Below are 48,623 nucleotides of genomic sequence, written 5' to 3'. Positions count from 1 at the left end.
CCGCCGGCCGCTGCGCCGGCTGCTGCGACCGCTGCGCCGGGCGGTCCGGTCCTGGCTGCAGCCCGCCGCCGAGCGCATCCGCCGCGCCGCCGACCGGGCCGTGCCGGGGCGCGCCACGCGGGCCGCCGACCCGGCGCTGGCCGGCTACTTCGGCATCGCCGGGCTGCGCCGCATCGCGCGGGCGCGGCGTGCGTTGCGCCGATCGCGGGTTCGCTTGCAGATCGCCCTCGCACCGGTCGAGCGCGCCGCGCGGGCCGCCGGCACCCGGTTCGCCGCCCTCCACCGGCGCAACATGGCGGCCGTCGAGGCCGTCGGCCGGCCGGCCGCGCGGGTGCTGCGGCTCGACAGTCTCGGCCGGGCCATGCAGCCGGCCTGGAAGCTGTTCACGGCCCTGACCTTCTCGAGCCTCACCCGGCGCATCGTCTTCCTCAACGTCGCCGGCCTGCTCGCCCTCGTGGTCGGCATCCTCTATCTCACCCAGTTCCGCGCCGGCCTGATCGACGCGCGGGTGCACAGCCTGCTGGTGCAGGGCGAGATCATCTCGGGCGCCATCGCCGCCTCGGCGACGGTCGACACCGACACCATCACGATCGATCCGCAGCGCCTGCTCGAGCTGCAGGCGGGCGAGAGCTACGGCCCGTCCGACGACGTGCTGTTCGGCTACGAGTTCCCGCTCAATCCCGAGCAGGTGGCGCCGCTCTTGCGCCGCCTCGTCACCCCGACCAACACGCGCGCCCGCATCTACGACCGCGAGGGCACGCTGTTCATGGACAGCCGCACGTTCCTCGGCCGCGGCGACGTGCTGCGCTACGACCTGCCGCCGCCGACCGCCGAGAAGCCGGGCGCGGTCGAGCGCACCTTCGGGGCGGCGCGGCGCTGGCTCGGCCGCGGCGATCTCCCGCGCTACCGCGAGCTCGGCCCGGAGGAGAACGGCAAGGCCTATCCGGAGATCGCCCAGGCGCTCGCCGGCCAGAAGGCGAGCGTGGTGCGCATCGACGACCGCGGCAACGTCATCGTCTCGGTGGCGATCCCGATCCAGCGCTCCCGCGTGGTGCGGGCCGCGCTCCTCTTGTCCACGCAAGGCGGCGACATCGACCAGATCGTCGAGGCCGAGCGGCTGGCGATCCTGAAGGTGTCGCTGATCGCCGCCGGCATCATGTTCATCCTGTCGCTGCTGCTCGCCGGCACCATCGCGGGGCCGGTGCGCCGGCTCGCCGACGGCGCCGAGCGGGTGCGCCGGCGCATCAAGACGCGCGTCGAGATCCCCGACTTCACCGGCCGTCGCGACGAGATCGGCCATCTCTCCGGCGCGCTGCGCGACATGACCAACGCGCTCTACAGCCGCATCGAGGCGATCGAGAGCTTCGCGGCCGACGTGGCGCACGAGCTGAAGAACCCGCTGACCTCGCTGCGCTCCGCCGTGGAGACCCTGCCGCGGGCGAAATCGCCGGAGAGCCAGGCGCGGCTCCTCGCCGTCATCGAGCACGACGTGAAGCGGCTCGATCGGCTGATCTCCGACATCTCCGACGCCAGCCGGCTCGACGCCGAGCTGCAGCGCAACGACTCCGCGACCGTCGATCTCCGCCGCCTGCTCACCACCGTGGTGGCGGTGGCCAACGAGGTGAAGCGCGGCAAGGGCGTCAACGGGGTGGGCGTGTCGCTCGCCTTCGAGGGCGGCGGGCCGCGCAGCTTCCAGATCTCCGGCCACGACTCGCGCCTCGGCCAGGTGGTGCACAACCTGATCGACAACGCCCGCTCCTTCTCGCCGGAGGGCGGCACCGTGCGGGTCACCTGCCGGCGCCGCGACAAGGAGCTCGAGATCACGGTCGAGGACGACGGACCCGGCATCCGGCCCGATGCGCTCGACAAGATTTTCCAGCGCTTCTACACGGACCGCCCCGACGACCAGGGCTTCGGCCAGAACTCCGGCCTCGGCCTGTCGATCTCCAAGCAGATCGTCGAGGCGCATGCCGGCCGCATCTGGGCCGAGAACCGCCTCGGCCCGGCCCCCGCCCCGGACGCCGACGAGGACGACGACGGCCCGGCCGTCCTCGGCGCCCGCTTCGTCGTCCGCCTGCCGGCGATGTGAGGCTGGCGATCATGCCGGCGAGACGAGGAAGCGAAGCGGGCGGCCACGCTGTCGCCCGTGCATGTTCAGTCGCTTCGATGAGCCGGTTGGCCGCGGCAGGCCGCAGCCTGCTCTCTCCCCCCTTGTGGGGGAGAGGTGGAGAGGGGGGTGAGCCACGAATTCGGAGACCGTGGCTCACCCCCCTCCCTCCCCCTCAAGGGGGGAGGGAACGCAGGAGCCCCGAGGCTTTCTGCAACAATGTCCGCCCGCCCGCCACGCCATTATGACCCCCACCCTCCACGCCACCGCCGTGCTGGTCGGGCGCTGCGCCGTGCTGATCCGCGGGCCGTCGGGATCGGGAAAGTCGCGGCTGGCGCTGCGGCTGATCGAGGCGGCCGGAACGGTCGGCGGCTTCGCCCGGCTGGTGGCGGACGATCGCACCATCGTGACGGCGGCCGGCGGGCGCCTCCTGGCGCGTCCGCCCGAAAACCTCGCCGGGATGATCGAGGTGCGCGGCCTCGGCATCGGACGCCGCCCGCACGAGCCGGTAGCGGTGGTCGGGCTGGTCGTCGATCTCGCCGACCCCCGGGCCGAGCGGCTGCCTGACGCGACCGACACGGTCGTCTGCATCGAGGGTATCGAAATGCCGCTATTGCGGCTGCCGCCGGGTGTCGACCCGCTGCCCGCCGTGCTGGCCGCCCTGGCCGGCCTCGATTCCGACGGGCCGACATCGGCGTGACGGAAACACCACGGCGAGGCGTGGCGTCGCAGGTTCTTCACCGAACGGTCACGACTGCATATTAACGAATGACAACTTGAATTTAGCCGTCAGTCTGAAAGGATCCGGCGGTCGTCGTCCGGGCGCGGGGCGGTGTGCTGATGTGCTCCGGCGAGGCTTGCCGGGCCCCCGGCCTTGCGGTATCGGCGACGCCCGGCCCGCGGCTGTCCGCGCCGCGCCGGCCGTCGGGGGACACGCCGCGGACGCAGAGGCCGAAGACCCGGGCACTTGCGCTCGGGCTCCGGGATGTCATGATCCAGTCGCTTTGTCGTGCGGCGCGGTTCGCGCGCCGCGGGGTGTTCCGATGATCGGTCTCGTCCTCGTGACCCACGGTCGGCTCGCCGTCGAGTTCCGGGCCGCCCTGGAGCACGTCGTCGGGCCGCAGACCCAGATCGAGACCGTCACGATCGATCCGAACGACAATGTCGAGCTCCGCCGCAAGGAGATCATCGACGCGGTCGGCCGGGTCGACACCGGCGACGGGGTCGCCATCCTGACCGACATGTTCGGCGGCACCCCGTCGAACCTCGCCATCTCGGTGATGAGCCTGCCGAACGTCGAGGTGCTGGCCGGCATCAACCTACCCATGCTGGTGAAGCTCGCCAAGATCCGCATCGAATGCCCGCTGGCCGAATCGGTCGCGGCCGCGCAAGAATCGGGGCGCAAATACATCACCATCGCCAGCCGCGTTCTGGCCGGGAAATGAGCAGGCGATGAGCGACGAGATCGACGCGATCGACGGGACCTGCGGGCCGGAGTTTCCGCCGCCCCGCGAGGGCGCCGTCGTCCGTCACATCCCGATCATCAACCAGAAGGGCCTGCACGCCCGCGCCTCGGCCAAGTTCGTCCAGACGGTCGAGCGCTTCCAGGCCCGGGTGTTCGTCACCCGCTGCGGCCAGACGGTCGGCGGCGACTCGATCATGGGCCTGATGATGCTGGCCGCCGCTCCCGGCACCACCATCATGGTCGAGGCCCTCGGGTCCGACGCCGAGGCCGTGGTCGCCGCCCTGGTCGAGCTGATCGGTAACCGCTTCGGCGAGGACGACTGAGCGAGCGGCCGTTCGTCCCCTCCCCACCGTCTCGAGAGCCGCGTGTCCCGGGCGCGTCGCAGACGCGGACCGGGACCCAGAGCGACAGTGCGAGGCACTGGCCGGGCGCTTTTCCCTTCGTTCATGCTCGTGGCCCTGGGCCCCGGCTCTGCGGCGCATCGGGCCGTCGGCCCGACGCGCCTTGTCCGGGGCGCGGCGCCCGGGCCCGGGGCAGCTCCCGGCGCGGGCGCCACGATCCCTAACCGCGGCTTAACGACATAAAGAAGTCTTTATGTGTTTCTTGCGGGGTCGACCCGGCCCTGCTATAGGGCTCGCGACGCCGCCCGTGGTCACGAGGGCCGGGGCGCGCCCGTTTCCATCGCTCCACAGCCCAGGGATCTCCATGACCGCTTCCGCGAAGCCCGCGTCCGCCGCCGCCCCCGATTATGCCGTGAAGGACATCGGCCTCGCCGACTGGGGCCGCAAGGAGATCGCCATCGCCGAGACCGAGATGCCCGGCCTGATGGCGACCCGCGACGAGTACGGCCCCGAGCAGCCGCTGCGCGGCGCCCGCATCGCCGGCTCGCTGCACATGACCATCCAGACCGCGGTGCTGATCGAGACCCTCAAGGCGCTCGGCGCCGACGTGCGCTGGGCCTCGTGCAACATCTACTCGACCCAGGACCACGCCGCCGCGGCGATCGCCGCGACCGGCACGCCGGTGTTCGCCGTCAAGGGCGAGAGCCTGGTCGACTACTGGGAGTACACCCACAAGATCTTCGAGTGGGCCGACGGCGGCACCCCGAACATGATCCTCGACGACGGCGGCGACGCCACGCTGCTGATCCATCTCGGCGCCCGCGTCGAGGCCGGCGAGACGGCGCTGATCGCCAAGCCGACCAACGAGGAGGAGGAGGTCCTCTTCGCCGCGATCAAGAAGCGCATCAAGGAGCAGCCCGGCTGGTACAAGAAGAACGCCGAGGCGATCCGCGGCGTCACCGAGGAGACGACCACGGGCGTGCATCGCCTCTACGAGATGCAGAAGAAGGGCCAGCTCCTGTGGCCCGCCATCAACGTCAACGACTCGGTCACCAAGTCGAAGTTCGACAACCTCTACGGCTGCCGCGAGTCGCTGGTCGACGGCATCCGCCGCGGCACCGACGTGATGATGGCCGGCAAGATCGCCATGGTGGCGGGCTTCGGCGACGTCGGCAAGGGCTCGGCCGCCTCGCTGCGCAACGCCGGCTGCCGCGTGATGATCTCCGAGATCGACCCGATCTGCGCCCTGCAGGCCGCGATGGAAGGCTACGAGGTCGTCACCATGGACGACGCGGCGCCGCGCGCCGACATCTTCGTCACCGCGACCGGCAATCTCGACGTGATCACGGTCGATCACATGCGCAAGATGAAGGACCGCGCCATCGTCTGCAACATCGGCCACTTCGACAGTGAGATCCAGGTCGCGGGCCTGAAGAACTTCAAGTGGCACAACGTGAAGCCGCAGGTCGACGAGGTCGAGTTCCCGGACGGCCACCGCGTCATCCTGCTGTCCGAGGGGCGGCTCGTGAATCTCGGCAACGCCACCGGCCATCCGAGCTTCGTGATGTCGGCCTCGTTCACCAACCAGACGCTGGCCCAGATCGAGATCTTCGCCAACCCGGGCAAGTACGAGAAGAAGGTCTACGTGCTGCCGAAGGCGCTCGACGAGAAGGTCGCCCGCCTGCACCTCGCCAAGGTCGGCGCCAAGCTGACCCGCCTCTCCGACAAGCAGGCCACCTATATCGGCGTGCCGGTCGAGGGCCCGTTCAAGCCCGAGCTGTACCGCTACTGAGGGACGCGGCCGCCACGCGGCGGCACGACGACGACACGATCAGGACGGCCGGGCTCGCCCGGCCGTCTTGCTGCCGGACAGGCCGGCGGGCGACCGTCCGTCGATGGTCCCGCGCCAAAAGGTGGTCCGGGGTCGGGGTGTGCCCGCAACACCACGGATTTGACCTTCCCCCTGCCGCACTGCGATTATAAGAGTGAATCGGCCGGTCGGGCCGACATGCCGCGGCCGGGAAGGAGCATGTCCCCATGTGCCGCTGGATCGCCTATCGGGGCGAGACGATCGCGCTCGAACACTACGTCACGGCGCCCGCCCGCTCGCTCGTCGCGCAGAGCATCCACGCCCTGGAATCCACCGCCGCCACCCATGGCGACGGCTTCGGGCTCGGCTGGTACGCCGAGCACCCGGAGCCCGGCCTCTACCGCGAGGTGCGGCCGGCCTGGTCGGACGAGAACCTGCGCTATCTCTGCCGCCACATCCACTCGCACCTGTTCTTCGCCCATGTGCGCTCGGCGACCGGCACGCCGATCACCCGGCCGAACTGCCACCCGTTCGCCTGCGGCAACTGGCTGTTCATGCACAACGGCTTCATCGGCGACTGGAACCGCATCCGCCGCCGCGTCGAGGGGCTGATCCCGGACGAGCTCTATGGCTCGCGCGCCGGCACCACCGACTCCGAGGCCGTGTTCCTGGCCATGCTGGGCGCCGGGCTGGACCGCGATCCGATCGGCGCCACGGCCCGCACCATGGCGGCCATCACCGAGATGACCCGCGAGGGCGGCCGCGCCGACCCGCTGCGCTTCACCGCGGCGATCGCCAACGGGCGCGACCTCTACGCCTTCCGCTACGCCGTCAACGACGAGGCCAACACGCTCTACTACCGGTCCTCCGGCCAGGACGTGGTGTGCGTCTCCGAGCCGCTCGACGAGGACCGCACCGGCTGGCACGCGGTGGCGCCCGACCACGTCGTCGTCGCCCGCGCCGGCCGCCGGGTCGAGGTGCAGCCCTTCGCGGTCGCCAACGCGCTGGCGGCCGAATAGGGGGCGGGCCTCCTCCCGGCCGTGCCGGGGAGCCGCGCCGCTTCGACCTCTCCCCGCGTGCGGGGAGAGGTCGGGTTTCGCGCCGCGGGCGGGAAATCCGGGTGAGGGGGCGTCTCCCAGGCGCCGAGACTCGCGGAAACGCCCCCTCACCCGTCTCGCCGCTTCGCGGCGAGCCACCCTCTCCCCGCAAGCGGGGCGAGGGAAGCCGCGCCCGCTGCGCGCCCTCCTTGCCCCCAAGCTCTCCGCGCGCCCCTGCGCCCCCGCCTCGCCTTGCCGCCGCGGGGGGCGAATGATATCCCCCGGCGCATGACCACCCAGACCATCGACCGCATCCGCAACTTCTCGATCGTGGCCCATATCGACCACGGGAAGTCGACGCTCGCCGACCGGCTGATCCAGCTCACCGGGGCGCTCTCCGAGCGCGAGATGCAGGGGCGCGAGCAGGTGCTCGACTCGATGGACATCGAGCGCGAGCGCGGCATCACCATCAAGGCCCAGACGGTGCGGCTCGCCTACAAGGCGAAGGACGGCAAGGACTACGTCCTCAACCTCATCGACACCCCCGGGCATGTCGACTTCGCCTACGAGGTCAACCGGTCGCTGGCCGCCTGCGAGGGCTCGCTGCTGGTGGTCGACGCGAGCCAAGGCGTCGAGGCGCAGACGCTGGCCAATGTCTACCAGGCGCTCGACAACAATCACGAGGTCGTCCCGGTCCTCAACAAGGTCGATCTCCCGGCCGCCGAGCCCGACAAGGTGAAGCAGCAGATCGAGGACGTGATCGGGCTCGATGCGTCGGACGCGCTGCAGATCTCGGCCAAGACCGGCATCGGCATCCCGGACGTGCTGGAGGCGATCGTCACCCGCCTGCCGGCCCCCAAGGGCGACCCCGACGCGCCGCTCAAGGCCCTGCTGGTCGATAGCTGGTACGACGCCTATCTCGGCGTCGTCGTGCTGCTGCGCGTCGTCGACGGCGCGATCAAGAAGGGCCAGAAGGTGCTCATGATGGGCACCGACGCGACCTACGAGGTCGACCGCGTCGGCGTGTTCACGCCGAAGATGCAGGAGAAGGAGTCTCTAGGCCCCGGCGAGATCGGCTTCATCACGGCGTCGATCAAGGAGGTGGCCGACACCCGCGTCGGCGACACCATCACGGACGACCGCAAGCCGACCGCCAAGGCGCTGCCGGGCTTCCGTCCCGCCATCCCGGTGGTGTTCTGCGGGCTGTTCCCCGTGGATGCGGCGCAGTTCGAGGATCTGCGCGCCGCGATGGGCAAGCTGCGGCTCAACGACGCGAGCTTCACGTTCGAGATGGAGACGAGCGCCGCGCTCGGCTTCGGCTTCCGCTGCGGCTTCCTCGGGCTCCTGCATCTCGAGATCATCCAGGAGCGGCTCGAGCGCGAGTTCAATCTCGACCTGATCGCCACCGCGCCGAGCGTGATCTACAAGATCTACATGACCGACGGGTCCGAGATCGAGATCCACAATCCGGTCGACATGCCGGACGTGGTGAAGATCAAGGAGATCCACGAGCCGTGGATCCAGGCCACCATCATGACGCCGGACGAGTATCTCGGCAGCGTGCTGAAGCTGTGCCAGGACCGCCGCGGCGTGCAGACCGAGCTCACCTATGTGGGCAACCGTGCCATGGTGAAGTACGAGCTGCCGCTCAACGAGGTGGTGTTCGATTTCTACGATCGCCTGAAGTCGGTGTCGAAGGGCTACGCCTCGTTCGATTATCACCTCACCGACTACCGCGAGGCCGACCTCGTGAAGATGTCGATCCTGGTCAACGCCGAGCCGGTCGACGCGCTCTCGATGCTGGTCCACCGCACCCGCGCCGAGGGGCGCGGTCGCGCCATGTGCGAGAAGCTGAAAGAACTGATCCCGCCGCACATGTTCCAGGTGCCGATCCAGGCGGCGATCGGGGCGAAGATCATCGCCCGCGAGACGGTGCGGGCCTTCCGCAAGGACGTGACGGCCAAGTGCTACGGCGGCGACATCACGCGCAAGCGAAAGCTCCTCGACAAGCAGAAGGAGGGCAAGAAGCGCATGCGTCAGTTCGGCAAGGTCGACATCCCGCAGGAGGCGTTCATCGCCGCGCTGAAGGTGGATGTGTGAGGCGGACGCTGCCGTAGCCCGGATGGAGCGAAGCGCAATCCAGCTCTCGTCGACGACTGCTCCCGCATTCCGCTGCCGCTTCATGCGGGCTACGATGTGTTGAAGGTTGATGTGTGAGGTAATTGCCCGCGTCAGCCGCCGCCTTCTTCAGTGTCCTCGGCCTCGGGTTCGGGCGGCACGACGACTTCGGTCGTGCCTTCCGCCCACTTGAACGTCGTTTTGTTCCGCTGATCGTAGGCGTCGACGATCGCTTCGATCGCGTTTTTGAAAGACATCAATGATGCAGGTCGACCAGTTCGCGGCGGTGCGTCCATGACATCGAAGAACGCAACACGTCCGAAGTCATCGGGGTTCACCTCATAGAGGCCGACGAGAATTCGCTCGAACAAAGTCGGATCGTCGACCGGCTTCTCACGACCCGCCCGATAGCGGAAAATCTGGACGGCCTGCCCAAAGCTCGACGGAGCGGAGCTTCCGTCGTCGCAGGCATCCAAAGGCAAGAAGACGATGGCGCAGAGCACGGCATAGGGTTGTCGTTCGTGATAATCGGCGGCCTCGGCTCTCAGCTCGTTGTCGACCCGCGTGTAGTTCTTCGTGTATCGCTTCGTTTTCGCGTCACGAAAGTTGATGGTCTTGATCGATACGCCGAGACCGAGGCCGAGCTCGATGGTGGAGTAGTTCACGTCGAGCTTCTTCAGTCCCTTCCCGGTTCGCGCCTTGGATTCCTGTCCTGCGCCGGAGGCGTCCGGCAGAATCCCGGAGAAAGAGCTGCGAAGCGCATCTGCAAATCGCTGAGCGAGTGCTCGAGACAAGGACTCGGCATAGTTCTTCTTGTCGGTGCTACTGCCGTCTGCGACCGCATCCCTCGGTCCGGCCCATGAAAGTTCTCGCCCGATACTGTTCTCGGTGAGGGATCGGTTTTCGGTCGAAAAACGTTTCGTCGTGGAGTTCTTCGACTTCGCCATGACGTCACCGCGAGTTCAGCGATAGGAGTTGTCGTTCGAGCCCGAGCGCATCGATCGTCTCGCACTCCCATACGACCACGACACGAAAGCCCAGCTTTCGGAGCGCCTCGGCCTTGATGGCATCCCTTCGGACGTTGCTGTCGAACTTGGCGACCCAAAAGTCCCGATTGCGTGACGGTGTCGTGGTTCGGGCACAACCCTCGTGTCTGTGCCAGAAACACCCATTCACGAATACGGCCCACTTCCTCCGCTTGTTGGCGAAGTCGGGAGATCCCGGGAGCGATCTCACGTTACGCCGGTAGCCCAATTTCAGCTTGCGGAGCACGGCTGCAACGTCGTCTTCGGGTTTGGTGCGGCGTTGTCTCACGCGACGCATCAATACGGATCGCTTAGGGTCGATCGGGCGTTCGCAAACCGGTGGCTTCATTCCGCAGCGTCGAGGCGGGAAAGTCGACCATCGACGAACCGGTCGATGGCACGAACATGGTCGAGATGGGAACGAACACGTTCCTTGAACCCGGGCACGAAACGCAGCGAACTCTTCTCGATCCGAGATAGGAAGCCGGCCGTTGCGCGTTCCGACAACAAGGTCGGTTGGTATTTCAGGAATTCCTGAAGAGGCGGTCTGGTCTTCCAAGTCGGAAAGGCGGAGATGTGAACTTCGCGCCGGGTCTCTCCGTCGAAACGGGCGGCTCGTGGCCAGCGGACGCCCGTGAACGCGGCCGAGTCCCGCGAAGGATCGAAGCGAGAGGGCTTCCTCAAACGCATTCCAATCCATGCCGCCACTGGTCGGGTCACCGCGTTACCGACCAACGACCATCGGAACGAAGCGCGCCCAACCGCGGCGGCCGGTTTCGTCCAGTCTGCCCGAAACCCCTGGAGCCGCTCCGCATCGCGTATATCGGGTGTGACGATCTCGCCGTTCGACAGGAGGATTGCGGGTGGCGACGGAATCCCGACCGTCGAGCCATTCTTCAACGTCGGAACACAGTCGGGTCCCCAGCCCAGGCCGCGCGTGCCTTCCGTCCAGTAGAAGCCGTGCGCATGGGTGCGGAGATCGGTCGCTTGAACGCGAGGCTGCACCTCGTCCACGAGCAGGACGTCCGATGGATCGCCTTCGGTACTCGCGAGGAAGAAGACACGTTCTCGTCGCTGCGGCAGGAACGCGAGCGAATTAACGACCCGGTACGCCCATCGATAGCCGCGCTCCTCGAAGGCGGACACCAGCCTGTCCATGGCGCTGCCGCGGTCGAGTTGCAGCATGAACGACACGTTTTCCAGCAAGACCCAGCGAGGTCTGCTTTGGTCGATCAACCTAAAAACATGGCCGACCAAGCCCGACTTGCGGCCGTTGATCCCGGCGGTCTTGCCGGCTTGACTCAGGTCCTGGCAGGGAAAGCCGGCGGTGAGGAGATCGACATCGGCGGGCAATGATCTCAATCGTTCGACATCACCGATGTTCGGAACGTCGCCAAACCGCTCGGCTAAGACCGCGCGGGCGGGCTCCCAGACTTCGGACAGTACGACGCTCTCGTGGCCGCCTTGACGCAACCCGAGCTCCAGCCCGCCGACGCCAGCAAACAATCCAGCAATCTTCATCGTCACCCCGTCGCCTTCGATCCCAATGTTCATCAAACGTTCCGTCAAAGCAAGGGGAGCCCCGAAAACTTGCTCGGAAAATCGAGCGTGTAGCCGACTGGCGACAGCAGAGTGCGAAGCGACATCCGGGCTCTCGGCCACGGTCGTCCCGGAACGGGGCGGTGGGTCGCGGTTTGTCCCTCGAACGAGGGACCGCGCGATGGCCATTCCGCTTCCGAACCAGCCCTATCCGGCGGCGCCCGCCGAGCCGGAACCGACGCCGGCCGATCCGAATCCGGCGCCGGCGCGGCCGCCGCAGCCGGGCGAGGGCTCGCCGTCCGAGCCGATCGGCATTCCGCCCGCACGGCCGACCGAGACCCCGACGCCGGGCGAGCCGCTCGGCGTGCCGCCGTCCGGGCCCACCGAAATCCCGAGCAGCCCGACGACGCCGACCCCGCAGGCTTGAGCACGCGGGCCTAACCGGACCCGCGCATCGGGTTCGAACGGCCGTTCCGCGACGTCGCCTCGACGCACAGCCTCGTCATGGCCGCGCTCGTCGCGGCCATCCACGCCTGTATACTCGCGCCGCGGAAAGGCGTGGATGGCCGGGACGGAGCCCGGCCATGACGGGGCAGGGAGCTTGGCCTGGTGGACGTGACGGCACACGACGACCCCCTCTACAAGAAAATCGCGCTCCGGCTGATCCCGTTCATGATGGTGCTCTATCTGGTCGCGTTTCTCGACCGGGTGAACGTGTCGTTTGCGGCGCTGACCATGAATGCCGAACTCGGGCTGTCGGCCGCCGTCTACGGCTGGGGCGCCGGCATCTTCTTCCTCGGCTACTTTCTGTTCGAGGTGCCCAGCAACCTGATTCTCGAGCGGGTCGGCGCGCGGCGCTGGATCGCCCGCATCATGATCACGTGGGGGCTCGTCTCCGCCGGCATGGCCTTCGTGCAGGGGCCGACGAGCTTTTATGTGCTGCGCTTCCTGCTCGGCGTCGCCGAGGCGGGTTTCTTGCCCGGCATGATCCTCTATCTGACGTACTGGTTTCCGCAGGAGCGGCTCGCGCGCTTCGTCGGCCTGTTCATGATGGCGGTGCCGCTGGCGAGCGCGATCGGCGCGCCGCTGTCGAGCCTGCTCCTCCAGACCCACGGCTTTCTCGGCCTGTCCGGCTGGCAGTGGCTGTTCATCCTGGAGGGCCTGCCGGCCTGCGGGCTCGGCCTCGCGGTGCTGGCCTATCTGCCGGACGGGCCGGCGACGGCGCACTGGCTCTCCGACGACGACCGCGCCACCGTGGCGGCGCGGTTCGAAGCCGACCGGGCGGGGGCGAAAACCCGGCTGCACGCGGCGCTCGGCCCGGCGCTCGCAGACAGCCGCGTCTGGCTCCTGGGGCTGACCTACTTCGGCATCGTGGTCGGGCTCTACGGCGTCGGCATGTGGCTGCCGCAGCTCGTCAAGGCGCTCGGCTACGGGATCGAGCAGGTCGGCCTCATGGTCGCGATCCCCTATGCGGTCAGCGCCCTCGCGATGCTGTTTTGGGGCCGGCGCAGTGACCGCAAGGCCGAGCGCGTCATGCATGTCGCGCTGCCGACGATGCTGAGCGCCGCCGGCCTGCTCGCCGCCGTCCTGCTGCCGCCTAACATCTGGTCCATCGCGGCGCTCGGGGTCGCGACGGTCGGCATCTACGCGACGCTCGGGCCGTTCTGGGGCGTGCCGCCGCTGTTCCTCGAGCGCACCGCGGCGGCCGGCGGCATCGCGCTGATCAATTCGGTCGGCAATCTCGGCGGGTTTCTCGGGCCGATCGTCGTCGGCTTCAGCCTGCAGCACACCGGCAGCGCCCATGTGGGGCTCGTCGCCGTCACGGCCTGCCTCGCCGCCTCGGTCGCCGCCGTGCTGATCACCGGACGCCGGCTGGCCGCGGCGGCGCGCCCCGCCGCGGCCGGCGCGCCGTCTTGACGATGCGAAAAGCCCGGCGCCTCACTGCAGCCGCGGCGCGAGGTGCCCGAGCTTGTCGGGGTTGCGCACGAAGTAGATCGCCGCGATGGTGCCGTCGACGATCTCGAACGCCATGGTCTGCGGCAGGCCGTCGGTGTCCGTGATGATCAGGCCCGGCAGGCCGTTGAGCGTGGCGCCGCGGCTCGTGCCGATCACGCCCGGGAACTTCGTCGCGATGCCGGCGAAGAAGCGGGCGATGCGGTCGGCCCCGACGATCGGATTGAGCGCGGCGGTGCGGCGGCCGCCGCCGTCGCTGTGCAGCACGGCGTCGGCGGCGAGCAGCCGGGCGAGACCCTCCGGGTCGCCGCGCCGGGCCGCCTCGGCGAAGGCGGCGACGACGCGCGAGCCGTGCTCGGGCGGCACCGGGAAGCGCGGCCGGGCGGTGCGCACATGGGCGCGGGCGCGCGCCGCGAGCTGCCGGCAGGCCTCCTCGCTGCGCCCGAGCAACCCCGCCACCTCGGCGAAGTCGACGTCGAACACGTCGTGCAGCAGGAAGGCGGCGCGCTCCAGCGGCGACAGCCGTTCCAGCGCCAGCATCAGGCCGACCGAAAGGTCGGCCGCGTACTCGCTCGCCGTGCCGGCCGAGAAGTCCTCGGCGCCGAGCAGCGGCTCCGGCAGCCACGGGCCCACATAGGTCTCGCGCCGCGCCCGGGTGGCGCGCAGCCGGTCGAGGCACAGCCGTGCCACCGTGCGCGACAGGAACGCCTTCGCGTTCTCCACACCGGCCCGGTCGGCGCCGTGCCAGCGCAAGTATGCGTCCTGCACGGCGTCCTCCGCCTCGGCCACCGAGCCGAGCATGCGATAGGCGAGGCCGACGAGGTGCCGGCGATGCGCCTCGAAGGTTTCGGCGGGATCGTCCGCCGTCCGGGGGCTGGTCGGCCCATTCGGGGCGTGCGGCCCCTCCGGGGCGTTCGCCGGCTCGTCCATGCGGGGGCTCCGGGTCAGGCGGCCGCGGCGGTCGCCTTGTCGGCAGGATGCTGCACCCGGAAGCCGATCGCCAGCCGGTTCCAGGTGTTGATCATGCCGATCGCGATCGACAGCGCGATCGCCTCGTCCTCGGAGAAGTGCGCCCGCACCGCCTCCCAGGCCGCGTCCGGGGCGTGCGTGTCGGCGACCCGGGTGAGCGCCTCGGCCCAGGCGAGCGCCGCCCGCTCGCGCGGCGTGTAGAGGGCGGACTCCTCCCAGGCGTCGAGCAGCACCAGCCGGGCGACGCTCTCGCCGGCCTTCAGGGCGTCGGCCGAATGCATGTGCAGGCAGAAGGCGCAGCCGTTGATCTGCGACACCCGCATCTTGATCAGCTCGAGGATCGTGTGGTCGACGGCCTTGCCGACCCACGTCTCGACCCCGATCAGTGCCGTGACGCCCTCGTGCTTGCGGCCGAGCCAGTTCTTCACCCGCTCCTGCATGTCGGTCTCCTGTGTGTCGTCGCCCGCGATCCCTCGCGGTTCCGAACCCAAGACGGAGCGGCCCGAGGGGCCGTGACATGCCGGACAGAAAATTTCTGCCGCCGTTGGCGCCGGGAGCTCCCTCGCGCTGCCACTTGCAGGCTCAAAATCCGCCGCTATATCCCCTTCGTTTCGATCACCATCCCGAGTGGCCGCCAGGACGCACGCCATGACTTCCGACGCCGTGAACCCCGACGCCGTGACCGCCGATTCCGACGCCCCGACCGCCGACACCCCGACCACCGCCGCGCCCCCGCCGGGCGAGGTCCACGCCTTCCAGGCCGAGGTGGCCGAGCTCCTGCACCTCATGGTGCACTCGGTCTACTCGGAGACCGACGTCTTCCTGCGCGAGCTGATCTCCAACGCCTCCGACGCCTGCGACCGGCTGCGCTACGAGGCGATCGCGAACCCTGCGCTGCTCGCCGACGATCCCGAGCTGAAGATCAGCATCCGGGCCGACAAGTCGGACTCGATGCTGACGATCTCGGACAACGGCGTCGGCATGGACCGGCAGGAGCTGATCGACAATCTCGGCACCATCGCGCGCTCCGGCACCCGCGCCTTCGTCCAGAAGCTCGCGCAGGCCAAGGACGGCTCCGGCCTGATCGGCCAGTTCGGCGTCGGCTTCTACGCCGCCTTCATGGTGGCCGACCGCATCGCGGTGACGAGCCGCCGCGCCGGCTCGGCCGAGACGTGGGTGTGGCGCTCGACCGGCAGCGCCGGCTTCGAGGTGGCGCCCGCCGACCCCGAGACCGCGGCGACCTTTTCACGCGGCACCGAGATCGTACTTCACCTGAAGAAGGACGCGAAGAAGTATCTCGACGAGTACGAGATCGAGCGCGTCGTCCACGCCTATTCGGACCACATCCAGTTCCCGATCATGCTGATCCCGGGCGGCAAGCGGCCGACCGGCGAGCCGCGCCAGCTCAACAGCGCGAGCGCGGTCTGGCAGCGCTCCAAGTCGGAGCTGAAGCCGGAGGACTACGCGCAGGCCTACCGCTCGATCTGCGGCGCCTTCGACGAGCCGGCCGTGACGCTGCACTACCGGGCCGAGGGCCGGCAGTCCTACGCGGTGCTGCTGTTCGTGCCGTCGGGCTCGCTCTTCGATCTCTACGACCCGGCGCGCAAGAGCCATCTGAAGCTGTATGTCCGGCGCGTCTACATCACCGACGATGCGTCGCTGCTGCCGAGCTGGCTGCGCTTCGTGCGCGGCGTCGTCGACTCCGAGGACCTGCCGCTCAATCTGTCGCGCGAGATGCTGCAGAACAATCCGCAGGTCGCGGCGATGCGCAAGGCGATCACCACCAAGGTGCTGGCCGAGCTGGAGAGCGTCGCGACGAAGGATCCCGACAAGCTCGCGACCGTGTGGAGCGAGTTCGGCGCCGTGATCAAGGAGGGCCTCTACGAGGAGCCCGATCGGCGCGAGCAGATCCTCTCGCTCGCCCGCTTCACCTCGACCAAGGGCACGGGCCGCACCCTCGCCCAATATGTCGAGGCATTGCGCGAAAACCAGACCGAGATCTACTATCTCGCCGGCGAGGATCTCGATCGCCTCAAGGCGAACCCGAAGCTCGAAGCCGCCAAAGCGCGCGGCATCGAGGTGCTGCTGCTCACCGATCCGGTCGACGCGCTGTGGACGTCGCTGCGGCTCGACTTCAAGGGCAAGGGCTTCAAGTCGCTCAGCCAGGGCGAGGTCGACTTCAGCCTGGTGCCGCTCGCCGAAGAGGCGAAGGCAGAAGCCGAGGCCGGCCAGACCGACACGCCGGCCGTCGACGAGTCCGCGGTGATCGCCGCCGTGAAGCTGGCGCTCGGCGAGCGCGTCTCCGACGTGAAGGCGTCGCAGCGCCTCACCGACAGCGCCGCCTGCCTGGTCGCCGGCGGGACAGGGCCGGACCGCGAGCTGGAGCGCCTGCTCGCCAAGCAGAGCCGCGCCTCCGGCACCAAGCCGATCCTCGAGCTGAACATGAAGCACGCACTGGTCGGCGCGCTGTCGCGCGAGAGCGCCGGCGGCCACGCCGACGAGGCCGCCGATCTCGCGATGCTGCTGTTCGAGGAGGCGCAGATTCTCGACGGCGAGCTGCCCGACGACCCCGCCGCCTTCGCCCGCCGTCTCAACCGCCTGGTGACCCGCGGCCTGCCGGGCTGATCAGGACCGGTCGGGAGAGCGGCTTCTTCTGAAGTCGCTCACCCCGGGCGATCAGGCGCGGCCGCGCTTGCCTGTCGGCTTGCCGGCCGCACCCCGCGCGGCCTTGCGGGCACCGGCGGGCTTGCTCTTGCCGGCGCGGAAGGGCTTCTTCTCACGGAACGGCTTTCCTTCGTACGGAGGCTTGCCTTCGCGAAACGGCTTGTCCTCGCGAAGCGGCTTGTCCTCACGCGCCTCCTGGCGCCACGGCTTCTTCGCGAATCTCTTCTTCTCCGGCGCGGCCGGGCCGTTGTCGGACGGCGCGTGCGCCGTCGCGCCGCGCTCGTGGCGGGATCGGTCGCCGGGACGAACCCTGCCGCCGTGCGGCCGGAGCCGGCCGGCGGGCCGGTCGTGCTGTCCCGAGGGCGCCTGCGGGCCGTCGGGCAGCGGCTCGAGGCGGATGTTCGATTCCTTGTCGGGGCGGGCGATGGCCGCGGCGAACAGCTCGGCGGCGTCGGCTGCGATCTCGATCTCGCTGTGGCTGTCGCAGATCCGGATGGCGCCGACGGCGCGCTTGTCGATGCCGCCGCGGCGGCAGATCATCGGCAGCAGCCAGCGCGCTTCGGCGTTCTTGTTGCGCCCGACGCTGGCCCGATACCAGACGCTGCCGCCGGCGAGGCCGGCGTGCCGCTTCGGCCGGGCGTCGATCGGATCCCATGCGGGGGCGGCCCCGTCGTCACGTGCGGGCGCAGCCGTTCTCGCATCGTCGGTCCTCGCCCCCTCTGCCCACGCCTCGTCGCGATCACGCCGCGACCGGCCGGCGCGCTCGCCGGGATCGACGATGTCCTCGGGCGAGGGCAGGCCGGCGCGCAGAATCCGGGCCAGCGCGGTCGCGAGCTGCTCGGGGCTGCGCTGCGCGAGCAGCGCCTGCGCCCAGATCAGGTCGTCCTCGCTCGGCTCCTCGGCGAGCCTCGGGTCCTGCAGGACGCGCTCGAGGTCGAGCCGCCGGATCTCCTCCGGCTGGGGCGCGCTGCCCCACACCGCGTCGATGCCGGCCTGGAACAGCATGGTCTCGACCCGTCGGCGGCGGGCGTTGGGCACCAGCAGGATGCTGACGCCCTTGCGGCCGGCGCGGCCGGTGCGGCCGGAGCGATGCTGAAGCACCGCCGGATCGTTCGGCAGCTCGGCGTGGATGACGAGGCCGAGATGAGGCAGGTCGATGCCGCGCGCCGCCACGTCGGTGGCGACGCAGACGCGGGCGCGCCCGTCGCGCAGCGCCTGCAGCGCGAGCGTCCGCTCGTTCTGCGCCAGCTCCCCCGAGAGCGCGACCACGGAGAAACCGCGCTCCAGCAGGGCCGCCTGCAGGTGGCGTACGGCATTGCGGGTGTTGCAGAACACCAGCGCGCCGGGCGACTCGAAATAGCGCAGCAGGTTGACGACCGCGTGCTCGACCTCGTGCGGCGCGACCCGGATGGCCCGGTACTCGATGTCGGCATGCCCGCTTTCGTCGCCGGCGACGTCGATGCGCAGAGCGTCCTTCTGATACTCGCGCGCCAAGGCGACGATGCCGCGCGGAAGAGTCGCCGAGAACAGCAGCGTGCGGCGGCTGTCCGGCGTTGTCTCGAGGATCAGCTCCAAGTCCTCGCGAAAGCCGAGGTCGAGCATCTCGTCGGCCTCGTCGAGCACCACGGCCTTCAGGCCGGAGATGTCGAGGCGGTGCCGCCGCAGGTGGTCGCACAGCCGCCCCGGCGTCCCGACCACGATGTGGGCGCCCTCGGCCAGCTCGCGCTGCTCGCGGCGCGGGTCGGTGCCGCCGACGCAGGAGACGACGCGGGCGCCGGTGTGGCCGTAGAGCCAGGCGAGCTCGCGCTGCACCTGCAGGGCGAGCTCGCGGGTCGGCGCGACCACCAGGGCGAGGGGGGCGGCGCCGGGCTCGAAGCCGTCGGCGTCGCCGAGCAGGTCGTCCGCGATCGCCAGCCCGTACGCGACCGTCTTGCCGGAGCCGGTCCGCGCCGACACCAGGAGGTCGCGGCCGGCGGCGTCGTCGGCGAGCACGGCGGCCTGCACCGGGGTCGGATCGTCGTAGTTGCGCGCGGCGAGGGCGCGGGCGAGCGGCGGACGGGTCGGCAGGAATGTCACGGGAGGTCGGACCTGGGTTGGATAGAGGCCGCTGGCGGCTCGGGTGGGGGATCGAGCCGATGGGATCGCGCGACACGGCGATCCGAGGCGGCGACGGGTCGGCAGCCGTCGCGTTCGACGGGTGGCCGCTCGCCGGGCGCCCTTGTAGCAGCCCGCGGCCGTGTCCGCCACGCCCGCCGCTGCCCGCTCATCGTTTTCTGTTCGCGAACGTTACCTGCGGCCTGCCGGGCTGATCAGAAACGGCCGGGACCGATCAAACAAGAAAAGGAGGACGCCGGCGGCGTCCTCCTTCGCGTTTGGGAGAGTGAGCGTGACGCGCAGGCCGGATCACAGGCCGACCTTGGTCACCACCAGCGCACTGCCGTTGTTGTAGGCGTGGGCGTAGAACAGGCCGCCGCTCTTGACGCCGTCGACGATGTAGGCGGTCTGGCTCGCATCGTTGCCGACCATCATCACGCCCGGCTCGTTGGTCGCGAAGCCGCGGTCCAGCCAGGTGCATTCGCCCGGCTGCGGGGCGACGCTGGTGCCGGCGGCGGTGCCCGGCGCGAAGCGCAGCGTCAGCTGGGTCGCGCCCGTCACCTCGGCCGACATCTGGCCGCCCGCGTTGCACACCAGCGGCGCGGAGGCGGGTGCGGCGACGGGCTGCGGCGGCGTGATCACCTGCGTCACCGGACGCGGCGCGACCGTCTGGGTGACGACGCGCTGCGGCACGACGCGCTGCGGATAGGCCTGCTGCTGCGCATAGGTCTGGTGCGGATACACCGGCACCGGGACAGGCAGCGGCAACACGTGCACGTCGCGGCGCGGCGGGCACATCAGCTTGCCGCCGACCGTCACGCAGTTGCCCGGCCCCGGGCCGACGTCCGGCGGAGTCTTGGCCTGACCCTGGCCCTTGTTCGGGTCGGGCACGCAGGTCGGCCCGACGCAGGGCTGCGGGCCCGGAGTCGGAGGCGTCGTGTCGGACTGCTTCGGCGGCAGCGGAAACTTCGGCTTGATCGAGTCGATCTTGTCGCTCTTCGGCAGCGTGAAATCGGGCTTCTTCGGGCCGTTTGGGGTGTTCGACCCGACCTGATCGCCTTTCGGCAGCGGAAACTTCGGCTTGACCGAGTCGATCTTGTCGCTCTTCGGCAGCGTGAAATCGGGTTTCTTCGGTCCGGCCGGCGTGGTCGACCCGACCTGATCGCTCTTCGGCAACGGAAACTTCGGCTTGAAGGGGCCGGTCGCGGGACCTGCGCCGGGACCCGAGGCCGGCTTGATGGCGTCCTTGGGCAGCAGCAGGATGTGCGGCTTGACCGGCTTCGACGGGGTGGCCGACGGCCCGACGGAGCTGGTCTGCGTTTGCGGCTTCGAGAGCGGCTTCGTCAGCGGAACCGGCGCGAGCTGCGGACGGTTCGCGACCGACGGTGTCGGCGTGACGCGGGTCGCGGTGACGCCGCCGGTCTGGACCGGGCGCTTGAAGGTCAGCGGCCCCGGCTTGGCGGCCGGATCCGCAGGGGCGGCGACAGTCGACGACGCAGACGCAACAACGAGCAGAGCCGAGGCAAGCGCGGCCGTTCCGAGATGCTTGGTCATGACGTCCCTCAGTTCGTTCGTCCGTCTCGCCGGCCGGATGCCGACGACGCCTCCAGCATCCAGGAGTGGTAGACGACGAACTGTGAGACAGCTCACACAAGCCGCGGCGGGTGACGTCCGCGCCGTCGTGCGTTCAGAGGCCGCTTCCGCGAGACGCGGCGGCGGCCGGCGCCGGGCGCGGGGGCACGTGCGGTTCCGGCGGCACGTCGTCCTGCGGGCCGGAGGTGAGCAGGCGCCCGAGCCGGCGGCCGAGCTTGTGCTGCAGGTCGTCCATCAGCGTGAACACGCTCGGCACCACGACGAGGCTGAGCAGCGTCGAGGTGATCAGGCCGCCGATGACGGCGACGGCCATCGGGGCGCGGAAGCCGGAGTCGACGTCGAGCCCCAGCGCCACCGGGATCATGCCGGCCGTCATGGCGATGGTCGTCATCACGATCGGCCGGGCGCGCTTGTGGGCGGCGTCGAGAAGCGCGGCGTCGCGCGGCATGCCGGCCTTGATCGCCTCGATGGCGTACTCGACCAGCAGGATCGAGTTCTTGGCGACGATGCCCATCAGCATCAGCACGCCGATCACGGCCGAGATCGACAGCGCCTTGCCGGTGACGAGGAGGAGCGTCATCGCGCCGCCGACCGCGAGCGGCAGCGCCATCATGATGGTGAGCGGCTGCATGAAGCCGCCGAACAGCACCACCATCACGACGTAGACGAGCAGCACGCCGGCGCCGAGCGCCACCGCGAAGCTGACGAACAATTCGACCATGATCTCGGCGTCGCCGGTCTTCTGCTCGCGCACCGAGGCGGGCAGCTCGCGCATGATCGGCAGCGCGTGGATCTGCTCCAATGCCTGGCCGAGCGGCAGGCCGTTCAGCTCCGCCTCGATCGCCGCCTTGCGGGTGCGGTCGAGCCGCTGGATGGTCGCCGGGCCGCTGGCGAGCCTGATCTCGGCGACCGCCTTGAGCGGCACGCTGGCGCCGCTCGTCGTCGCGACGCGGAGGTTCTCGATGGTCGGCAGGCTGGCCCGCGACGCCGGGTCGATCTGCACCCGGATCGGGATCTGGCGGTTCGGCAGGTTGAACTTGGCGAGGTTCTGGTCGGCGTCGCCGAGCGTCGCGATGCGGGCCGTGGCGGCGATCGAGGCGACCGAGACGCCGAGCTCGGCGGCGCGCTCGGGCATCGGCACGATCTGGATCTCGGGCCGCCGCAGGCTCGCCGTCGAGGCCGCGGTCGGGAACGACGGCAGCGTGCGCATCTGGCGCTCGAGCGCGGTCGCGGCGCGGTCGAGCTCGACCGGGTTGTCGCCGGTGAGCGTGATCGTCACCTTGGCGCCGCCCATGCCGTCGGCGCCGAAGCGGAACCGGGTGCCGGGAATCTCGGCCAGCAGCGGCCGCAGCGCCGTCTCGATCTGCTGCTGGGTGAGGGCGCGCGCATTCGCCGGCACGTAGTTGATGTAGACGATGGCGTTGCGCGGATCGCCGCCGACCGAGGGCGCGCCCGGCCCCTGGCCGCCCGCCGCGACGCCGATCGCGGCGAACACGCTCGTCACGTCGGACCGCGCCTTGGCGATGTCGGTGACGCGCTTCACCACGGCCTCGGTCTGGGCGAGCGTCGCGCCCGGCGGCAGCTCGACGCCCAGCGCCGAGCGGCCGGTGTCGCGGGCCGGCATCAGGTCGGACGGCACCAGCGGGATCAGCGCGATCGAGCCGGCGAAGATCACCAGCGCGCCGATCACGGTGAGCCAGCGGTGCCGGATCGAGGCGGCGAGGAAGCGCAGATAGACCCGCATCACCACGCCGTCGCGAGGGCCCTTCTCCGGCTTCACCTTCAGGAAGTAGGCGCCGAGCATCGGCGTGACGAGCCGCGCGACGACCAGCGAGAACAGCACCGCGACCGACACGGTGACGCCGAACGGCTTGAAGAACTGGCCCGGGATGCCGGGCATGAACGCCACCGGCACGAACACGGCCACGATGGTCAGCGTCGTCGCCACCACGGCCAGCCCGATCTCGTCGGCGGCGTCGAGCGCCGCCCGGTAAGGCTTCTTGCCGTCGCGCATGTGGCGGACGATGTTCTCGATCTCGACGATGGCGTCGTCGACCAGGATGCCGACCACCAGGGACAGCGCGAGCAGCGTCACGCCCGAGAGCGCGAAGCCGAACGCCTTCATCACGAAGAAGGTCGGGATCAGCGACAGCGGCATGGCGAGCGCCGCGATGAAGGTCGCCCGCAGGTCGCGCAGGAACAGGAACACGACCAGCACGGCGAGCGCCGCGCCCTCGACCAGCGTCTCGATGGCGCCCCGGTAGGACTCCTCGACGAACCGCACCGTCGACGACACGCGCTTGATCTCGACGCCGGGCGTCGCCTGCTCCAGCGTCTCCAGCCGGGCCGCGACTTTCTTCGCGACATGCACCTCGCTCGAGCCGACGGTGCGCAGCACCTCGAAGGCGACGACCGGCTGGTTGTCGAGCTTGGCCGACTGGCGCTGCTCGGCCGCCGTGTCCTCGACCGTGCCGAGCTCGGAGAGGCGCGCCTTGCGGCCGCCCGGCAGGGTGATCAGGCGAGCCCGCAGGTCGTCGACCGTCTCGGCGCTGCCGACCGTGCGGATCGACTGCTCGCTCGCCCCGAGCGTGCCGCGGCCGCCCGGGCTGTTGAGGTTCTGGTTGCGCAGCTGCGTGTGGACGTCGACGGCCGTGATGCCGAGCGCCATCAGCCGGGCCGGATCGAGCTCGATCCGGATCTCGCGGTCGACGCCGCCGACCCGGTTGACCCGGCTGACGCCCGGGATCGACAGGAGCGCGCGGGCCACCGTGTCGTCGATGAACCAGGAGAGCTGCGCGACCGACATCGCCGGCGCCCGCACCGTGTAGGTGACGATGGCGCCGCCCGAGATGTCGACCCGACTGACGATCGGCTCGAGAATGTCGGCCGGCAGGGTGGCGCGGGTCTGGGTGACCTTGTCGCGCACGTCGTTGACGGCGCGGTCGACGTTCTTGCCGATGTTGAACTCGACCACGGTGTTGGAGGCGCCGTCGTAGACCGTGGAGGTGATGTGCTTGATGTCGCCCAGCCCGGCGACCGCGTCCTCGATGCGGCGCGTCACCTGCGACTCGAGCTCGGCCGGGGCGGCGCCCGGCTGCTGCACCGTGACCACCACGGCGGGCAGGTCGATGTCGGGATTGTTGTTGATGCGCAGGCCCGGATAAGCGACGAGGCCGGCCATCGTCAGCACGACGAACAGCACCACGGTGGCGACCGGGTGGCGGATCGCCCAGGCCGAGATGTTGTTGCGGCCGTGGACCACGGTCCGCGCCGGCCGGGGCGCGTCGTCGTTCTGCGGCGTGCTCATTCGGGCGGGCGCGCGTCGGCGCTGTCGATGCGGACGAGATCGCCGTCGTTGAGGAAGCCGGCGCCGGCGAAGACGATGCGCTCGCCGCGGCCGACGCCGCCGCGCACCTCGACCCAGCCGTCCTGGCGGGTTCCGGTGTCCAGGAGCTTCACGGCGACGCGGCCGTCCGGGCCGACCGCGAAGGCGGCCGGCCGCCCGTCGCGGAAGACCAGCGCCTCCTGCGGCAGCGCGAGCACCTCGGCGGAGCCGACCGCGATCTCGGCATTGGCGAACATGCCGGGCCGGAGCCCGCTGTCGCTCGGCAGCGCCACGTAGACGGTGCCGAGCCGGGTCGCCGGATCGACCACGGGCGCGACCAGCCGGACGCGCCCGGCCACCACCGTGTCGCCGTGCAGGACCCGCACCGCCTGGCCGGCCGCGACGCTCGTGAGATCGAGCTCCGGCACCTGCGCCTGCAGCTCGACGCGGCCGTCGCGGATCATCTTGAACAGCTCGGCGCCGACGCTCGACACGGTGCCGACGAGCGCGGTGCGCTTGGCGATCACGCCGTCGGTCGGCGCCCGCACCACGGTCTGGGCGATGCGCGCCTTCACCTCGTCGCGCTGCGCCCGGATCATGCCGAGCCGCGCCTCGGTGGCGCGCGCCGTCATCTGGCGCTGCTGGAAGGTCGCCTCGGCGATGTTGCGGCTCGCCTGCAGCTCCTGGGCGCGGCGGAGCTCCGCTTGGGCGTTCTGCGCGTTGGCCTCGGCCTCCAGGGCGGCCGCCTCGTACTGGGCGAGCTGCGCCTGCAGGATCGCATCCTCGAAGCGCGCCAGCACCTGGCCCTTGGTGACCCTGTCGCCCTCGTCGACCGTCACCTCGACGATGCGCAGGCCGGCGATCTCGGCCGCGACGGTGAGCAGCTGCCAGGCGGCGACCGAGCCGGTGCCGACCACGCTGCGGGTGATGCGCCGCGTCTCGACGCCGGCGACCGACACGGTGAGGGCGGGCCGCGGCTCGGCGCGGGTGGGCGTCGCGGCCGGGGCCTGCGCGGGGGCGGAGACCGGGACGGCCGCATAGGCGGCGAGACCGGCGGCGATCAACGCCAGCGGCAGCGCGATCGTCACGGTGCGCCAGTGGCGGCGGGTGCCGGTCGGTGCGGGGGTGCCGTCGGCGTCGGCATAGGCGCCGGTCGGGCGGTCGGTCGGAAATCGCTCGGTCACGTCGAAATCTCTACTGTTCCCGGCACGGCGCGGGCGCGGTCGCCCGCTCCGGGACATGGGCCGACTAGACCCTCCAGAATTGTGTCGATTCGACGGTGCAGGCCCGTCCACGCGGGCTTTTCGCCGCGCCGTCGTGGCGCCGGGTCATCCGTTGGAACGTCCGGCGCCCGCGGGCGTTGTCCGGGGCTCCCAGGGCTCGAAGGGTCGCGCATCGCGTCGCCCTGTCTGCGAACCGAGCCGCGGCGCGCCATCTCACGGTACCTTCGACACCCGATATCCGACACGCCGCCGCGATCCCATCGGCCGCGGCGCGGTCACCCGAGCAACTGCAGGAACCGACATGCGGAACACACCAGTGGTCTCTCGCACCGGCCGGCCCGCGACCCCGACGCGCCCCAGGGCATCCGAGGAGGCCGGCGGCCGCCGCGCCTTCACGATCGGGCTCGAGGAGGAGTTCTTCCTGGTCGGCGCCCGCACCCTCGCGGTGCCGCGCCGCGTCGATCCCGCCGTCTTCCGCCGCGCCGAGGCGGTGACGCGCGGCCGCGCCAAGCCGGAGTTCCTGCAGGCCCAGGTCGAGATCGTCTCCGGCGTGCACGACACGCTCGGCGGTGCCCGGGCCGAGATGGCGGAGCTGCGCGAGGCGGTGGCGGATACCGCCGACGCGCACGGGCTCGCCGTGCTGGCCGCCGGCACCCATCCGGGCGCCGACTGGCGCCGCGTCCGCCAGACCGAGGCGCAGCGCTACGACCGGGTGATGGACCAGCTCCAGATGATCGGCCGCCGCGATCTCCTGTGCGGCCTGCACGTCCATGTCGAGCTTCCCGATCCGGCCCGCCGGGTCGAGATCATGCGGCGCATGGTGCCCCACCTGCCGCTGCTCTTGGCGCTGTCGACCTCGTCGCCGTTCTGGTGCGGCCTGCCGACCGGGCTGAAGGGCTACCGGCTCGCCGCCTATGCCGAGCTGCCGCGCACCGGGCTGCCGGCGGCGTTCCGCAGCGAGGCCGAGTACCGGGCCTATGTCGACGCGATGGCGCGGGCCGGGGCGATCCCGGACGCCAGCTATCTGTGGTGGGCGATCCGCCCGTCCGCGTCGCTGCCGACGCTGGAGCTGCGTGCGCCCGACTGCTGCACCCGGCTCGACGACGCCATCGCGGTCGCCGCCCTCTACCGGGTGCTGGCCCGCCATCTCTACCGCACCCGCCCGGCCGCCGACGACATGCCGGCCGTGACCCATGCGCTGGCGCAGGAGAACCAGTGGCGGGCGCAGCGAAACGGCGTCCAGGCGAGCTTCGTCACCCGCGACGGGCCGGAGCCGGTCGCGGCCGTGCTGGAGCGCCTGCTGCGCCAGGCGGCCGACGACATCGAGGCGCTCGACTGCGCCGCCGAGGTCGCGCACTGCCGCACCATCGTCGCCGACGGCACGTCGGCGGATGCCCAGCTCGCCGCCTACGAGCGGCATGTCGCGGGCGGTCACCGCGCGGCGTTGCGGGCCGTGCTGCAGTGGCTGCGCGACGAGACGATCGCGACGCGGGCCGATCCCGAGCCGCGCACCATCGCCGCCCCGCCGCTGCTGCCGAGCCACGACCCGGAGGCCGATCGCGACAGTCTCTGAGATCGCCGTCCGGCGCGCCCGCAGCCTCCGCCCCGGCGCTCCTCGTGGAACGCCGGGGCACGTTGCGCATCGGGCGGCTTGCGAACAATCTCGCGATCCCGCACACCGGGATCGCGACCATGACGAGCCTCTCCGGCTCGGGTGTCGCGATCGCCGCGTCACCCCCGGAGCACGAGGCCCGCGTGAATCCCGCCGATCGTTCCGACGCCGTGAAGGGCGCGTCCTCCGTCGAGCCGATGCCTGCCGCCGAGCCGACGCCGGCCGCGGCACCGGGCAACGCGGTGCCGGCGGTGCTGCGGCGCTACGCGCCGGGTCTCGCCCTCGCCGCCGCCGTCGCGCTCGCCGCGCTCGCCGCCGAGCCGCTGGTCGGCCGGGTGCTGCCAATCCCCGCCATGGTGATCGCGCTGCTGATCGGCGTCGCCTTCAACCGCCTCGCCGCCCGGCCGCTGTACGAGCCGGGCCTCACCTACAGCGTGAAAAAGCTCCTGCGCATCGCCATCGCGCTGCTCGGCACCCGCATCGCGCTCGGCGACATCTTTGCGCTCGGCGTGCCCGTCGCCTTGCTGATCGTCGCCGGCATGGCGGCGACGATCGCGTCCGGCGTCTGGTTCGCCCGCCTGCTCGGGCTCGACCGGCGCTACGGCGCACTTGCCGGCGCCTCGACGGCCGTGTGCGGCGCCTCGGCGGCGCTCGCCACCGCGACCGTTGTTCCGAACTATCCCAGCAAGGCCGCCGACGTCGCCTTCACGGTGATCGCCGCCAACGCCTTCTCGACCCTGGTGATGATCCTCTATCCGCCGCTCTGCGCGCTGCTCGGCCTCGACCCGCAGGCGACCGGCATCATGCTGGGCGGCACCGTCCACGACATGGCCCAGGTGGTCGGCGCCGGCTACGCCGTCTCCGAGCCGGTCGGCAACACGGCCGTGATCGTCAAGCTGTTCCGCATCTTCCTGCTGCTGCCCGTGGTGCTGATCGTCGGCTGGTGGCTGCTGCCGCGCGACGGCGCGCAGATGCACGCCAAGGTGCCGGTGCCGGTGTTCGCGCTGGTGTTCCTGGCGCTGTGCCTCGTCAACAGCCTGGTGCCGGCGGTGCCGGGCGCCGCGGCGCTCTACGCGCCGGTCAAGGCCGCCTTCCACGTCGCCTCGACGGCCGGCCTGCTGATCGCCATCTCGGCGCTCGGCCTGCAGACCTCGCCGGCCGCGATCCTGCGCATCGGCTGGCGGCACGTCGCCGTGTTCGTCGGCGCCACGCTGGTGATTCTCGCCGTGGTGACGGGCGGCCTGCTCGCGCTGCACTGACGGCTGCCTTGCACTGACGACGCGCGACCACCAAGACCCGACCACGCGACACGGAGGGGAGACCATGCCCAAGATCGACATCGACGCCGTTCCGCTCGACACCGGCATCGGCTATCCGGCGCAGTTCCGCGGACCCGTCGAAGGTCGCGTCCGCCAGCGGCTCGGCCGGGCCGCAGGCCTCACCCGGTTCGGCGTCAATCTGTGCCGCCTGGCGCCCGGCGTCGCCTCGTCGCTGCGCCACTGGCACAGCGACGAGGACGAGCTCGTCTACGTGCTGGAGGGCGAGGTGGTGCTGGTCGAGGACACCGGCGAGACGGTGCTGAAGGCCGGCGAGGCCGCCGCCTGGCCGGCCGGCACCGGCCTCGGCCACTGCCTGGTCAACCGCTCCGACCGCGACGCCGTGGTGCTGGAGATCGGCAACCGCGCCGCGACCGACACGGTCGAGTATCCGGGGCTCGACCTCAAGATCGAGCGCACCGCGAGCACCGGCCGCTACGTGCACCGCAACGGCGAGCCGTACTGAGCGACACGCGCCGGCCGTGCCCCGGACAAGGCGCGTCGCGCCGCGCCCGGAACACGAGGTCCCGGCCGGCCGCTTGCGCGCGCCCGCGGCAGTGGGCAAGATCGCTGCCCCGACAACACCAAAAAGACGTTCGGGACGGAAACAGCCTGTCGCTCGCGACGCCCGGGAGGAGCCCCCGCATGCGTGTCTCTCGTCGATTCGTCTCGGCCGCGTTCGCCTCCGCCGCCGTCGCGCTCGGCCTCACCGCCGTCGCGGCGCCCGCGCGCGCCGACGTGAAGATCGGGGCGGTCCTCTCGACGACCGGGCTGGCCGAGTATCTCGGCGCCCCCGAGAAGCGGACCCTGGAGCTGTGGGTCGAGGCGATCAACGCGGCCGGCGGCGTGAATGGCGAGAAGCTGAACCTGATCGTGCACGACGACGGCGGCGACCCGGAGACGGCCCGCAAGCTCACCGAGCGGCTGGTGCGGGACGACAAGGTGGCGGCTATCATCGGCGGCACCACCACGGCGACGACGCTCGCCATGATCCCGGTGGTCGAGGCCGCGCAGGTGCCGTTCGTGTCGCTCGCCGGCGCCGTGCAGATCGTCGAGCCGGTGCGCAAATGGGTGTTCAAGACCCCCCACACCGACCGTATGGCCTGCGAGAAGATTTTTGCGGACCTCAAGCGCCGCAAGCTGACGACGATCGCGATCGTCTCGGGCACCGACGCCTTCGGCCGCTCGATGCGCGAGCAGTGCGTCAAGGCGGCGCCCGGGGCCGGCATCACGGTGGCGCACGAGGAGATCTACGGCCCGGCCGACACCGACGTGTCGGCCCAGATGGCGGCGCTCAAGCGCAAGCCCGGCCTGCAGGCCGTCGTGGTGGCGGGCCACGGCCAGGGCCCGGCGATCGTGACGCGCAACTACGCGCAGCTCGGCATCAAGCTGCCGCTCTACCAGTCGCACGGCGTCGCCTCGAAGAGCTTCATCGAGCTCGCCGGCCCCGCTGCGGAGGGCGTGCGGCTGCCGGCCGCGCCTCTCCTGGTCGCCGACAAGCTCGCCGACGGCGACCCGCAGAAGGCGGTGCTGCAGGACTATGCGAGGACCTGGCAGCAGAAGACCGGCCAGCCGGTGTCGGCTTTCGGGGGGCACGCCTATGACGGGCTGATGCTGGTGGTCGATGCGGCCAAGCGCGCCGGCGGCTTCGATCCGGCCAAGCTGCGCGACGCCCTCGAGGCGACGCGCGGCCATGTCGGCACCGGCGGCATCGTCACCATGTCGCCGACCGACCACACCGGCCTCGACCTCTCGGCGCTGCGCATGCTCGAGATCCGCAAGGGCGACTGGGTGCTGGTCTCCGAGCAGGGCTCCTGAGAGCAGGGCTCCCGAAGCTCGTCAAAAGCCTGGACCGAAACGAGAATTGCTCCAAACGGGGCGGACTTTGACCTAGGACAAAGCCGCTCGGGGGAGGCCCCGCCCAATCTTCGCGCAGGGACCGGCGCCGTGTCGGTCCCGCGGCTCTGCAACTCGTGACGCGACACCTATCGACGTCAAAGGCGCAGCCGCCCATCCCGATACGACCCGAAAGCGACCGGCGCGTCCGGCCCGGGCGATCGGCACCCGCGAGGACGTCCATGCTCGATCACGACATCATCAGCGCCCTCAAGCAGGTGCTCGATCCCGAGATGGGCATCTCGATCGTCGATCTCGGCCTCGTCTACCGGGCCGACTGGACGGCCGAGGGGATCGTCGTCGACATGACCACCACGGCGCCGACCTGCCCGTTCGGCGAGGTGATGGCGCGGGCCGCCAAGGCGGCGCTGCGGCGCGCCTTCACCGAGACGCCGAGCGTCCAGGTCCGGCTGCTCTGGGATCCGCCCTGGAGCCCGGAGCGGATGACCGAGGAGGGCCGCTTCGCGCTCGGCTGGGAGTTCGGCGAGCCGTTCTCCGACACGCGGCACTGACGTATTTCGACTGTCGACGCGGCGCCCGCGCGGCGCTGGGCGCGGCGTCTCCCGGCCCCCCGGGACACGCCGCGATCACGTTTGTGTACAAATGATCGCACCCCCCGCGGAACCGGTTGCCCTTTCCGGTCCCGGGATGGTTGACTGCGCTCACACGCCGGCGGCGTGCTCCTGCTGATCGATCGACGACGACCCGCGCGGGGCGGTGCCCCCGCGACCGGGCGGGCGCCGCCGCGCCGACGAGCTCGCGTCCCTGTCACCCGAACACGGAACTCCGATGCATTTCGATCTGACCGACGAGCAGCGCATGGTCCAGGAGACGGCGCGGCGCTTCGCCCTCGAGGACATCGCGCCGACCCTGGTGGAGGAGGAGAAGGCGCACACCTTCAGGACCGATCGCGTCGCCCGCATGGGCGCGCTCGGCTTCTTCGGCTGCGCGCTCTCCGAGGAGCTCGGCGGCACCGGGATGGGCTTCCTCGAGTCGGTGCTGATGGCCGAGCAGATCGCCAAGATCTCGGCGTCGTGGCGGCTGCCCTTCAACATGCAGAATCTCGGCCCCGCCCTGACGGTGGCGAAGTTCGGCACGCCCGAGCAGAAGCAGAAGTACATCCCGGGCTGGGTCGCCGGCACGCAGCTCGGCTTCTTCGCCATCACCGAGCCGAACACCGGTTCGGACGTCGCCTCGATGAAGACCCATGCGATCGACAAGGGTGACCACTTCGAGGTCCACGGCAGCAAGATGTGGATCTCGCAGGCGCATGTCGGCGACGCCGGGCTCCTCTACGCCTACACGGACCGCTCGGCCGGCAACAAGGGCCTCACCGCCTTCCTGATCGAGCCGAAGGCCTGGGCCGGCGTCTCGGCGCGGGCGATCGAGACCAAGCTCGGCCTGCACTGCGCGCCGACCGGCGAGTTCGTCTTCGACGGCATGAAGGTGCCGAAGGAGAACGTGCTCGGCCAGCCGGGCGACGGCTTCCGCATCTGCATGTGGCAGCTCAACCAGACGCGGATCGGCTGTGCGGCCGGCGCGCTCGGCGTCGCCGGCGGCTGCCTCGATCTCGCGATCGACTACGCCAACGGCCGCACCCAGTTCGGCAAGCCGATCTCGCAGCACCAGATGGTGCAGGCCCAGATCGCCGACATGGCGGCCGAGCACGCCGCGGCGCAGCTCCTCGTCTATCGGGCCGCCTGGCTGAAGGACCAGGGCAAGCCGAGCCAGTACGAGACCTCGGTCGCCAAGCTGTTCGCCTCCGAGGCCGCCGTCCACGCCGCCAACGAGTGCATGAAGATCTTCGGCTCGTTCGGCTTCTCCACCGAGTATCCGGCCGAGCGGTTCTATCGCGATGCGAAGTCGCTGCAGGTGGTCGAGGGCACCTCGAACATCCAGCGCATGATCATCGCCGGCATGGCCTGCGGCTTCACGCCCAACCGGGAGTGAGGCCGGGCGACGACCAGGCGGGCCGCGACGGCGCGCGTCGGTGTCTCCGAACCAAACGCCCCGCCGCGGTTTCTAACAGGACACAACCGCGGCGGGCGCGGGCCACGAGGCCTCCTGCCGCCCGAGGAGTGTCCGATGCGCGCGATCCTTCTGTCCCTGGCGGCTCTCGGCGCCGCCGTCGCCTTCGTCCCGGCGCCCGCCAGCGCCCAGACCGGGCCGATCTATCCCTGGTGCGCCCAGTACGGTGGCCGCAGCGGCGCCACCAACTGCTATTTCGCCAATCTCTGGCAGTGCCAGCAGGCGATCAGCGGCAACGGCGGGTGGTGCTACCGCAATCCGTTCTCGGCTCAGGCCTCCGAGCCGCGCGACCGCCGTCGCAGCCGGCAGGACTATCGCCGGTACTGATCGGGACTCGGCCGCGGCCGCTGCGGGGCGGCTTTGCACGCGCTCGTGATCGTGGCGCGTGCCGCTGCCGGCGGTGCCGTGCTAGCGTGACCGCCCTCGAATCTGCGCTAGGAGGTCGCGATGCGCGCGCTTCTCGTGACGGTCGGGCTCGCCGCGGCCATGGTGGTCGCCGGCGCCCCCGCGGGCCAGGCCCAGGTGCCGTCCTCGGCCGGGCCGATCTATCCCTGGTGCGCCCAGTACGGCGGCGCCTGGGGCGGCGGCACCAACTGCTACTTCGCCAATCTCTGGCAGTGCCAACAGGCGATCAGCGGCAACGGCGGATTCTGCTACGAGAACCCGTTCGCGTGGGGCCTCAATACGGCGCCGCCGCCGCGCAAGAGCCGCAAGAGCCGGGCCGGCTGATTCGGCCGATGCAGTGGACGACGCGGCGGGCGGCATGATCCCTGTGCTGGTGCGGCTCGCCCTCGGGGCCGTGATGATCTATGCGGCGCTCGTGCTGGTGCTCTACGTCGCTCAGCGGTCGTTGATGTATCCGGCCGAGGCGCGGCGGACCGCGCCGGCCGCGGCCGGGCTGCCGCAGGCCGAGGAGATCGCGCTCACGACCGCCGACAGTGAGCGCATCGTCGCCTGGCACGTCCCGCCGCGGGACGGAAAGCCCGTCATCCTCTATCTGCACGGCAATGGCGGCGCGCTGCGCCATCGGGTGCCGCGCTTTGCCGCGCTGGTCCGCGACGGCTTCGGCCTGCTGGCGGTGTCGTTCCGCGGCTATGGCGGATCGACCGGCTCGCCCAGCGAGGCCGGCCTGATCGCCGACGCCGAGGCCGCCCACGCCTTCGCGGCGGAGCGCTACGGCGCCGGAAGGATCGCGGTGTTCGGCGAATCGCTCGGCACCGGCGTCGCCGTGGCGCTCGCCGCGACCCGCCCGGTGGCGCGGCTGATCCTCCAGGCGCCCTACACGTCGACGGCCGCCGTCGCCCGCATCGCCTATCCGTTCGCGCCGATCGGGCTCCTGATGAAGGACCAGTTCCGCTCGGATCTGCGGGCGCCGGACGTCACGGCGCCGGTGCTGATCCTGCACGGGACGCAGGACTCGGTGATCCCGATCGGCTTCGGCGAGGCGCTGTTCGCGGCGTTCCGCAGCGACAAGCGGCTCGTCCGCCTGCCCGGCGGCGACCACGAGGATCTCGACGATTTCGGCGCGCTCGACGCGGTGCGCGATTTTCTCGCCGGAGCGCGACCGGCTGCGGAGTAATGCTCCACCGTCATTCCGGGGCGCGCGGAACGCGCGAACCCGGAATCCAGCGACACGCTCCCGGCTCCTGGCTGGATTCCGGGTTCGGGCCTTCGGCCCGCCCCGGAATGACCGCGGCCCAGCGTGTGCGTCCGCTCAGTTGAACGTCGTGTAGGTCCGGCCCGGCTCCCCGCCGACGCGGCGGAAGCCGTCGGCGGCCGCCTGGTAGCCCTGGCGCAGGGCGAGGGCGCGGGCGTAGGAGCCGGCCGCCTTCTCCTTGTCATTCATGCGCTCGTAGGCGAGGCCGCGGCTGGTCCAGGCCTGGACGTTCTCGGGCTCCAGCTCGACCGCGTCGTCGAGGTCGCCGGCCGCGGCCTTGAGGTCGCCGACCGCCAGATACGTCAGCCCGCGGGCGATGAACGGCTCGGCCTGCTGCTGCGACAGGCCGATGGCGGTCGAGAAGTCGTCGATGGCGAACTGGTACTGGCGCTGGCTCTGATAGAGGAGCCCGCGATTGTAGTAGGCCTGGGCGTTGTCGGGGCGGATCTGGACCGCCTTGTTGAAGTCCTGCAGGGCGCGCAGGAGCTCGCCCTTGTCGCGATACGCCATGCCGCGGCCCACATAGGCGACCGCGTAGGCCGGGTCGATCTGCAGGGCGCGGTCGTAGTCGGCGAGGGCCTGGTCGAGCTTGCCGGTCTGGCGGTAGGCGAGGCCGCGATTGGCATAGGCCTGCGCGTAGTTCGGATCGATCTGGATCGCCTTGTCGAAATCGGCGAGCGCATCCTGGTAGCGGCCCGACTGGCCGAGCACCGAGCCGCGCATGTTGTAGGCCTGCGGGTCGTTCGGGTTCTTCGACAGCACCGCGGTGAGCGACGCGAGATTCGCCGGCGAGGCTGCCGAGGTCGCGTCGTCGACCACCGTGGTCGGCATGTTCATGATCGTCGAGCAGCCGCCGAGCGCCAGCGCGCCGGCCGCGAGGCCGATCAGAATCGTCTTCGACAACAGGGATTTGGCGAGCGGGCTAGGGAGCCCGGGAGCGGCGCTGCGACGGCGGTTCGACCAGCCGAGTCTTTCGCTACCGGAACCCATGGTCTTCCTCGTGACGCGCATCGACACGGCCGCGGCATGGTGCGGCCCGGCCCTGGGTCACGGACAATCGCGGCGATCTTGCGGCGGCGCCGCCCGTCCACGCGAAACGCGGGGCTGCGCTGCCGCCCCGTCACCCGACCTTGGAGCAAATGCGAAACGAGCGGGCGGCCGGGCCACCCGCTCGCGAAACGTCGTTCGGTCTCGACGGACCGGCGCGCGGATCAGCGCGGGGCGCTGCTGCGGAAGCCGCCGCCACCGCCCATGCCGGGACGGGCGCCGGGGCCGCCGGCCCGCGGGGCGGGCTTCGGCTTGCCGGGGATCAGGCCCTCGCGCTGGGCGCGCTTGCGGGCCAGCTTGCGGGCGCGGCGGATCGCCTCGGCCTTCTCCCGCGCCTTGCGCTCGGAGGGCTTCTCGTAATGACCGCGCAGCTTCATCTCGCGGAAGATGCCCTCGCGCTGCATCTTCTTCTTCAGCGCCTTGAGGGCCTGGTCGACGTTGTTGTCACGAACGAGTACCTGCACGAAGCGTCCTCTCGAAGGTCTTGTCGGTTGATCTGGCGGGCCGTCCGCCAGCGGTCGAACGATCGCGCGGGCTCCCAGGTGGGGGGCGTCTACCAGAAAGCGCCGGCGAAGTCCATCATGCGTCGCGACAATGCGGCCATCGCCGTACGGTTTCCCGGGCGGTCCGGGTCAGTCCACGAAAACCCGGTTCACGTGGCCCATCTTGCGGCCGGGGCGGACGATCGGCTTGCCGTAGAGGTGGACCGAGGCGCCCGGGACGGCGAGCCAGGCCTTGTGCTCGTCGACCTCGGCGCCGATCAGGTTGATCATCTCGGCCCGTCCGTGGCGGACCGGCACCGCCAGCGGCCAGCCGGCCACCGCCCGGATGTGCTGCTCGAACTGCGACACCGTGCAGCCGTCCTGGGTCCAGTGGCCGGAATTGTGGACCCGCGGCGCGATCTCGTTGACCAGCACGCGACCGCCGGGGCCGGCGCCGCCGGCACCATCCGCCACCCAGAACATCTCGACCGCCAGCACGCCGACATAGCCGAACGCATCGGCGATCCGGCTGGCGATGTTCCGCGCGGCCTCGGCGATCTCGGTCGGCACGGCAGCCGGGACCCGGGTGACCTTGAGGATGTGGTCGCGGTGCTCGTTCTCGCACAGCTCGAAGGTCTGGACGGTGCCGTCGAGGCCGCGCGCGACCACCACGGAGACCTCGCGCTCGAACGGCACGAAAGCCTCGAGGATCGCCGGCTGCTGCCCGATCTCGTCCCAGGCGATGCCGGGGTCGTCGCCGGGCCGGATCGTCACCTGGCCCTTGCCGTCGTAGCCGAACCGCCGCGTCTTCAGCACGGCCGGCCGGCCGAGCGCGGCGAGGGCCGCGTCGAGCGCGGCGCGATCGTCGACCGCCGCATAGGGGGCGGTGGCAATGCCGAGCGCCGTGACGAAATTCTTCTCGGTGAGCCGGTCCTGGGTGGTCGCGAGAATCTTCGGGTCGGGCAGGACGGGCTTTCGAGCCGACAGGAACGTCGCCGTCTCGGCCGGGACGTTCTCGAACTCGTAGGTGACCACGTCGACGTCGTTGGCGAAGCGGTCGAGCGCCTCCTTGTCGGTGTAGTCGGCCTCGGTCACCCGGCGCACCACGTCGAAGGCGCAGGACTGCGGGTCCGGGCACAGCACGTGGCACTTGAAGCCGAGCCGGCCGGCGGCGAGCGCCAGCATGCGGCCGAGCTGGCCTCCGCCGAGAATCCCGATGGTGGCGTCCGGACCGAGCGGACGCGGCGCGACGATCACGCGGAGGCCTCCTCGGACGGCGCCTCGGCGACCGACTCGGTCTGCCGGCGGCGCCAGGCGTCGAGCCGGTCGGCGAGATCTGCGTCGTGCAGCGCCAGGATGGAGGCCGCGAGCAGCGCCGCGTTGATGGCGCCGGCGCGGCCGATGGCGAGCGTCCCGACCGGCACGCCGGGCGGCATCTGGACGATCGAGTAGAGCGAATCGACCCCCGAGAGCGCCTTCGACTCGACCGGCACGCCGAGCACCGGCAGCGGCGTCATCGCCGCCGTCATGCCGGGCAGGTGGGCGGCGCCGCCGGCGCCGGCGATGATCACCTGAAAGCCTTCCGCCTTGGCGCCCTTGGCGAAGGCGACCAGCCGGTCGGGCGTGCGGTGGGCCGAGACGATGCGGGTGACGTGGCCGACGCCGAGCGCGGCGAGCGTCTCGGCGGCGTGCCGCATGGTGGCCCAGTCGGACTGGCTGCCCATGATGATGGCGACCGGGGTCGCGGCCACGGCTCTCTCGGACAATGGCTCTCTCGGACAAGGAAGGACCGCCGCGCGGTCGACGCGCGGGTTTTATCGGCTGGGGTAACGGGCGGCAAGCGAGCCGGTCGGCCGAACGCGCCGAAACGGCCGTCGCTTCGGCCGGAGTCGCGAATCACGTACAGCGGAGAGCATCACAGGGCGCGCGGCGGCCGGGACATGCGGGGCAAGACGGCGGAACGGCAGACGCAGCGGACCGGGGCGGCCGGCCGAAAGCCGGCGCCGACGCGGCCGCCCGAGGAGCCGTCGACCCCGCTCGCCGCTGCCGTCCGCAAAGCGCCGGGGCGATCGCAGCCGGGCCGGCTTGCCGACGAGGCCGACCGACTCGAGGCGGACGTCGCCAAGACGCTCGCCCGCGAGGTCGCCCGGCTCGAGGCCGAGCTGGCCGCGATGCGGGCGCGCCTCGCCGAGCTCGAGGCGCATGCCGATCGCGACCCGCTGACCGGCCTCCTCAACCGCCGCGGCTTCGAGCGCGAGCTCCTCCGCGCGAGTGCCCATGTGCGGCGCTACGGTGGCCGGCTGGTGCTGGTCTATCTCGATCTCGACGGCTTCAAGCCGGTCAACGACACCCACGGCCACGCCGCCGGCGACGCCGTGCTGCAGGCCGTCGCGGCGGTGCTGCAGGGCCATGTCCGCGCCTCGGATCTCGTCGCCCGGCTCGGCGGTGACGAGTTCGCGGTGCTCTTGTGGAACCTCTCGGACCCCGATGCCGAGACCAAGGCGGCCATGCTGGAAACCATGATCGCGGCCGCCCGGGTGCCGTGGCGGGAGGGCGAGATCGCGGTCGGCGCCTCGGCCGGCACGGCCGCACTGACCGATCCGGACGCCGCCGCCGAGGCGCTCGCCCGCGCCGACGCCGCGATGTATGCGCGCAAGCGCCGGCGGAGTGGCCGGGGCGGCTAGCGCCGGCTTGTCGTCGAGCGCTGTGACCGTGTCCCGGACGCGCTGCAGCGCGAAGCGATGCGGCGCGAGCCGGGACCGAGGGGCCGCCGGCTCGGACCTTCGATCGTCTGGTCCGTCGCGAACTTCTCGCCGTGCCTCCCCTGGGCCCCGGCTCTGCGGGGTGTCGGGCTGCGCCCGCCACCCCTTGTCCGGGGCACGCCGAGCACGGGGGCAGGCAGCATGACGACAGCCGGCCGCCGATCAGGCGATGATGTCGGGCGTCATCTGGTCTTCGATGAAGGAGATCCGGTCTTTCAACCAGAGTTTGCGCTTCTTGAGGCGCTGCACCTGGAGGATGTCGGAGCCGGGCGTGTCCTGCAGGACCGAGATCGCGACGTCGAGGTCGCGATGCTCCTGGCGCAGGCGCTCGAGCTGTCCCTTGAGGTCGGCTTCGTTCTCGTTCATCGGACCGCGTTCGCCACCGGACGGTCGGTCACCGGACCGTCGGGGACCGTGGGACCGCTGCACTGGCCGCGGTCCTGTCATGCCCGGGTCGAACGTGATCGCGGCCTGTCGCCGCATGTATCGCCCGGCAGCGTCGTTTTTTCAAGTTTCACAGGGCGGCCCGACTCGATCACGGCAACGATCACGAAACGGTGTCGTGCGGGGCGGTGTCGATCCTCGTCGACACCAAAGTGTCATCGTGGCAGACTGTCAACGTCAGGCAGCAATCTGACATGAGGAGAAAAGGCACATGGCCACGCTCTCGCTTGCTGAACTCGAACAACGGCACCGGATGCTGGAAGCGGAACTCAATGATGCGCTCCAGCATCCGTCAGTCGATGATCTCCAGCTCGCCGAGTTGAAGCGTCGGAAACTGCAGCTCAAGGACGCCATCGTTCGGATGCAGCACCTGAGCAGCGTACACTGAGGATTAGTTCGGAATAATTCATCGTTGTGTTTGGTAGATCCGCCGGCTCTCGGAAACGAGGCCGGCGGTTCTCTTTTTGAGAAGCAGCTCGTGCGCGACCGGTGGGGCGATCGTCTGCGCATCTGTCGTGCCCGACTGCTGCGATCGACGATCCGAAGACGTCAGATCTTGCGCAGCTCGGCCGCTGCCCGCGCCAGGATCTCGACGATCCGGGCCTCCGTCTCGGCGTCGCGACCGAACCGCTCTGCGGCGATGTCGCGCAGATTGTCGACCGCCGCATCGACCAGGCGGGACACGCGCGGGCCGCGCCCGCCGTCCTCGCGCTCGGCCCGCTGCCGCCAGCGCTCGGCCTTCTCGCCGATGGCCGCGAGTCGCTCCAGCACGGCGTCGACCACGGCCTGATTCTCGGCCAGATGGGCGCGGCCATCGTCCGTGATGGTGTACAGTTTCTTGCTGCCCTCGGTCTGCGCCGTGACGTGACCCGCCTCCTCCAGGAAGGTCAGGGTCGGGTAGACCATGCCGGGACTCGGCGCGTACCAGCCGCCGGTCTTCTCTTCCAGGACCTTGATGATCTCGTAGCCGTGGCGCGGCTGCTCGGCGATGAGAGCGAGCGCCAGCAGGCGGAGGTCGCCCTGTGCCAGCATGCGCCCGACCCGGGCGAAGTCGCCGCCGCCGCGGCCGCCGAAGCCGGGCCCGCCGCCGAAGCGGCCGCGGCCGGAGCGGCCGCCGCCGTGCTGGCCCGCCGCCCAATGGTCCGGGTGCAGGTCGTCCCGCTCGGCGTGCAACGCGCCGTGCCGGTCGTGGTGTCCCTTCCGGTGCGGCCCGTGATGGCGCGCGTGGTGGCCCCCGTGATGTCCCGCTCCGTGTCCCGCCCTATGCCCCTCTCGGGGGTCGCAATGGTGGTCGTGCATCGTGCTCTCCTTCTCAAGATATATCGTGAGATAGAACGGATCGCGCTATACCACAAGATATATCTAACATATTTTTCCAGGGCCTCTTCGGATGCACTTGCGAACGCGCACCGGGACTGGTTCGCTGGGCGCGCGAGGAACTCACAAGGAGATAAAAATGCGCGGGGACGTCTCGCGGCGCCGGGTGCTGGCGCTCGCGACCATCTCGTTTTTCAGTCTCGTGTTTTTTGACCCGGCCGGGGGGTTGTCGAGCGGTCCGGCGATGGCCCAGGACGCGGCCTTTCCGACCCGGCCCGTCACCCTGATCGTGCCGTTCCCGGCCGGCGGCGGCAACGACGCCACGGCCCGGGTGGTCGCCGACAAGATGTCGGGGGCGCTCGGCCAGCAGGTGATCGTCGACAACCGCGGCGGCGGCGGCGGCAATATCGGGACCCGGGCGGTCGCCCGCGCGGTGCCGGACGGGTACACGCTGCTGCTCGGCTACACCGGGACGCTGTCGATCAATCCGAGCGTCTACCGCAACGCCGGCTACGATCCCCGCAAGGACTTCGCCCCGATCGGTATGATCGGGGTGTCGCCGAGCGTCTTCGTGGTCAATCCCAAGGTCGCGGCGACGTCGATCGCGGAGTTCATCACGCTCGCCAAGGCGACCCCCGGCAAGCTCGACTACGCCTCGTCGAGCGCCGGCACGGTCGGCCACATCATGGCGGAGCTGTTCGCCAAGGAGGCCGGCATCAAGCTGTCGCACATCCCCTACAAGGGGACGGCACCGGCCCTGAACGACCTCGTCGGCGGCCACGTGTCGATGATGATCGTGCCGATCGTCCCGGTGCTCGGCAACGTCAAGGGCGGCACGCTGCGCGCGCTCGGGGTGACGAGCAAGACGCGCAGCGCCCTGTTGCCCGACGTCCCGGCCGTCGCCGAGGCGGGCCTGCCGGGCTTCTCGGCCGAGCTTCATTACGGCCTGCTGGCGCCGGCCGGCACGCCGCCCGCCGTGGTGGCGAAGCTCAACGCGGCGCTGAACGCGGCGCTCGCCAACCCCGACGTGAAGGCCCGCTTCGCGGCCGAGGGGCTCGAGCCGCGGCCGATCACGCCGCAGCAATACGCCGACGCCATCGACACCGAGGAGAAGACCTGGGGCTCGCTGGTGCGCTCGCTCGACATCAAGGTGGAGTGAGGCCGCGCCGGGGCCGGTGCATCATCGGCCCCGGTGCTTCCCCTCGGGTCGCGCCCGAAAGATCGAGACGCCCGGGGGCTGTGAAAAGCCCGTCTCGTCATTCCGGACGCCGCGAAGCAGCTGTCCGGACTCCCTATCCCCAGTCCGATTTGTTTTGGAAGCCCAGGGGTTATGGGTTCCGGGCTCCGGCCTTCGGCCGGCCCCGGAACGACCAGCATCGGAATTTCAACAGCCTGCTGGGGAGGTGGTGAGAACGGCTTCACCGCCCTTCGGCGGGCTGCCGAACGTCGGGCTGCTCGCGCCGCGCAGTGGCCGCTCGCCGCGGCGCGAGCGTCACCGGACCAAGACGACCAGAAGAACCAGACCGACAACAAGCAGGAGACCCCCATGCGTGCCGATCACCCCCGCCGCCGCGCCGTCGCGGCGATTCTCGCGCTCGCCGGACTCGCGCTGGCGGGTCCGACCCCGTCCGCGTCGGCGCAATCCGGCGGCGCCACCGCCGCCGCGACCGGTGACGCCGCCGGCTGGCCGACCCGGCCCATCACCCTGATCGTCCCGTTCCCGGCCGGCGGCGGCAACGACGCGATGGCCCGCATCGTCGCCGACAAGCTGTCCGGCGCGCTCGGCCAGCAGGTGATCGTCGACAATCGCGGCGGCGGGGGCGGCAATATCGGGACGCGCGCGGTCGCCCGCGCGGCGCCGGACGGCTACACGCTGCTGCTCGGCCACACCGGGACCGTCTCGGTCAATCCGAGCCTCTTCGCCACGGCCGGCTACGACCCGCGCAAGGACTTTGCCCCGATCGGCCTGATGGCGACCATGCCGGTGGTGCTGCTCGCCCATCCGTCCTTCCCGGGCAAGACCGTCGCCGACGTCGTCGCCGCCGCCAAGGCGGCGCCCGGCAAGATGAGCATCGGCACCTCGGCGGTCGGCACCGGCGGCTACATGACGGCCGAGCTGTTCAAGGCGAGCGCCGGCATCGAGGCGACGCTCGTCCCCTACAAGGGGACCGGGCCGCTGATGAACGACCTGGTCGGCGGCCACGTGCCGATCGCCTTCGGGATCCTGGCGCCGGCGCTCGGCAACATCGAGGCAAAGACGCTGCGGGTGATCGCCGTGATGAGCCGCGAGCGCTTCCCGCTGCTGCCCGACGTCCCGACCGCCGACGAGTCCGGGCTGCCGGGCTTCGAGTCGGTCCTGCACTACGGCCTGCTGGCGCCGGCCGGCACGCCGGCCCCGATCGTCTCGAAAATCAACGCCGCCCTGCAGGCGCTGGTGAAGACCGAGGAGGTCGCCAAGCGCATCCGGGCCGAAGGCGGCGCCCCGCTGACCAGTACGCCGGAGGAGTACGCCGCCGACATCGATCGCGAGGAGAAGAAGTGGAGCGCCCTGGTGCGCCGGCTGGGGCTGAAGGGGGATTGACGGGCTGAGATCCGCCGCCGCGTGCCCCGGACAAGGCCCATCGGGCCAGCGGCCTGATGGGCCGCAGATCCGGGGCCCAGGGGCCACACGGGATTACGTCGGTTCCTCGCCCTGGGTCCCGGGTCGTGGCGCTTCGCGCCGCGCCCGGGACACGGGCTCATGCCGTATCGCTCACGCCTCCTTGGCCATGTCGCGGAGCTTGAACTTCTGGATCTTGCCCGTGGAGGTCTTGGGGATCTCGGTGAACACCACGTGGCGCGGGCATTTGAACGCGGCGAGGTGCTGCCGGCACCAGGTGATCAGATCCTCGGACGTCGCGCTCTTGCCCTCGCGCAGCTCGACGAAGGCGCAGGGCGTCTCGCCCCATTTCTCGTCGGGCTTCGCCACCACGGCGACGGCGGCGACGGCCGGGTGCTTGTAGAGCGCGTCCTCGACCTCGATCGAGGAGATGTTCTCGCCGCCCGAGATGATGATGTCCTTGGCGCGGTCCTTCAGCTGCACATAGCCGTCGGGATGCAGGACGCCGAGGTCGCCGGAGTGGAACCAGCCCCCCGCGAACGCCTCGTCGGTCGCCGTCTTGTTCTTGAGATAGCCCTTCATCACCACGTTGCCGCGGAACATCACCTCGCCGAGCGTCGCGCCGTCGGCCGGCACCGGCACCATGTGGGCCGGGTCCATCACGGTGAGGTCGTCGAGGCCGACATAAGGCACGCCCTGGCGCGCTTTCAACGCACCCCACTGCTCGACCGGCAGCGCGTCCCAGTCGCGGTGCCAGTCGTTGATCACCGACGGGCCGTAGGTTTCGGTGAGGCCGTAGAGATGCGTCACCTCGAAGCCGGCCTCCTTCATGGCGACCAGCACGGACTCCGGGGGCGGTGCCGCGGCGGTGAAGAACTGCACCGGACCGGCGAGCGGCCTCCTCTCGTGGTCGGCGGCGTTGAGCAGCGTCGACATCACGATCGGTGCGCCGCACAGATGGGTGACGCCGTGCGTCGCCATCAGCTCGTACATCAGCCCGGCGCGCACCTGGCGCAGGCACACATGGGTGCCGGCCACCACCGAGATCGACCACGGGAAGCACCAGCCGTTGCAGTGGAACATCGGCAGGGTCCACAGATAGACCGGGTGCTTGCCCATGCCGCAGTTGACGATGTTGCCGACGCCGAGCAGCGCGGCGCCGCGATGGTGGTAGACGACGCCCTTCGGGTTGCCGGTGGTGCCGGACGTGTAGTTCAGCGAGATCGCGTCCCACTCGTCGCCCGGATGGGTCCGCACGAAGTCGTCGCTGCCCTGCGCGACGAGGTCCTCGTAGTCGAGCGTGCCGATGCGCTCGCCGGCGCCCGTGAATTCGGGGTCGTCGTAGTCGATCACCAGCGGCTTCACCTTGGCGGCGTCGAGCGCCGGCTTCATGACGCGCGAGAACTCGCGGTCGGTGATCACCACCTTGGCGTCGGCGTGGTCGAGCGAGAAGCCGATGATGGCGGCGTCGAGCCGGGTGTTGAGCGTGTTCAGCACGGCGCCCGTCATCGGCACGCCGTAGTGGCATTCGAGCATGGCCGGCGTGTTGGCCAGCATCACCGAGACGGTGTCGCCGCGCCCGATGCCGCGCTTCGCCAGCGCCGAGGCGAGCTTTTTTGCACGGATATGAAAATCCCGATACGTCCGGCGCAGCGGCCCGTGCACCACGGCGAGGTGGTCGGGATGGGTGCGGGCGGCGCGCTCGAGGAACACGAGCGGGGTGAGCGGCTGATGGTTGGCGGGGTTGCGGTCGAGATCGGTGTCGTAGGCGTTCGCGGCCATTGGGCAATTCGCTCCCTGGAAAACCGACCCACGTTAGCGAAGCCGTCGAGGCCCTCCAATACGCCGCTCGGCGGAGACGATGTCGCGCCCGGCCCCTCGCAGTGCGCCGCATGGCGGAGCCGGGCCGTGCCACGATGTCCAAAGCGTGATAGGCGACCCCGGCGCTGCCCGATATAATGTCCAGCGAAAGGACTCGGCCATGGGCAGCCCCAACACGTTCGGCACCTTCCTGACCACCCTCCAGACGCTGGAGTCGGCGCGGCCGTCCGGGTCCGAGGCGGTGCCGCATGCCGGGTCCGGTCGCCCGTCGACGGTTCCGACGCTCGACGCCGACATCCTGGCCGTCGCCCGCATGGTGGTTCCGGCGCCGGACGGCGCGCCGGTCGGCGCGATCCGCGATCGCGTCACGCTCGCCCCGGACGCCTTCTTCGGCGCCGTGCTGGCCGGGCGCGACAAGGGCGTGTTCGAGCTCGACGACACCGGCACCGAGCCGGTGCTGAAGCTCACCAGGCTGGGCCGCAGCCTCGCCGGCTGACCCGCGAGGGCGGAGGCGGCCCCGAGGAGGGGCGCCGTGGATCTGTTCTATTACGTGTTCCTGGCCGGCGTGCTCGTCGGTCTCGCCGAGCTGTTGTCGCGCCACAAGGACTATCCCCGCCAGGCCGCGCTGTCGGTGCCCAGCCTCGTCTATCTGGTGCTCAACGGCGTGCTGTCGATGATCGCGCTGGCGGTCGTCCAGCTCTCGCCGCCCGACTGGCTGAAGTCCGGCGCGACGCTCGATCCGCTGAAGACCGTGCTGGTCGTCGGCTTCGGAGCGGCCGCCTTCTTCCGCTCGTCCTTCTTCAAGCTCCGCACCCCGGACGGCGACATCTCGGTCGGCCCCGGCCTGGTGATCGACGTGTTCCTCAAGGTGATCGACGATGCGGTCGATCGCGAGCTCGGCGAGAGGCGGCTCGAAGAGGCCTCGACCCTCATGGCCGACGTCGACTTCGCGAAGGCGGCCAAGGCGCTGCCGACCTTCTGCTTCGCCGGCCTGAAACGGCTCTCGCCGGAGGCGCAGCAGCAGGCCGCGCTACAGATCAAGTCGCTCGCCGACGCGACCGACATCGACGAGGACACCAAGGCGGTCGCCCTCGGGCTGACCGTCATGGCGCTGACCGGAAAGCCGATCCTGCAGACCGCGGTGCGCCGGCTCGCGCCCCGCATCGGCAAGTCGCCGCGCCCGCCGGCTCCGGCGGCGGCCCGATGACGTCGCGTCTCAGCCGCGGCCGAAGACGACGTGCGAGCCGCCCTGCCAGATCAGCGAGACCGAGATCAGGAAGATCAGCGCGTAGCTGATCTTGTAGAACAGCTCGGTCGGGGTCCGGCGGACCAGCCAGATGCCGAGGAAGTTGGTGGCAACCGCCAGCGGCAGCAGCAGCACCGAGGTGCCGAGCGCCTCGCCGGTGAATTGGCCGAGCGCGAAATAGGGCAGCACCTTGAGGGCGTTCACCACGGCGAAGAAGATCGTCGTGGTGCCGACGAGGCGCAGCTTCGGCAGCTTCTGGGGCAGCACGAACACCTGGAAGGGCGGCCCGCCGCCCTGCGACAGCGTCGAGGTGAATCCCGACAGGCCGCCCCAGAACACGCCGGCGGCCGGGTTCGGCGGCTTGCCCGCCTTGGGCGGCCGGCCGAACCAGACATTGAGCACGAAGCCGAGCCCGATCAGCCCGACCGCGATGCGGATCATGTCGTCGGAGACATGCGCCGCGATCGCCCAGGCGATCCCGACCCCGATCGCGGCGCCGGGCAGCAGGATCTTCAGGTTCCACGGGTCCCAGTCGCGGCGATAGACCCACACCGAAATGAGGTCCTGGACGATGACGATCGGCAGCAGGATGGCGGCGGCCTGCAGGGGCGGCGCGTAGAGGGCGAGCAGCGGCGTCGCCATCGTGCCGACACCGGCGAAGCCGCCCTTGGAGAGGCCGATCGCCGTCACGGCCGGCAGGGCGACGAGATAGAAGATCGGATCTTGGATGATGTCCACGGTCGACAGGCGGCGTGAGGCGGGAAGCGGGGGCCGCGCATCAAAGCCGATCCGGGCGCGCCGCGCCAGCAGGGATTAGTCCGCGATGCCGCATGGCGCGCCGCCGGTGTGGTGCGCCGTCCCGCGACGATCCTCCCTGTGGCGATCCGTCGCCGGCCGCGCCGACGACCAAAGGCTAAGGGGCAACACTCTTGCAAACCGGTGCGAGTACGGCACAATCGCGGCCAAAAGCCCCCGGGGACAGAAACACGGCAGCCGCGTCCGGCTCCTGCGCTCGCGCGTCGGGGCCGAAGGGCGTGCCGATCAGGAGGAAGCGACGTGACGAATTCCGCATCCGCAGTGCATCTGGACTCCGCCCGGCAGGACACCGGCGCCGGCGCCACCCGTTATCACGAGGTCTATGCGCAGTCGCTGAAGGACCCGGTGGCGTTCTGGGGCGAGGCCGCCGAGGCGATCGACTGGTACGAGAAGCCCAAGACGATCTTCGATCCGAGCCTCGGCCCCTACGGTCGCTGGTTCGTCGGCGGCGTCTGCAACACCTGCTACAACGCGGTGGACCGTCACGTGCTGAACGGCCGCGCCAACCAGCCGGCCCTCATCTACGATTCGCCCGTCACGGCGACCAAGCGCACGCTGACCTACGGCGATCTGCTGCAGGAGGTGCGCACGCTCGCCGCCATCCTGCGCGACTTCGGCGTCGGCAAGGGCGATCGCGTCATCCTCTACATGCCGATGGTGCCGGAGGCGCTGATCGGCATGCTGGCCTGCGCCCGCATCGGCGCCATCCATTCGGTGGTGTTCGGCGGCTTCGCGGCCAAGGAGCTCGCCACCCGCATCGACGACGCCAAGCCGAAGGTGATCCTCACCGCGAGCTGCGGCATCGAGCCGGGCCGCGTCGTCGCCTACAAGCCGCTGCTCGACGCCGCCATCACGTTCGCCTCGGAGAAGCCGTCCGCCGTGCTGGTGCTGCAGCGGCCGCAGGCGCAGGCCGAGCTGATTTCGGGACGTGATCACGACTGGGCGACGCTGCGCGCCACCGCGCTCAAGTCGGGCCGGGTCGCCGAATGCGTCCAGGTCGCGGCGACCGATCCGCTCTACATCCTCTACACGTCGGGCACCACCGGCCGGCCGAAGGGTGTGGTGCGCGACAACGGCGGCCACATGGTCGCGCTCAAGTGGACGATGCCGAACCTCTATAACGTCGCCCCCGGCGAGGTGTACTGGGCGGCGTCCGACGTCGGCTGGGTGGTCGGCCACTCCTACATCGTCTACGCGCCGCTGCTGCACGGCTGCACCACCATCCTCTACGAGGGCAAGCCGATCGGCACGCCGGACGCCGGCGCCTTCTGGCGGGTGATCGCCGAGCACAATTGCGTGACCATGTTCACGGCGCCGACCGCGTTCCGGGCGATCAAGAAGGAGGATCCGGACGCCAAGCACCTCGAGCGCTACGACCTCTCGAAGCTGCGGGCGCTGTTCCTGGCCGGCGAGCGGGCCGACCCCGACACCGTGATGTGGGCCGAGCGCATCCTCGGCGTGCCGGTGATCGATCACTGGTGGCAGACCGAGACGGCGTGGGCGATCGCCGGCAACCCGGTCGGCCTCGGCCGCCTGCCGGTGAAGCCCGGCTCGCCGACCGTCGCCATGCCGGGCTACGACGTGCGCATCGTCGACGAGGGCTGCCACGAGCTGCCCACCAACAAGATGGGCTCGATCGTCGTCAAGCTGCCGCTGCCGCCGGCCTGCCTGCCGACCCTGTGGCAGCAGGACGACCGCTTCGTCGAGAGCTATCTCCACGAGTATCCGGGCTACTACAAGACCGCGGATGCCGGCTTCAAGGACGAGGACGGCTATCTCTACATCATGGGTCGCACCGACGACATCATCAACGTCGCCGGCCACCGGCTGTCGACCGGCGGCATGGAGGAGGTGCTCGCCTCGCACCCGAACGTCGCCGAATGCGCCGTCATCGGCATCAAGGACGAGCTGAAGGGCGAGGTGCCGTGCGGCTTCGTCGTGCTCAAGGCCGGCGTCGAAAAGAAGCCGAGCGACATCGAGCAGGAGATCGTCAAGCTGGTGCGCGACAAGATCGGCCCGGTGGCCGCATTCAAGATCGCCATCTGCGTCAACCGCCTGCCGAAGACGCGCTCCGGCAAGATCCTGCGCGGCACCATGAAGAAGATCGCCGACCACGACCCGTGGACCATGCCGGCGACCATCGACGACCCGGCCGCGCTCGACGAGATCGACGCCGCCCTGAAGGGCCACGGCATCGGCGGCGGGTGAGGCCGCAGCGGCGGCGCTGGTCGGACGTGATCAGGACGCCGGGGCGCGCGCCCCGGCTCTCTTCTGCCTCCGTTTGTCGACTGGGGAGGGTCGGGGAGGGGGGTGAGTC

At 70.5% G+C, this 48,623-nt stretch carries 43 protein-coding genes; 26 read left to right on the top strand and 17 right to left on the bottom strand.

Going from position 1 to position 48,623, the window contains the following annotated elements; genetic code table 11:
- The first annotated feature begins 361 nt into the window (after positions 1 to 361).
- The 7 genes from ABTU92_RS18420 (at position 362) to lepA (ending at position 8,860) form a co-directional block, all read left to right on the top strand.
- A complete protein-coding gene (locus tag ABTU92_RS18420) occupies positions 362 to 2,089 on the top strand; it encodes a stimulus-sensing domain-containing protein (RefSeq protein WP_408093098.1) in 1,728 nt (575 codons plus the stop codon).
- A 262-nt stretch (positions 2,090 to 2,351) separates the two neighbouring features.
- On the top strand, positions 2,352 to 2,807 hold the full coding sequence (locus tag ABTU92_RS18415) for an HPr kinase/phosphorylase (protein ID WP_408093093.1): 456 nt from the start codon (positions 2,352 to 2,354) through the stop codon (positions 2,805 to 2,807).
- Between the two features lie 343 nt (positions 2,808 to 3,150).
- On the top strand, positions 3,151 to 3,552 hold the full coding sequence (locus ABTU92_RS18410) for a PTS sugar transporter subunit IIA (RefSeq protein WP_408093092.1): 402 nt from the start codon (positions 3,151 to 3,153) through the stop codon (positions 3,550 to 3,552).
- A 7-nt stretch (positions 3,553 to 3,559) separates the two neighbouring features.
- On the top strand, positions 3,560 to 3,895 hold the full coding sequence (locus tag ABTU92_RS18405) for an HPr family phosphocarrier protein (protein WP_408093091.1): 336 nt from the start codon (positions 3,560 to 3,562) through the stop codon (positions 3,893 to 3,895).
- A gap of 382 nt (positions 3,896 to 4,277) precedes the next feature.
- Positions 4,278 to 5,705: an adenosylhomocysteinase gene (ahcY, locus tag ABTU92_RS18400; protein WP_408093090.1), complete on the top strand. Its 1,428-nt coding sequence runs from the start codon at positions 4,278 to 4,280 to the stop codon at positions 5,703 to 5,705.
- A 245-nt stretch (positions 5,706 to 5,950) separates the two neighbouring features.
- Positions 5,951 to 6,742, top strand: a complete 792-nt coding sequence (locus ABTU92_RS18395) for a class II glutamine amidotransferase (RefSeq protein WP_408093089.1) — start codon at positions 5,951 to 5,953, stop codon at positions 6,740 to 6,742.
- Between the two features lie 306 nt (positions 6,743 to 7,048).
- Entirely contained in the window at positions 7,049 to 8,860 is a 1,812-nt protein-coding gene (gene lepA / locus ABTU92_RS18390) for a translation elongation factor 4 (RefSeq protein ID WP_408093088.1), read from the top strand.
- 131 nt (positions 8,861 to 8,991) lie between these two features.
- Here the strand turns inward: lepA and ABTU92_RS18385 are convergent, their stop codons facing one another.
- The 3 genes from ABTU92_RS18385 to ABTU92_RS18375 are packed head-to-tail and all read right to left on the bottom strand — an operon-like array spanning position 8,992 to position 11,424.
- On the bottom strand, positions 8,992 to 9,825 hold the full coding sequence (locus ABTU92_RS18385; protein WP_408093087.1) for a hypothetical protein: 834 nt from the start codon (positions 9,823 to 9,825) through the stop codon (positions 8,992 to 8,994).
- 4 nt (positions 9,826 to 9,829) lie between these two features.
- Entirely contained in the window at positions 9,830 to 10,252 is a 423-nt protein-coding gene (locus ABTU92_RS18380; RefSeq protein WP_408093086.1) for a very short patch repair endonuclease, read from the bottom strand.
- Entirely contained in the window at positions 10,249 to 11,424 is a 1,176-nt protein-coding gene (locus ABTU92_RS18375; RefSeq protein WP_408093097.1) for a DNA cytosine methyltransferase, read from the bottom strand. Before ABTU92_RS18375 ends, ABTU92_RS18380 begins: the two co-directional genes overlap by 4 nt.
- A 199-nt stretch (positions 11,425 to 11,623) precedes the next feature.
- Here ABTU92_RS18375 and ABTU92_RS18370 point away from each other — a divergent pair, with 199 nt between their 5' ends.
- Both ABTU92_RS18370 and ABTU92_RS18365 read left to right on the top strand, forming a co-directional pair.
- Positions 11,624 to 11,869: a hypothetical protein gene (locus ABTU92_RS18370; protein WP_408093085.1), complete on the top strand. Its 246-nt coding sequence runs from the start codon at positions 11,624 to 11,626 to the stop codon at positions 11,867 to 11,869.
- 182 nt (positions 11,870 to 12,051) lie between these two features.
- Positions 12,052 to 13,359 (top strand): MFS transporter, encoded by a 1,308-nt coding sequence (locus ABTU92_RS18365; RefSeq protein WP_408093084.1) that lies wholly within the window; start codon positions 12,052 to 12,054, stop codon positions 13,357 to 13,359.
- A 21-nt stretch (positions 13,360 to 13,380) separates the two neighbouring features.
- Here ABTU92_RS18365 and ABTU92_RS18360 read toward each other — a convergent pair whose 3' ends face one another.
- Positions 13,381 to 14,325 (bottom strand): sigma-70 family RNA polymerase sigma factor, encoded by a 945-nt coding sequence (locus ABTU92_RS18360; protein ID WP_408093083.1) that lies wholly within the window; start codon positions 14,323 to 14,325, stop codon positions 13,381 to 13,383.
- Between the two features lie 14 nt (positions 14,326 to 14,339).
- Entirely contained in the window at positions 14,340 to 14,804 is a 465-nt protein-coding gene (locus tag ABTU92_RS18355; RefSeq protein ID WP_408093082.1) for a carboxymuconolactone decarboxylase family protein, read from the bottom strand.
- A gap of 208 nt (positions 14,805 to 15,012) precedes the next feature.
- Between ABTU92_RS18355 and htpG the strand changes: the two genes are divergently transcribed.
- Positions 15,013 to 16,989 (top strand): molecular chaperone HtpG, encoded by a 1,977-nt coding sequence (gene htpG / locus ABTU92_RS18350; RefSeq protein WP_408093081.1) that lies wholly within the window; start codon positions 15,013 to 15,015, stop codon positions 16,987 to 16,989.
- Positions 16,990 to 17,040: 51 nt separating this feature from the next.
- Here the strand turns inward: htpG and ABTU92_RS18345 are convergent, their stop codons facing one another.
- From ABTU92_RS18345 to ABTU92_RS18330, 4 genes are all read right to left on the bottom strand, one after another.
- Positions 17,041 to 19,104: a DEAD/DEAH box helicase gene (locus ABTU92_RS18345; RefSeq protein WP_408093080.1), complete on the bottom strand. Its 2,064-nt coding sequence runs from the start codon at positions 19,102 to 19,104 to the stop codon at positions 17,041 to 17,043.
- A gap of 327 nt (positions 19,105 to 19,431) precedes the next feature.
- On the bottom strand, positions 19,432 to 20,676 hold the full coding sequence (locus ABTU92_RS18340; RefSeq protein WP_408093079.1) for a hypothetical protein: 1,245 nt from the start codon (positions 20,674 to 20,676) through the stop codon (positions 19,432 to 19,434).
- A 133-nt stretch (positions 20,677 to 20,809) separates the two neighbouring features.
- A complete protein-coding gene (locus ABTU92_RS18335; protein ID WP_408093078.1) occupies positions 20,810 to 24,022 on the bottom strand; it encodes an efflux RND transporter permease subunit in 3,213 nt (1,070 codons plus the stop codon).
- Complete coding sequence (locus tag ABTU92_RS18330; RefSeq protein ID WP_408093077.1) at positions 24,019 to 25,224, bottom strand: efflux RND transporter periplasmic adaptor subunit; 1,206 nt, start codon at positions 25,222 to 25,224, stop codon at positions 24,019 to 24,021. The genes ABTU92_RS18335 and ABTU92_RS18330 overlap by 4 nt, the downstream gene beginning before the upstream one ends.
- Positions 25,225 to 25,564: 340 nt before the next feature.
- On the opposite strand from ABTU92_RS18330, the gene ABTU92_RS18325 reads away from it, so the two are divergent.
- The 9 genes from ABTU92_RS18325 to ABTU92_RS18285 all read left to right on the top strand — a co-directional run bounded on the left by ABTU92_RS18325 (position 25,565) and on the right by ABTU92_RS18285 (position 33,694).
- Positions 25,565 to 26,836 carry a carboxylate-amine ligase gene (locus ABTU92_RS18325; protein WP_408093076.1) on the top strand — a complete coding sequence of 424 codons (1,272 nt, stop codon included), beginning with the start codon at positions 25,565 to 25,567 and terminating at the stop codon, positions 26,834 to 26,836.
- 119 nt (positions 26,837 to 26,955) lie between these two features.
- A complete protein-coding gene (locus ABTU92_RS18320) occupies positions 26,956 to 28,134 on the top strand; it encodes a YeiH family protein (RefSeq protein ID WP_408093075.1) in 1,179 nt (392 codons plus the stop codon).
- Positions 28,135 to 28,198: 64 nt separating this feature from the next.
- A complete protein-coding gene (locus ABTU92_RS18315) occupies positions 28,199 to 28,657 on the top strand; it encodes a cupin domain-containing protein (RefSeq protein ID WP_408093074.1) in 459 nt (152 codons plus the stop codon).
- Between the two features lie 179 nt (positions 28,658 to 28,836).
- Positions 28,837 to 30,009, top strand: coding sequence for an ABC transporter substrate-binding protein (locus tag ABTU92_RS18310; RefSeq protein WP_408093073.1), 1,173 nt, complete (start codon positions 28,837 to 28,839; stop codon positions 30,007 to 30,009).
- Between the two features lie 260 nt (positions 30,010 to 30,269).
- Complete coding sequence (locus ABTU92_RS18305; RefSeq protein ID WP_408093072.1) at positions 30,270 to 30,599, top strand: metal-sulfur cluster assembly factor; 330 nt, start codon at positions 30,270 to 30,272, stop codon at positions 30,597 to 30,599.
- Between the two features lie 277 nt (positions 30,600 to 30,876).
- Positions 30,877 to 32,037, top strand: a complete 1,161-nt coding sequence (locus tag ABTU92_RS18300) for an acyl-CoA dehydrogenase family protein (RefSeq protein ID WP_408093071.1) — start codon at positions 30,877 to 30,879, stop codon at positions 32,035 to 32,037.
- A 135-nt stretch (positions 32,038 to 32,172) separates the two neighbouring features.
- On the top strand, positions 32,173 to 32,442 hold the full coding sequence (locus ABTU92_RS18295; RefSeq protein WP_408093070.1) for a DUF3551 domain-containing protein: 270 nt from the start codon (positions 32,173 to 32,175) through the stop codon (positions 32,440 to 32,442).
- Between the two features lie 120 nt (positions 32,443 to 32,562).
- On the top strand, positions 32,563 to 32,844 hold the full coding sequence (locus tag ABTU92_RS18290; protein ID WP_408093069.1) for a DUF3551 domain-containing protein: 282 nt from the start codon (positions 32,563 to 32,565) through the stop codon (positions 32,842 to 32,844).
- A gap of 34 nt (positions 32,845 to 32,878) precedes the next feature.
- Complete coding sequence (locus tag ABTU92_RS18285; protein WP_408093068.1) at positions 32,879 to 33,694, top strand: alpha/beta hydrolase; 816 nt, start codon at positions 32,879 to 32,881, stop codon at positions 33,692 to 33,694.
- Between the two features lie 135 nt (positions 33,695 to 33,829).
- On the opposite strand, the gene ABTU92_RS18280 is transcribed toward ABTU92_RS18285, so the two are convergent.
- The 4 genes from ABTU92_RS18280 to purE all read right to left on the bottom strand — a co-directional run bounded on the left by ABTU92_RS18280 (position 33,830) and on the right by purE (position 37,025).
- Positions 33,830 to 34,762: a tetratricopeptide repeat protein gene (locus tag ABTU92_RS18280; RefSeq protein WP_408093067.1), complete on the bottom strand. Its 933-nt coding sequence runs from the start codon at positions 34,760 to 34,762 to the stop codon at positions 33,830 to 33,832.
- Positions 34,763 to 34,983: 221 nt separating this feature from the next.
- On the bottom strand, positions 34,984 to 35,283 hold the full coding sequence (gene rpsU / locus ABTU92_RS18275; protein ID WP_408093066.1) for a 30S ribosomal protein S21: 300 nt from the start codon (positions 35,281 to 35,283) through the stop codon (positions 34,984 to 34,986).
- 168 nt (positions 35,284 to 35,451) lie between these two features.
- Positions 35,452 to 36,555, bottom strand: a complete 1,104-nt coding sequence (locus ABTU92_RS18270) for a 5-(carboxyamino)imidazole ribonucleotide synthase (protein ID WP_408093096.1) — start codon at positions 36,553 to 36,555, stop codon at positions 35,452 to 35,454.
- The gene (gene purE / locus ABTU92_RS18265; RefSeq protein ID WP_408093095.1) at positions 36,555 to 37,025 is read right to left on the bottom strand and encodes a 5-(carboxyamino)imidazole ribonucleotide mutase; all 471 of its coding nucleotides are present in this window, start codon (positions 37,023 to 37,025) and stop codon (positions 36,555 to 36,557) included. Before purE ends, ABTU92_RS18270 begins: the two co-directional genes overlap by 1 nt.
- A 216-nt stretch (positions 37,026 to 37,241) precedes the next feature.
- Here purE and ABTU92_RS18260 point away from each other — a divergent pair, with 216 nt between their 5' ends.
- Positions 37,242 to 37,985: a GGDEF domain-containing protein gene (locus tag ABTU92_RS18260; protein WP_408093065.1), complete on the top strand. Its 744-nt coding sequence runs from the start codon at positions 37,242 to 37,244 to the stop codon at positions 37,983 to 37,985.
- A gap of 240 nt (positions 37,986 to 38,225) precedes the next feature.
- On the opposite strand, the gene ABTU92_RS18255 is transcribed toward ABTU92_RS18260, so the two are convergent.
- Positions 38,226 to 38,429: a YdcH family protein gene (locus ABTU92_RS18255; RefSeq protein ID WP_111358688.1), complete on the bottom strand. Its 204-nt coding sequence runs from the start codon at positions 38,427 to 38,429 to the stop codon at positions 38,226 to 38,228.
- A 289-nt stretch (positions 38,430 to 38,718) separates the two neighbouring features.
- Here ABTU92_RS18255 and ABTU92_RS18250 point away from each other — a divergent pair, with 289 nt between their 5' ends.
- Positions 38,719 to 38,895: a YdcH family protein gene (locus ABTU92_RS18250; RefSeq protein ID WP_111358689.1), complete on the top strand. Its 177-nt coding sequence runs from the start codon at positions 38,719 to 38,721 to the stop codon at positions 38,893 to 38,895.
- Positions 38,896 to 39,056: 161 nt separating this feature from the next.
- Here the strand turns inward: ABTU92_RS18250 and ABTU92_RS18245 are convergent, their stop codons facing one another.
- Positions 39,057 to 39,680, bottom strand: coding sequence for a PadR family transcriptional regulator (locus tag ABTU92_RS18245; protein WP_408093064.1), 624 nt, complete (start codon positions 39,678 to 39,680; stop codon positions 39,057 to 39,059).
- A 283-nt stretch (positions 39,681 to 39,963) separates the two neighbouring features.
- On the opposite strand from ABTU92_RS18245, the gene ABTU92_RS18240 reads away from it, so the two are divergent.
- Both ABTU92_RS18240 and ABTU92_RS18235 read left to right on the top strand, forming a co-directional pair.
- On the top strand, positions 39,964 to 40,983 hold the full coding sequence (locus tag ABTU92_RS18240) for a Bug family tripartite tricarboxylate transporter substrate binding protein (RefSeq protein WP_408093063.1): 1,020 nt from the start codon (positions 39,964 to 39,966) through the stop codon (positions 40,981 to 40,983).
- Positions 40,984 to 41,370: 387 nt separating this feature from the next.
- Positions 41,371 to 42,405 carry a Bug family tripartite tricarboxylate transporter substrate binding protein gene (locus ABTU92_RS18235; protein WP_408093062.1) on the top strand — a complete coding sequence of 345 codons (1,035 nt, stop codon included), beginning with the start codon at positions 41,371 to 41,373 and terminating at the stop codon, positions 42,403 to 42,405.
- A 171-nt stretch (positions 42,406 to 42,576) separates the two neighbouring features.
- On the opposite strand, the gene ABTU92_RS18230 is transcribed toward ABTU92_RS18235, so the two are convergent.
- Positions 42,577 to 44,205 carry an acyl-CoA synthetase gene (locus ABTU92_RS18230; protein WP_408093061.1) on the bottom strand — a complete coding sequence of 543 codons (1,629 nt, stop codon included), beginning with the start codon at positions 44,203 to 44,205 and terminating at the stop codon, positions 42,577 to 42,579.
- 199 nt (positions 44,206 to 44,404) lie between these two features.
- Between ABTU92_RS18230 and ABTU92_RS18225 the strand changes: the two genes are divergently transcribed.
- The gene (locus ABTU92_RS18225) at positions 44,405 to 44,740 is read left to right on the top strand and encodes a hypothetical protein (RefSeq protein WP_408093060.1); all 336 of its coding nucleotides are present in this window, start codon (positions 44,405 to 44,407) and stop codon (positions 44,738 to 44,740) included.
- Positions 44,741 to 44,776: 36 nt separating this feature from the next.
- Positions 44,777 to 45,451, top strand: a complete 675-nt coding sequence (locus ABTU92_RS18220) for a hypothetical protein (RefSeq protein WP_408093059.1) — start codon at positions 44,777 to 44,779, stop codon at positions 45,449 to 45,451.
- Positions 45,452 to 45,460: 9 nt separating this feature from the next.
- Here the strand turns inward: ABTU92_RS18220 and ABTU92_RS18215 are convergent, their stop codons facing one another.
- Positions 45,461 to 46,228: a sulfite exporter TauE/SafE family protein gene (locus ABTU92_RS18215; protein ID WP_408093058.1), complete on the bottom strand. Its 768-nt coding sequence runs from the start codon at positions 46,226 to 46,228 to the stop codon at positions 45,461 to 45,463.
- 339 nt (positions 46,229 to 46,567) lie between these two features.
- Here ABTU92_RS18215 and ABTU92_RS18210 point away from each other — a divergent pair, with 339 nt between their 5' ends.
- The gene (locus ABTU92_RS18210; RefSeq protein ID WP_408093094.1) at positions 46,568 to 48,514 is read left to right on the top strand and encodes a propionyl-CoA synthetase; all 1,947 of its coding nucleotides are present in this window, start codon (positions 46,568 to 46,570) and stop codon (positions 48,512 to 48,514) included.
- Positions 48,515 to 48,623: the final 109 nt, after the last annotated feature.

Source organism: Rhodoplanes sp. SY1 (assembly GCF_046000175.1).
Classification (GTDB): Bacteria; Pseudomonadota; Alphaproteobacteria; order Rhizobiales; family Xanthobacteraceae; genus Rhodoplanes.
Note: the sequence above shows the minus strand (reverse complement) of the source record. Positions and strands in the feature narration are given on the sequence as shown.

Excerpts from the sequence above, each read along its gene's own strand:
- ABTU92_RS18420 (WP_408093098.1), top strand. The coding sequence starts at position 362 with ATGCAGCCGGCCTGGAAGCTGTTCACGGCCCTGACCTTCTCGAGCCTC.
- ABTU92_RS18415 (WP_408093093.1), top strand. The coding sequence starts at position 2,352 with ATGACCCCCACCCTCCACGCCACCGCCGTGCTGGTCGGGCGCTGCGCC.
- ABTU92_RS18410 (WP_408093092.1), top strand. The coding sequence starts at position 3,151 with ATGATCGGTCTCGTCCTCGTGACCCACGGTCGGCTCGCCGTCGAGTTC.
- ABTU92_RS18405 (WP_408093091.1), top strand. The coding sequence starts at position 3,560 with ATGAGCGACGAGATCGACGCGATCGACGGGACCTGCGGGCCGGAGTTT.
- ahcY (WP_408093090.1), top strand. The coding sequence starts at position 4,278 with ATGACCGCTTCCGCGAAGCCCGCGTCCGCCGCCGCCCCCGATTATGCC.
- ABTU92_RS18395 (WP_408093089.1), top strand. The coding sequence starts at position 5,951 with ATGTGCCGCTGGATCGCCTATCGGGGCGAGACGATCGCGCTCGAACAC.
- lepA (WP_408093088.1), top strand. The coding sequence starts at position 7,049 with ATGACCACCCAGACCATCGACCGCATCCGCAACTTCTCGATCGTGGCC.
- ABTU92_RS18385 (WP_408093087.1), bottom strand. The coding sequence starts at position 9,825 with ATGGCGAAGTCGAAGAACTCCACGACGAAACGTTTTTCGACCGAAAAC.
- ABTU92_RS18380 (WP_408093086.1), bottom strand. The coding sequence starts at position 10,252 with ATGAAGCCACCGGTTTGCGAACGCCCGATCGACCCTAAGCGATCCGTA.
- ABTU92_RS18375 (WP_408093097.1), bottom strand. The coding sequence starts at position 11,424 with ATGAAGATTGCTGGATTGTTTGCTGGCGTCGGCGGGCTGGAGCTCGGG.
- ABTU92_RS18370 (WP_408093085.1), top strand. The coding sequence starts at position 11,624 with ATGGCCATTCCGCTTCCGAACCAGCCCTATCCGGCGGCGCCCGCCGAG.
- ABTU92_RS18360 (WP_408093083.1), bottom strand. The coding sequence starts at position 14,325 with ATGGACGAGCCGGCGAACGCCCCGGAGGGGCCGCACGCCCCGAATGGG.
- ABTU92_RS18355 (WP_408093082.1), bottom strand. The coding sequence starts at position 14,804 with ATGCAGGAGCGGGTGAAGAACTGGCTCGGCCGCAAGCACGAGGGCGTC.
- htpG (WP_408093081.1), top strand. The coding sequence starts at position 15,013 with ATGACTTCCGACGCCGTGAACCCCGACGCCGTGACCGCCGATTCCGAC.
- ABTU92_RS18340 (WP_408093079.1), bottom strand. The coding sequence starts at position 20,676 with ATGACCAAGCATCTCGGAACGGCCGCGCTTGCCTCGGCTCTGCTCGTT.
- ABTU92_RS18335 (WP_408093078.1), bottom strand. The coding sequence starts at position 24,022 with ATGAGCACGCCGCAGAACGACGACGCGCCCCGGCCGGCGCGGACCGTG.
- ABTU92_RS18325 (WP_408093076.1), top strand. The coding sequence starts at position 25,565 with ATGCGGAACACACCAGTGGTCTCTCGCACCGGCCGGCCCGCGACCCCG.
- ABTU92_RS18320 (WP_408093075.1), top strand. The coding sequence starts at position 26,956 with ATGACGAGCCTCTCCGGCTCGGGTGTCGCGATCGCCGCGTCACCCCCG.
- ABTU92_RS18315 (WP_408093074.1), top strand. The coding sequence starts at position 28,199 with ATGCCCAAGATCGACATCGACGCCGTTCCGCTCGACACCGGCATCGGC.
- ABTU92_RS18310 (WP_408093073.1), top strand. The coding sequence starts at position 28,837 with ATGCGTGTCTCTCGTCGATTCGTCTCGGCCGCGTTCGCCTCCGCCGCC.
- ABTU92_RS18305 (WP_408093072.1), top strand. The coding sequence starts at position 30,270 with ATGCTCGATCACGACATCATCAGCGCCCTCAAGCAGGTGCTCGATCCC.
- ABTU92_RS18300 (WP_408093071.1), top strand. The coding sequence starts at position 30,877 with ATGCATTTCGATCTGACCGACGAGCAGCGCATGGTCCAGGAGACGGCG.
- ABTU92_RS18295 (WP_408093070.1), top strand. The coding sequence starts at position 32,173 with ATGCGCGCGATCCTTCTGTCCCTGGCGGCTCTCGGCGCCGCCGTCGCC.
- ABTU92_RS18290 (WP_408093069.1), top strand. The coding sequence starts at position 32,563 with ATGCGCGCGCTTCTCGTGACGGTCGGGCTCGCCGCGGCCATGGTGGTC.
- ABTU92_RS18285 (WP_408093068.1), top strand. The coding sequence starts at position 32,879 with ATGATCCCTGTGCTGGTGCGGCTCGCCCTCGGGGCCGTGATGATCTAT.
- ABTU92_RS18280 (WP_408093067.1), bottom strand. The coding sequence starts at position 34,762 with ATGGGTTCCGGTAGCGAAAGACTCGGCTGGTCGAACCGCCGTCGCAGC.
- purE (WP_408093095.1), bottom strand. The coding sequence starts at position 37,025 with ATGGGCAGCCAGTCCGACTGGGCCACCATGCGGCACGCCGCCGAGACG.
- ABTU92_RS18260 (WP_408093065.1), top strand. The coding sequence starts at position 37,242 with ATGCGGGGCAAGACGGCGGAACGGCAGACGCAGCGGACCGGGGCGGCC.
- ABTU92_RS18255 (WP_111358688.1), bottom strand. The coding sequence starts at position 38,429 with ATGAACGAGAACGAAGCCGACCTCAAGGGACAGCTCGAGCGCCTGCGC.
- ABTU92_RS18250 (WP_111358689.1), top strand. The coding sequence starts at position 38,719 with ATGGCCACGCTCTCGCTTGCTGAACTCGAACAACGGCACCGGATGCTG.
- ABTU92_RS18240 (WP_408093063.1), top strand. The coding sequence starts at position 39,964 with ATGCGCGGGGACGTCTCGCGGCGCCGGGTGCTGGCGCTCGCGACCATC.
- ABTU92_RS18235 (WP_408093062.1), top strand. The coding sequence starts at position 41,371 with ATGCGTGCCGATCACCCCCGCCGCCGCGCCGTCGCGGCGATTCTCGCG.
- ABTU92_RS18230 (WP_408093061.1), bottom strand. The coding sequence starts at position 44,205 with ATGGCCGCGAACGCCTACGACACCGATCTCGACCGCAACCCCGCCAAC.
- ABTU92_RS18225 (WP_408093060.1), top strand. The coding sequence starts at position 44,405 with ATGGGCAGCCCCAACACGTTCGGCACCTTCCTGACCACCCTCCAGACG.